This is a genomic window from Salinisphaera sp. SWV1 (assembly GCF_052044155.1).
GTDB lineage: Bacteria > Pseudomonadota > Gammaproteobacteria > Nevskiales > Salinisphaeraceae > Salinisphaera.
Genome location: NZ_JBQDYE010000006.1, coordinates 1 through 56,862 on the forward strand (window position 1 = coordinate 1; position 56,862 = coordinate 56,862).

The 56,862-nt window shown below is 64.9% G+C and carries 52 protein-coding genes and 1 tRNA gene; 27 read left to right on the forward strand and 26 right to left on the reverse strand.

Annotated features, from left to right (window positions below):
- Positions 1-66 precede the first annotated feature (66 nt).
- The 5 genes from eat to ACS8YF_RS04150 all read right to left on the reverse strand — a co-directional run bounded on the left by eat (position 67) and on the right by ACS8YF_RS04150 (position 6,903).
- Positions 67-1,473: an ethanolamine permease gene (eat, locus tag ACS8YF_RS04130; RefSeq protein WP_440848957.1), complete on the reverse strand. Its 1,407-nt coding sequence runs from the start codon at positions 1,471-1,473 to the stop codon at positions 67-69.
- Positions 1,474-1,516: 43 nt separating this feature from the next.
- Positions 1,517-2,395, reverse strand: a complete 879-nt coding sequence (gene eutC, locus ACS8YF_RS04135) for an ethanolamine ammonia-lyase subunit EutC (protein WP_440848958.1) — start codon at positions 2,393-2,395, stop codon at positions 1,517-1,519.
- A complete protein-coding gene (locus ACS8YF_RS04140; protein ID WP_440848959.1) occupies positions 2,388-3,800 on the reverse strand; it encodes an ethanolamine ammonia-lyase subunit EutB in 1,413 nt (470 codons plus the stop codon). Before ACS8YF_RS04140 ends, eutC begins: the two co-directional genes overlap by 8 nt.
- A 297-nt stretch (positions 3,801-4,097) precedes the next feature.
- On the reverse strand, positions 4,098-5,129 hold the full coding sequence (gene adhP, locus ACS8YF_RS04145) for an alcohol dehydrogenase AdhP (RefSeq protein ID WP_440849072.1): 1,032 nt from the start codon (positions 5,127-5,129) through the stop codon (positions 4,098-4,100).
- 253 nt (positions 5,130-5,382) lie between these two features.
- Entirely contained in the window at positions 5,383-6,903 is a 1,521-nt protein-coding gene (locus ACS8YF_RS04150; RefSeq protein WP_440848960.1) for an aldehyde dehydrogenase family protein, read from the reverse strand.
- Positions 6,904-7,058: 155 nt separating this feature from the next.
- Between ACS8YF_RS04150 and ACS8YF_RS04155 the strand changes: the two genes are divergently transcribed.
- Positions 7,059-8,015 carry a helix-turn-helix domain-containing protein gene (locus ACS8YF_RS04155; RefSeq protein ID WP_440848961.1) on the forward strand — a complete coding sequence of 319 codons (957 nt, stop codon included), beginning with the start codon at positions 7,059-7,061 and terminating at the stop codon, positions 8,013-8,015.
- 326 nt (positions 8,016-8,341) lie between these two features.
- On the opposite strand, the gene ACS8YF_RS04160 is transcribed toward ACS8YF_RS04155, so the two are convergent.
- Both ACS8YF_RS04160 and ACS8YF_RS04165 read right to left on the reverse strand, forming a co-directional pair.
- Positions 8,342-8,674, reverse strand: coding sequence for a hypothetical protein (locus tag ACS8YF_RS04160; protein ID WP_440848962.1), 333 nt, complete (start codon positions 8,672-8,674; stop codon positions 8,342-8,344).
- A 345-nt stretch (positions 8,675-9,019) separates the two neighbouring features.
- Positions 9,020-9,589, reverse strand: a complete 570-nt coding sequence (locus ACS8YF_RS04165) for a DNA-3-methyladenine glycosylase I (RefSeq protein ID WP_440848963.1) — start codon at positions 9,587-9,589, stop codon at positions 9,020-9,022.
- Between the two features lie 303 nt (positions 9,590-9,892).
- Here ACS8YF_RS04165 and ACS8YF_RS04170 point away from each other — a divergent pair, with 303 nt between their 5' ends.
- From ACS8YF_RS04170 to msrA (ACS8YF_RS04185), 4 genes are all read left to right on the forward strand, one after another.
- On the forward strand, positions 9,893-11,050 hold the full coding sequence (locus ACS8YF_RS04170; RefSeq protein ID WP_440848964.1) for a zinc-binding dehydrogenase: 1,158 nt from the start codon (positions 9,893-9,895) through the stop codon (positions 11,048-11,050).
- The gene (locus ACS8YF_RS04175) at positions 11,050-12,087 is read left to right on the forward strand and encodes a proline racemase family protein (RefSeq protein WP_440848965.1); all 1,038 of its coding nucleotides are present in this window, start codon (positions 11,050-11,052) and stop codon (positions 12,085-12,087) included. The genes ACS8YF_RS04170 and ACS8YF_RS04175 overlap by 1 nt, the downstream gene beginning before the upstream one ends.
- An 85-nt stretch (positions 12,088-12,172) precedes the next feature.
- On the forward strand, positions 12,173-12,622 hold the full coding sequence (gene msrB, locus ACS8YF_RS04180) for a peptide-methionine (R)-S-oxide reductase MsrB (protein ID WP_440848966.1): 450 nt from the start codon (positions 12,173-12,175) through the stop codon (positions 12,620-12,622).
- The gene (msrA, locus tag ACS8YF_RS04185; RefSeq protein ID WP_440848967.1) at positions 12,619-13,125 is read left to right on the forward strand and encodes a peptide-methionine (S)-S-oxide reductase MsrA; all 507 of its coding nucleotides are present in this window, start codon (positions 12,619-12,621) and stop codon (positions 13,123-13,125) included. Before msrB (ACS8YF_RS04180) ends, msrA (ACS8YF_RS04185) begins: the two co-directional genes overlap by 4 nt.
- A gap of 94 nt (positions 13,126-13,219) precedes the next feature.
- Here msrA (ACS8YF_RS04185) and msrA (ACS8YF_RS04190) read toward each other — a convergent pair whose 3' ends face one another.
- The 3 genes from msrA (ACS8YF_RS04190) to ACS8YF_RS04200 all read right to left on the reverse strand — a co-directional run bounded on the left by msrA (ACS8YF_RS04190) (position 13,220) and on the right by ACS8YF_RS04200 (position 15,161).
- The gene (gene msrA, locus ACS8YF_RS04190; RefSeq protein WP_440848968.1) at positions 13,220-13,957 is read right to left on the reverse strand and encodes a peptide-methionine (S)-S-oxide reductase MsrA; all 738 of its coding nucleotides are present in this window, start codon (positions 13,955-13,957) and stop codon (positions 13,220-13,222) included.
- A gap of 32 nt (positions 13,958-13,989) precedes the next feature.
- Positions 13,990-14,592 (reverse strand): peptide-methionine (R)-S-oxide reductase MsrB, encoded by a 603-nt coding sequence (gene msrB, locus ACS8YF_RS04195; RefSeq protein ID WP_440848969.1) that lies wholly within the window; start codon positions 14,590-14,592, stop codon positions 13,990-13,992.
- 347 nt (positions 14,593-14,939) lie between these two features.
- Positions 14,940-15,161 carry a hypothetical protein gene (locus ACS8YF_RS04200; protein ID WP_440848970.1) on the reverse strand — a complete coding sequence of 74 codons (222 nt, stop codon included), beginning with the start codon at positions 15,159-15,161 and terminating at the stop codon, positions 14,940-14,942.
- 175 nt (positions 15,162-15,336) lie between these two features.
- Between ACS8YF_RS04200 and ACS8YF_RS04205 the strand changes: the two genes are divergently transcribed.
- Positions 15,337-16,050: a winged helix-turn-helix domain-containing protein gene (locus ACS8YF_RS04205; RefSeq protein ID WP_440848971.1), complete on the forward strand. Its 714-nt coding sequence runs from the start codon at positions 15,337-15,339 to the stop codon at positions 16,048-16,050.
- Positions 16,047-17,507, forward strand: a complete 1,461-nt coding sequence (locus ACS8YF_RS04210) for a sensor histidine kinase (RefSeq protein WP_440848972.1) — start codon at positions 16,047-16,049, stop codon at positions 17,505-17,507. Before ACS8YF_RS04205 ends, ACS8YF_RS04210 begins: the two co-directional genes overlap by 4 nt.
- Positions 17,508-17,984: 477 nt before the next feature.
- Here the strand turns inward: ACS8YF_RS04210 and ACS8YF_RS04215 are convergent, their stop codons facing one another.
- On the reverse strand, positions 17,985-19,079 hold the full coding sequence (locus tag ACS8YF_RS04215; protein ID WP_440848973.1) for an ATP-binding protein: 1,095 nt from the start codon (positions 19,077-19,079) through the stop codon (positions 17,985-17,987).
- Positions 19,080-19,558: 479 nt separating this feature from the next.
- On the opposite strand from ACS8YF_RS04215, the gene ACS8YF_RS04220 reads away from it, so the two are divergent.
- Positions 19,559-20,575 carry a DNA ligase gene (locus tag ACS8YF_RS04220; RefSeq protein ID WP_440848974.1) on the forward strand — a complete coding sequence of 339 codons (1,017 nt, stop codon included), beginning with the start codon at positions 19,559-19,561 and terminating at the stop codon, positions 20,573-20,575.
- Between the two features lie 6 nt (positions 20,576-20,581).
- Here ACS8YF_RS04220 and ACS8YF_RS04225 read toward each other — a convergent pair whose 3' ends face one another.
- On the reverse strand, positions 20,582-20,791 hold the full coding sequence (locus tag ACS8YF_RS04225) for an antibiotic biosynthesis monooxygenase family protein (RefSeq protein WP_440848975.1): 210 nt from the start codon (positions 20,789-20,791) through the stop codon (positions 20,582-20,584).
- A 79-nt stretch (positions 20,792-20,870) separates the two neighbouring features.
- Between ACS8YF_RS04225 and ACS8YF_RS04230 the strand changes: the two genes are divergently transcribed.
- Entirely contained in the window at positions 20,871-21,200 is a 330-nt protein-coding gene (locus ACS8YF_RS04230) for a hypothetical protein (RefSeq protein WP_440848976.1), read from the forward strand.
- Positions 21,163-21,531: a tautomerase family protein gene (locus tag ACS8YF_RS04235; RefSeq protein ID WP_440848977.1), complete on the forward strand. Its 369-nt coding sequence runs from the start codon at positions 21,163-21,165 to the stop codon at positions 21,529-21,531. The genes ACS8YF_RS04230 and ACS8YF_RS04235 overlap by 38 nt, the downstream gene beginning before the upstream one ends.
- A gap of 74 nt (positions 21,532-21,605) precedes the next feature.
- Here ACS8YF_RS04235 and ACS8YF_RS04240 read toward each other — a convergent pair whose 3' ends face one another.
- Together ACS8YF_RS04240 and ACS8YF_RS04245 are read right to left on the reverse strand one after the other, a co-directional pair.
- Positions 21,606-22,214: a class I SAM-dependent methyltransferase gene (locus ACS8YF_RS04240; protein ID WP_440848978.1), complete on the reverse strand. Its 609-nt coding sequence runs from the start codon at positions 22,212-22,214 to the stop codon at positions 21,606-21,608.
- A gap of 158 nt (positions 22,215-22,372) precedes the next feature.
- The gene (locus tag ACS8YF_RS04245) at positions 22,373-24,304 is read right to left on the reverse strand and encodes an aconitate hydratase (protein WP_440848979.1); all 1,932 of its coding nucleotides are present in this window, start codon (positions 24,302-24,304) and stop codon (positions 22,373-22,375) included.
- A 299-nt stretch (positions 24,305-24,603) separates the two neighbouring features.
- Between ACS8YF_RS04245 and ACS8YF_RS04250 the strand changes: the two genes are divergently transcribed.
- Genes ACS8YF_RS04250 through nuoN form a run of 13 tightly spaced genes read left to right on the forward strand, consistent with a single transcriptional unit; the run spans position 24,604 to position 39,340 of the window.
- Positions 24,604-25,068 (forward strand): NADH-quinone oxidoreductase subunit A, encoded by a 465-nt coding sequence (locus ACS8YF_RS04250; RefSeq protein ID WP_440848980.1) that lies wholly within the window; start codon positions 24,604-24,606, stop codon positions 25,066-25,068.
- A gap of 45 nt (positions 25,069-25,113) precedes the next feature.
- Entirely contained in the window at positions 25,114-25,767 is a 654-nt protein-coding gene (locus tag ACS8YF_RS04255; protein ID WP_440848981.1) for a NuoB/complex I 20 kDa subunit family protein, read from the forward strand.
- Positions 25,768-25,778: 11 nt separating this feature from the next.
- Positions 25,779-27,527 (forward strand): NADH-quinone oxidoreductase subunit C/D, encoded by a 1,749-nt coding sequence (gene nuoC / locus ACS8YF_RS04260; protein ID WP_440848982.1) that lies wholly within the window; start codon positions 25,779-25,781, stop codon positions 27,525-27,527.
- Entirely contained in the window at positions 27,524-27,994 is a 471-nt protein-coding gene (nuoE, locus tag ACS8YF_RS04265; RefSeq protein WP_440848983.1) for an NADH-quinone oxidoreductase subunit NuoE, read from the forward strand. The genes nuoC and nuoE overlap by 4 nt, the downstream gene beginning before the upstream one ends.
- The gene (gene nuoF, locus ACS8YF_RS04270; RefSeq protein WP_440848984.1) at positions 27,994-29,313 is read left to right on the forward strand and encodes an NADH-quinone oxidoreductase subunit NuoF; all 1,320 of its coding nucleotides are present in this window, start codon (positions 27,994-27,996) and stop codon (positions 29,311-29,313) included. Before nuoE ends, nuoF begins: the two co-directional genes overlap by 1 nt.
- 18 nt (positions 29,314-29,331) lie before the next feature.
- Positions 29,332-32,016, forward strand: coding sequence for an NADH-quinone oxidoreductase subunit NuoG (gene nuoG / locus ACS8YF_RS04275; RefSeq protein ID WP_440848985.1), 2,685 nt, complete (start codon positions 29,332-29,334; stop codon positions 32,014-32,016).
- Positions 32,013-32,993 (forward strand): NADH-quinone oxidoreductase subunit NuoH, encoded by a 981-nt coding sequence (nuoH, locus tag ACS8YF_RS04280; protein ID WP_440848986.1) that lies wholly within the window; start codon positions 32,013-32,015, stop codon positions 32,991-32,993. The genes nuoG and nuoH overlap by 4 nt, the downstream gene beginning before the upstream one ends.
- 58 nt (positions 32,994-33,051) lie before the next feature.
- Positions 33,052-33,600 carry an NADH-quinone oxidoreductase subunit NuoI gene (gene nuoI, locus ACS8YF_RS04285; protein ID WP_440848987.1) on the forward strand — a complete coding sequence of 183 codons (549 nt, stop codon included), beginning with the start codon at positions 33,052-33,054 and terminating at the stop codon, positions 33,598-33,600.
- A 15-nt stretch (positions 33,601-33,615) separates the two neighbouring features.
- Positions 33,616-34,170 carry an NADH-quinone oxidoreductase subunit J gene (gene nuoJ, locus ACS8YF_RS04290; RefSeq protein WP_440848988.1) on the forward strand — a complete coding sequence of 185 codons (555 nt, stop codon included), beginning with the start codon at positions 33,616-33,618 and terminating at the stop codon, positions 34,168-34,170.
- A complete protein-coding gene (gene nuoK / locus ACS8YF_RS04295) occupies positions 34,170-34,478 on the forward strand; it encodes an NADH-quinone oxidoreductase subunit NuoK (protein ID WP_424819076.1) in 309 nt (102 codons plus the stop codon). Before nuoJ ends, nuoK begins: the two co-directional genes overlap by 1 nt.
- Complete coding sequence (gene nuoL / locus ACS8YF_RS04300) at positions 34,475-36,325, forward strand: NADH-quinone oxidoreductase subunit L (protein ID WP_440848989.1); 1,851 nt, start codon at positions 34,475-34,477, stop codon at positions 36,323-36,325. Before nuoK ends, nuoL begins: the two co-directional genes overlap by 4 nt.
- Before the next feature lie 12 nt (positions 36,326-36,337).
- Positions 36,338-37,870: an NADH-quinone oxidoreductase subunit M gene (gene nuoM / locus ACS8YF_RS04305; protein WP_440848990.1), complete on the forward strand. Its 1,533-nt coding sequence runs from the start codon at positions 36,338-36,340 to the stop codon at positions 37,868-37,870.
- Between the two features lie 12 nt (positions 37,871-37,882).
- On the forward strand, positions 37,883-39,340 hold the full coding sequence (gene nuoN, locus ACS8YF_RS04310; RefSeq protein ID WP_440848991.1) for an NADH-quinone oxidoreductase subunit NuoN: 1,458 nt from the start codon (positions 37,883-37,885) through the stop codon (positions 39,338-39,340).
- An 80-nt stretch (positions 39,341-39,420) separates the two neighbouring features.
- On the opposite strand, the gene ACS8YF_RS04315 is transcribed toward nuoN, so the two are convergent.
- Both ACS8YF_RS04315 and ACS8YF_RS04320 read right to left on the reverse strand, forming a co-directional pair.
- A complete protein-coding gene (locus ACS8YF_RS04315) occupies positions 39,421-40,836 on the reverse strand; it encodes an FAD-binding oxidoreductase (protein ID WP_440848992.1) in 1,416 nt (471 codons plus the stop codon).
- A gap of 3 nt (positions 40,837-40,839) precedes the next feature.
- Positions 40,840-41,736: a TIGR01777 family oxidoreductase gene (locus ACS8YF_RS04320; RefSeq protein WP_440848993.1), complete on the reverse strand. Its 897-nt coding sequence runs from the start codon at positions 41,734-41,736 to the stop codon at positions 40,840-40,842.
- Positions 41,737-41,833: 97 nt separating this feature from the next.
- Here ACS8YF_RS04320 and ACS8YF_RS04325 point away from each other — a divergent pair.
- Positions 41,834-41,909: transfer RNA gene (locus ACS8YF_RS04325), tRNA-Gly, on the forward strand.
- 26 nt (positions 41,910-41,935) lie between these two features.
- Here the strand turns inward: ACS8YF_RS04325 and ACS8YF_RS04330 are convergent.
- The 7 genes from ACS8YF_RS04330 to ACS8YF_RS04360 all read right to left on the reverse strand — a co-directional run bounded on the left by ACS8YF_RS04330 (position 41,936) and on the right by ACS8YF_RS04360 (position 48,566).
- Positions 41,936-42,478 carry a hypothetical protein gene (locus ACS8YF_RS04330; protein WP_440848994.1) on the reverse strand — a complete coding sequence of 181 codons (543 nt, stop codon included), beginning with the start codon at positions 42,476-42,478 and terminating at the stop codon, positions 41,936-41,938.
- An 81-nt stretch (positions 42,479-42,559) separates the two neighbouring features.
- On the reverse strand, positions 42,560-43,525 hold the full coding sequence (locus ACS8YF_RS04335; protein ID WP_440849073.1) for an ArsA family ATPase: 966 nt from the start codon (positions 43,523-43,525) through the stop codon (positions 42,560-42,562).
- A complete protein-coding gene (locus ACS8YF_RS04340) occupies positions 43,525-43,788 on the reverse strand; it encodes a cory-CC-star protein (protein WP_109993867.1) in 264 nt (87 codons plus the stop codon). Before ACS8YF_RS04340 ends, ACS8YF_RS04335 begins: the two co-directional genes overlap by 1 nt.
- A 44-nt stretch (positions 43,789-43,832) precedes the next feature.
- Positions 43,833-44,258 (reverse strand): hypothetical protein, encoded by a 426-nt coding sequence (locus ACS8YF_RS04345; protein WP_440848995.1) that lies wholly within the window; start codon positions 44,256-44,258, stop codon positions 43,833-43,835.
- Complete coding sequence (locus ACS8YF_RS04350) at positions 44,255-45,964, reverse strand: carbon starvation CstA family protein (RefSeq protein ID WP_440848996.1); 1,710 nt, start codon at positions 45,962-45,964, stop codon at positions 44,255-44,257. Before ACS8YF_RS04350 ends, ACS8YF_RS04345 begins: the two co-directional genes overlap by 4 nt.
- A 104-nt stretch (positions 45,965-46,068) precedes the next feature.
- Positions 46,069-47,175, reverse strand: coding sequence for a molybdopterin-synthase adenylyltransferase MoeB (moeB, locus tag ACS8YF_RS04355; RefSeq protein WP_440848997.1), 1,107 nt, complete (start codon positions 47,173-47,175; stop codon positions 46,069-46,071).
- Positions 47,172-48,566 carry a DNA recombination protein RmuC gene (locus ACS8YF_RS04360; protein WP_440848998.1) on the reverse strand — a complete coding sequence of 465 codons (1,395 nt, stop codon included), beginning with the start codon at positions 48,564-48,566 and terminating at the stop codon, positions 47,172-47,174. Before ACS8YF_RS04360 ends, moeB begins: the two co-directional genes overlap by 4 nt.
- A 337-nt stretch (positions 48,567-48,903) precedes the next feature.
- On the opposite strand from ACS8YF_RS04360, the gene ACS8YF_RS04365 reads away from it, so the two are divergent.
- Both ACS8YF_RS04365 and ACS8YF_RS04370 read left to right on the forward strand, forming a co-directional pair.
- Positions 48,904-50,781, forward strand: coding sequence for an ATP-binding cassette domain-containing protein (locus ACS8YF_RS04365; protein ID WP_440848999.1), 1,878 nt, complete (start codon positions 48,904-48,906; stop codon positions 50,779-50,781).
- A gap of 97 nt (positions 50,782-50,878) precedes the next feature.
- Complete coding sequence (locus ACS8YF_RS04370; protein WP_440849000.1) at positions 50,879-51,463, forward strand: cysteine hydrolase family protein; 585 nt, start codon at positions 50,879-50,881, stop codon at positions 51,461-51,463.
- Between the two features lie 708 nt (positions 51,464-52,171).
- Here the strand turns inward: ACS8YF_RS04370 and ACS8YF_RS04375 are convergent.
- The gene (locus tag ACS8YF_RS04375) at positions 52,172-52,801 is read right to left on the reverse strand and encodes a YceI family protein (protein ID WP_440849001.1); all 630 of its coding nucleotides are present in this window, start codon (positions 52,799-52,801) and stop codon (positions 52,172-52,174) included.
- Positions 52,802-53,002: 201 nt separating this feature from the next.
- Here ACS8YF_RS04375 and ACS8YF_RS04380 point away from each other — a divergent pair, with 201 nt between their 5' ends.
- Positions 53,003-53,986, forward strand: a complete 984-nt coding sequence (locus tag ACS8YF_RS04380) for an aldo/keto reductase (RefSeq protein WP_440849002.1) — start codon at positions 53,003-53,005, stop codon at positions 53,984-53,986.
- Positions 53,987-54,130: 144 nt separating this feature from the next.
- Here ACS8YF_RS04380 and ACS8YF_RS04385 read toward each other — a convergent pair whose 3' ends face one another.
- Positions 54,131-55,471, reverse strand: a complete 1,341-nt coding sequence (locus ACS8YF_RS04385) for a lytic murein transglycosylase (RefSeq protein ID WP_440849003.1) — start codon at positions 55,469-55,471, stop codon at positions 54,131-54,133.
- A 30-nt stretch (positions 55,472-55,501) separates the two neighbouring features.
- Entirely contained in the window at positions 55,502-56,704 is a 1,203-nt protein-coding gene (locus ACS8YF_RS04390) for an NAD(P)/FAD-dependent oxidoreductase (RefSeq protein WP_440849004.1), read from the reverse strand.
- Positions 56,705-56,862: the final 158 nt, after the last annotated feature.

Here is a 56,862-nt window from a genome sequence, read left to right on the forward strand (position 1 = left end):
AAATTGACCAAGGCCCGAATCCGAACCTACGGCAGACGACTCTCGGGACATCATTTGGCTTCTATTTCAGCAGCGCCCTAGATCCGACTCCGCTCTGGCCAGCAGACGAAACTCCTCGTCGGCTGTTTTGGCGACCAAGTGCCGCCGGCTGTAAAGAAAAAACCATGCTGCGCCCACGACAAACAACAAGATCGTGTAGCCAAAGGCATGCGGATCGAAGGCATAAACGCCTGTGAGTGCGATCACCGATAACACCAGAGCGATTCCGGAGGTCACCACGCCGCCCGGCGTTCGATAAGGCCGATGCAGCTGCGGCTGGCGCAGACGCAGCAGGATATGGCTGGCGGCCATCAGCGCGTAAGACAGAGTGGCACCGACTACGGCCATGCTGAGAATCAGGTCGCCGGCCCCGCTCAACGACACGATGAAGCCCAGCACACCGGGCACGATCAGGGCCCAGATAGGCGTCTTGCGCTCGCCCGTCAGCGACAGGAAGCGCGGTAAGTAGCCGGCGCGTGACAAGGCGAACACGAGCCGGCTATAGCCGAAGATGATCGAGAAGAACGAAGCGACCAGACCGGCGAGCGCCAGCACGTTGACCAGCGTGGCGATACCGTGGCTGCCGCTGGCGCGCAGTGCATCGACCAACGGCACCCCGCTGTCGCCGATCATCTTCGCGCCGCCGGCGCCCGCCAGCAGTACCACCACGAGCACTGCCGTACCGATCAGAAACAGCATGGCGGCGATTATGCCGCGCGGGACGTCGCGGGCCGGGTTCTTGGATTCCTCGGCGGCCAGCGGCACACCCTCGACGGCCAGGAACAGCCACATGCCGAACGGCAGCGCGGCCCAAACGCCGTACCAGCCGTACGGCAGGAAGCTGGAGGCGCCGGCTGCATCCGTCGGCGGGATGTCGAACAGGTTCGTGGCATCGAAATCGCCGATCAGGGCGATCGAGGTCACAGCGATAGCGAATACCGCCAACGCGCTGATCGCGAACATGGTCTTGAGCGCTTCCCCCGCCCCGGCCAGATGAATGCCCACGAACACGATATAGAACACCGCATACACGAGCGGCCCATTGAGCCCGGTCAGTTCAGCCACCGCGGAACCAATAAAGATCACGATCGCCGCCGGCGCCAACGCGTATTCGATGAGCACCGCCAGACCGGTGAGATAACCGCCGGCCGGGCCCATGGCCTGACGCGCGAAGCTGTAGCCACCGCCAGCCGCCGGAATCGCGGCCGACATCTCGGCCAGCGAAAGCACCAGCGAGAAATACATCACGCCCATCAGGATGGCAGCAATCACGAAGCCGCCCCAGCCGGCCTGGCCGATGCCGAAGTTCCAGCCGGCAAAATCGCCGGAGATCACGCCGGCCACCCCCAGTCCGGCCAGCAGCACCCAGCCGGCCGTGCCCTGGGCCAGCTGTCGCTTGGCCAGATAGTCCTGTTCCATGGTCGGATCGCTCATGGCATGCCTCAGTGGGTTGCTTGGTGTCGTGGGAAGTAGCAGATCAGCCGGTCAGAAAATTGCGGGTGCCCGCGCCGTGGTTATCGATCACACCGTCATCGCTGCGGTCCTTGAGGCCGACGCCGGTCAGGCCAAGATGGCGCGCCTCACCGAGCAGATAAGCCAGCCGCCGGGCGGCCGACTCGAGCTTCAGCCCGGCCGGCCGGACGTTGGAAATACAGTTGCGGTCGGCGTCGCTCGTGCCGTCGCCGGGCTGCCAGGTCAGATACAGCCCGAGGCTGTCCGGTGAACTCAAACCCGGCCGCTCGCCAATCAGGACCAGCACTGCTCTCGCATTCAGACGCGGCGCGATGTCGTCGCCGATGGCAACACGGCCCTGCTCGACGACCGTGAGCGGAGCTAGACGCCAATCGTGTGCGCTGCTTGCCAACTCGCGTGACAAGGCGTCGAGAAAGCCCACGGCATGATCGTGGATAGCCCGGGCGGATAGTCCGTCGACCACGGCCACAGCCAGGTCGAACGGCTGCTGCGCGCTGCCTTCATCGCCGGCCAATGCTTCGCGCGAGGCCTCGTCGAGCCGGCGGCCGAGATCGGGCCGCTGCAGATACATCATGCGATCCTCGGCCTGACTGTGCAGGCGGATCGGCGCCTGACCGAGCGGCCCCTCGATCGCCGCGTCGGCCAGATCCAAACACCAGGCTTCGACATCGAAGGCCCGATGCACCGCGTCGATGGCCTGAGCATGAGCCAGCTGGAACGCCAGCATGCGATCGGTCGGCAGGCTGACGCCGGCCCGACCGAGGCCAATCCGAGCATCGGTGAAGGCCCGCAGCTGGCGCCAGCAATTGGGGATCACGCCGCCGTCATCGGCCGCGCGCGATACGCCCGCCGTGACATCGGTGAGGTTTCGATCGTCACTCATCGGGCTGCCCTCCGGCCGGCAACCGCGCCAACGCATCAGCAAAAGCAGTCGGCGTCTCATCGTTCAAGCGATGATTGACTGCGTCGGTGAACACGCCGGCTTGCTCCAGCCAGGCCTCGAATTCCGGTGCGGCGCGCAACCCGAGCGCCCGACGGGCATAGAGCGCGTCGTGGAACGAGGTGGTCTGGTAATTGAGCATGATGTCGTCCGAGCCCGGAATGCCCATCACGAAATTGACCCCGGCCACGCCCAGTAGCGTGAGCAGGTTGTCCATGTCGTTCTGATCGGCCTCGGCATGGTTCGTGTAACAGACATCGCAGCCCATCGGCACGCCAAGCAGCTTGCCGCAGAAGTGATCCTCTAGCCCGGCACGGATGATCTCCTTGCCGTCGAACAGATACTCGGGCCCGATGAAGCCGACCACCGTATTGGTCAGCAGCGGCTTGAAATGACGGGCCACGGCGTACGCCCGAGCTTCCAGCGTTTGCTGGTCGATGCCGTGGTGGGCATTGGCCGACAGCGAACTGCCCTGCCCGGTCTCGAAATACATGACGTTGTCGCCGACCGTGCCGCGTTTCAGCGACAGCGCGGCGTCTCGCGCCTCGGCCAGGTCCGACAGACCAAACCCGAAGCTGCGATTGGTGGCCTCGGTTCCGCCGATCGACTGGAACACCAGATCGACCGGCGCCCCGTCCTCGATCGCCTCGAGCGTGTTCGTCACATGGGTGAGCACGCAGGACTGGGTAGGAATCTCATAACGCGTGATAATGTCGTCGAGCAGGTGCAGCAGACGCATGGTCTGAGGGACGTTGTCGGTGGCCGGATTGATGCCGATCACGGCGTCGCCGTTGCCATACAACAGGCCATCCAGAATCGAGGCGGCGATGCCGGTGGCGTCGTCGGTGGGATGGTTGGGCTGCAGGCGGGTCGACAAACGCCCAGGCTGGCCGATCGTGTTGCGGAACGCCGTGACCACCGGCGCCCGCTTCGCGGCCAGAATCAGATCCTGGTTGCGCATGATCTTGGAGACGGCCGCCGCCATCTCGGGCGTGATGCCAGGCCGAACCGCGGCGACCACCTCGCCATCCACGGCGTCGGACAGCAGCCAATTGCGAAAATCGCCGACCGTGAGATGCGAGATCGGCTCGAACGCCTGTCGATCGTGCCCGTCGAAGATCAGGCGCGTGATCTCGTCGTCTTCATAGGCCACCAGCGGCTCTTCCAGAAACCGCTTGAGCGGCAGCTCGGCCAGCAGCATCTGGGCGACTACGCGCTGCTCCGCCGATTCAGCGATGACGCCGGCCAGCCGATCCCCCGATCGCGCGGGGGACGCCTTGGCCATGACGTCGGCCAGCGAGTCGAAGATAAAAGTCCGCTCGCCCAGGGTATATCGATAATCGCTCATGGTTATGTCTCTGCAAGGTCCCTGCCCATCTCGTGTATCACCTTGCACGCTTTTAGGGCATGCCGGTGATTCCTCCATTTTTACGCCTCGCAAGTCGGGCCCGCAGGAACTGCTCCGGCCCCGCCCGCCCCGCGGACAGCCGGCCCATGGAGCGGACAAGTCGAACTCGGCATTCGGAATGCGATTGATCGCGGTGCTTCCGCATGCCGGAGCCGCCCACAACACGATGCGGCAAGAGATGGAAACGGCGATGCGGGTTCGGCTGGGGCCGCCAATCGTCGGCGGCCCCAGCTCAAGTCACGACGACTGCATATCGAGCACGACACGCCCCTCGATGTCACCCGCGCGCATGCGATCGAGAATGGCGTTGATGTTCTCGATCCTGTCGCTGCTCACCGTGGCGCGCACGATGCCGTCGCCCGCCAGATCCAGCGCTTCCTGAAGATCCAGCCGGGTGCCGACGATCGAGCCACGTACCGTGATGCCGTTGAGCACCATGTCGAAAATCGACAGATCGAATTTCCCGGGCGGCAAGCCGTTCAACGCGACGGTGCCGCCGCGACGCACCACTTCGAGCGCCTGACTGAACGCGATCTCCGATACAGCGGTGACCAGCGCGCCATGGGCGCCGCCGATCGCCTCCTTGATGACCGAACCCGGATCCTGCTTCTTCGCGTTGACGGTCAACTCGGCGCCCAGGCGCTCGGCCAGCTGCAGTTTGTCATCGGCCACATCAATAGCCACGACCCGCATGCCCATCGCCCTGGCATACTGAACCGCCAGATGCCCGAGCCCGCCAATGCCCGAGATCGAAACCCACTGGCCGGGCCGGACCTCGCTCATCTTCAAGCCTTTGTATACCGTGACGCCGGCACACAGGATCGGGGCAATCTCCAGAAAATCGCTCTTGTCCGGGAGATGCCCGACATAATCGGCATCGGCCAGAACATAATCGGCGTAGCCGCCGTCCACGCTGTAACCGGCGTTTTCCTGGGATTCGCATAGCGTCTCCCAGCCGCCGAGACAATGCTCGCAGTAGCCGCAGGCGCTATAGAGCCACGGCACGCCAATACGGTCGCCTTCCTTGAGGTGCTTGACGCCCTTGCCCACGGCATCAACGAATCCGACCCCCTCGTGGCCGGGGATGAACGGCGGCTCGGGCTTGACCGGCCAGTCGCCTTCCACCGCGTGTAAATCGGTATGACAGACCCCGGACGCCTGAACCCGCATCAAGACCTGCCCCGGGCCAACTTCCGGCACCGGCACTTCGCGGATGTCCAGTGGTTCCTTGAAGGCGGGGACAACGGCTGCTTTCATCATTCTCATGATTCACTCCTCTCGTTTTTTATGTGACACGCTGTAAGCGCGCCCCTGGCCGGAACACGCGTGGCCAAGGCTTGAAGATTTCTCGTACGGACACGGCGCCCGCTCTTATCCGACGACGCGCGACGGCTTGGATGGCAAGCCGGCGCTGTCGCTCGGCTGTGTCGAGCCGCCACGCCAGTTCGCCAACCCTTGGCTGCCGCGTCTCCCCGTTTTCGGACCATCACGGGCGCGGACTCGGGCGAAACGGCAACAGGCTCTAGAACAAGCCGGCCGGCTCGTCCGAATACGACACCAGCTGACACTTGGTCTGCTGGTAGTGCTCGAGCGCTTGCTTGTGCGTCTCGCGGCCGATACCCGAGCGCTTGTAACCGCCGAATGCGGCATGCGCCGGATACTGGTGATAGCAGTTCACCCAGACCCGGCCCGCCTGGATCCGGCGGGTGACGCGATGGGCCCGGTTGATATCGCCGGTCCACACGCCGGCACCGAGGCCGAACTCGGTGTGGTTGGCGATCGAGATGGCCTCAGCTTCGTCGGCAAAGGTGGCGATGGCCTGGGTCGGGCCGAAGATCTCTTCCTGAAAGATCCGCATGCTATTCTGGCCCTTGAACATGGTCGGCTGAATATAGAACCCGCCGGCGAGCTCGCCTACCATCTCGGCCTTGCCGCCGCCCAGCAAAAGCTCGGCGCCTTCATCGCGGCCGATATCCATGTACGACATGATCTTGTCGAACTGTTCGCGCGAGACCTGGGCGCCGATTTCGGTATCGGTATCCAGCGGATTGCCCTGGCGCAGGTTGCGGGCACGTTCGATCGCGCGCTCCATCAACGGCTCGTAGATATCCTCCTGAATCAACGCGCGCGACGGACAGGTGCAGACCTCACCCTGATTGAGGAAGGTCATCATCAGCCCCTCGACGCACTTGTCGATGAAGACATCGCCGCGCTGGAATACATCCGAGAAATAGACGTTCGGCGACTTGCCGCCCAGTTCCAGCGTGACCGGTACGATGCGCTTGGCGGCATTGCCCATGATCTGGCTGCCGACCGGCGTGGAGCCAGTGAAGGCCAGCTTGGCGATGCCGGGGTGCTCGGCCAGCGCCGCACCGGCTTCGGCGCCCAGGCCGTGCACCACATTGAGCACGCCCGGCGGCAGGATATCGCCGATGAGTTCGAGCAGATTGCAGATCGAGGCCGGCGTCTGCTCGGCCGGCTTGAGCACGCTGCAGTTGCCCGCGGCCAGCGCCGGCGCGATCTTCCAGCCGGCCATCAGCAGCGGGAAGTTCCAGGGGATGATCTGGCCGACCACGCCGAACGGCTCGTGGGTGTGATAGGCGACGATCTGTTCGTCGATCTCGGAGATCGAGCCTTCCTGGGCCCGGATGCAGCCGGCGAAATACCGAAAGTGATCCACCAACAGCGGCATGTCGGCGGCCAGCGTTTCGCGTACCGGCTTGCCGTTGTCCCAGGTTTCGGCAACCGCCAGCGCTTCCAGATTCCCTTCGATCCGGTCGGCGATCCGCAGCAGCAGCCGCGAGCGTTCGGTGGCCGGCGTGGCCGCCCAGGCCGGTGCGGCCCGGCTGGCCGCCTCGACCGCCGCGTCGATATCCGCTGCGTCGGAGCGCGGCACCTCGCAGAAGGCCTCGCCGGTCACCGGGGTGACGTTGGTCAGATAACGGCCGCCGGCCGGAGCCCGCCACTCGCCATCTATGAAATTGTCGTAGCGTTCGTTGAAGCGGACCAGGGCATCGCTCTGGCCGGGATTAGCATAAAGCATAATGGCACTCGCTCGGCTTTTCGTGATTTTTCGAAAAAGGATCGCAACTTGCGGCGTGATTTCACGCTAGCGCGATCGCGGGGTGCCGACTTGTCGGACAGTCGCAAACGCTTGCCCCCCAGTCTCAATTGCCGGGTCACGACGAGATGATATCGATGCTATCGAATACTTCGCTGAAAAGTCGGGATAATCCGATCAAACTTATCGAAAATCGGGTGGCGATTGCGGGTGATAATTCGCAGCTGTCGATTTATGACACTTATTATCCGGCTACGCGGGTCGCGTTATCGTCGAACCATCTGCTGTATTGCGGCATGATTACGGGGCGCAAGATCATGCACGGCGCCACCGAAAAACCCTGCGAATTCCGACCCCACGAATCATTTGTCATGGCACCGGGCGAGCGCGTGTATATCGATTTTCCCGAAGCCCGCCTGGATTCGCCCACCACATGCATGACGGTCGAGATCGAGCGCACGCAGGTCGCCCGGGTCTGCGACCTGCTCAACCATCGCCAGCCACGTGACAGCGAGCTGCCGAGCTGGGATTACGTGCCCCGCGCCCTGCACATGCCTCACGGCGTCCATACCCAGGCGCTGCTCGAACGGCTGATATCTCTGTATTGCGACGATCATCCGGATCGTGACGCCATGATCGATCTGGCCCTCGACGAACTGATCATGCGCATGCTGCGAACGCAGACACGCGAGCTGCTGCTGGAAGAGATCGAGGCCGATAACCGGCCCAAACACGGTCTCGCCGCTGCCCTGCAGTGGTTGCGCGACAATCTCGCGCAGCCGCTCGATTGCACCGAACTCGCCCGTTCCGCCTGTATGAGCAAAGCTCAGCTTTATCGACAGTTCAAGCGCGAGATCGGGTGTACGCCCGGCGAATATCAACAGCGGCTACGCATCGATCGAGCCCGGGATCTGCTCTCGCGCACCTCGGCGTCGATCACCGAAATCTGCTTCGACCTCGGCTATCGAAGCCCCAGCCATTTTTCGCGCTGCTTCAAGGCCGCGACCGGGGAAACGGCCAGCGGTTATCGCGCCCGCTTGGCCCGCGATGCTCCGGCCGACGGCGCGCTCGCCGCCGGTTCACGCGTGCCGTGAGTCGCTTCGGGCGGTCTGCATCCATCGTATGCCGTGGCTGACGACCCCCTCTCACTCGGCCCGCAGCAAGCGGGGCGTCCCGGCGTCGTACGGCCCGCGATCACCGACGATAGACGGCGCGACCGACGCAAATCGTCCAGGCTGTCGCCGCGCCTCTCAGGGCCCGGCCACTCGAAACGCCCGGGATCGATCGTGCGTGCCGCGTGCGACGATCCAATGGCCCCGCCGAAACAGGTCGCGAACGACAACGCGATATGCACAAAAAAAGCCCGGCCTGATGGCCGGGCTTTCCGTGCGATGATTCGCCCGTACGGGTGTCGCGTCGTTTAGCGGCGATCGGCCGAGTCGGACATCGCGACTTCGTGGCGCACCGCATTGTGGCCAGCCCGAAGCTGGTCGGTGTTACGGCGCGTGGCGTGCGGGACTACGTGGTCCTGATAGTTGCCCGCTTCGACATGGCTGTTCGCTTCGGCGAGACGCGCATAGTGGGCATGCGTGCGATTGTGGTGAACGTTGGCCGTGTGCCGGGTGGCGCTGGGCAGCTTATGATCCTGATAGTTGCCGACAAAGGCGTGGGCGTCTGCATTGGCGCTGGCCAGACCGATCACGGCTGCGCTGGCGGTAAGGGCGATACTGCGAAACAGGTTCCGATGCGTCATGATTTTGACCTCGTTATCGACTAAGACTTTTGTCGTACGGCGGACAGTCTGCAGCCGAAACCGTCGTTTGCAAGGCGTTTTATGCGACTAAAGTTTAATGTTTCCGATAGCCTTTATTTATCCCGATCGTGCCAGCGATAGCTACCCCCATCCAATAGCTTGATAATACAGCTATTTGCCGAGGCGACACGGCCTTCGTCGCTGCCGGTCATCGGCACTGCATGCGCCCCGGCCGGCTCAAAAAGATTCGCGCCGCAGACCGGGGATGTCTTCCATGGCCGGGTCATGCGCGCCGGCGAAGCCGCGCTCGCGCGCCTCCCCGACGCTGCCCGAAGAGCCGAGTGCTCAGACCTGATCGCGCCTGAAACAGTTGAGCGCATGATCGTTGACCAGCCCCGTCGCCTGCATCCAGGCATAGACGATGGTCGGCCCGACATACTTGAAACCCCGTTTTTTCAGCGCCGCCGCCAGCACGCGCGAAGGCTCGGTCTCGGTGGGCACATGGCGGCCGTCGCCGACCTGCACCCGATGGTCGACGAACGACCATACGAACGCGGCGAAGTCTTCCCCGGCCGCCTGCATCGCGAGATAGGCGTGGGCATTGCCGATCACGGCCTCGATTTTCGCCCGCGAACGCACGATGCCGGGGTTGGCCATAAGTCGTTCGATGTCGGCCGCTTCGAAGCGCGCGACGCGCTCGGGATCGAATTCGGCGAACGCCTGCCGGAACGCCTGCCGTTTTCGCAGGATGGTCAGCCACGACAGGCCGGCCTGAAAGCCGTCCAGCATGAGCTTCTCCCACAGGGCGCGCGGATCGGTTTCGGGTACACCCCATTCGGCGTCGTGGTAGGCGACCAGCAACGGATGACTGCGCGCCCAGGCGCAACGCGCGGGCTCGGCATGCGATGAGCTCATGACGTTCATTCTCCTTACATGACGGACCGGGCTGCCGACGCCGCGACGCGCGCCAGCGGCCAGCGGACGCCACGCCGAGGCGCCGCGAAAGCAGGCGTTGCGCTGCCGGGCCGATGGCTTGCCCCGCAAGATCATGCCATGCGGCGCGGCTCGGCTGGCCCGGCATGCCTTGCGACAGCGACGCGGGGCTCGTATGAAATGGCAACAGCCCCTACCATTCCATGGCTGGGCTGCCGCCACAGACCATCGCAAGCGGTGGCATACGGCGGCAGCGCGCCGCAACTGTGACTCCGGAGCCCACTCATGTCCGAATCGATTCCGACCCAGATGGCTGCAATGCAGCTGGTTGGCCACGGCGACGTCGATCAGCTCGTGTACAACGAACAGACGCCGGTGCCCGAACCGGGCCCGGGCGAAGTGCTCGTCCGGGTGACCGCCACCGCCAAGAACAATACCGACCGCAAGGCCCGCGAGGGGCTGTACCCGACCAAGGACAAGGGCGACGTGACGTCGTTCGCCATCGGCGGCGCGCCCACGCTGACTTTCCCGCGCATCCAGGGCGCGGACATCGCCGGCCGGGTCGCCGCGGTGGGCGAAGGCGTGGACGCGTCGCGCGTGGGCGAGCGCGGGCTGCTGGATTTCAATATCTATGGCAGCGACCGACGCGATATCAATCTCACGCCCGATTATTACGGCCACGGCGCCGACGGCGGCTTTGCCGAATACGTAGCCGTGCCGTCCGACCAGTTCCACACCGTGGACAACGCCGAGCTGTCCGACGCCGAGCTCGCATCGATGGGCATGTGTTCCTATCAGACGGCTTATCACATGATGACGGCCGCGCGCGTATCGGCCGGCGAGCACATACTCGTCACCGGTGCCAGCGGCGGCGTGGGCACGGCCCTGATTCAGCTGTGTCGCATCGTCGGCGCCATTCCCTATGCCCTGTCCACGCCGGAAAAGGCGGATGCGCTGCTCGAACTCGGCGCTGAACACGTCTTCGACCGGCGCGCCATGGACGATTTCCCGGACCAGGTACGCCAGGCCACGGGCGGCGTGCCGTTCGACGCGGTCATGGATCTGGTCGGCGGCGAGGCGACCATGCGTTTCATCGAGGCCATGACCTTCGACATGAACGCGCGCTCGACCTACCCCCGGCTGTCGATCGCGGGCGCGAGTGCGTCCAACGTCACGGAAGTCATGTGGACCGTGATCTATCTTTACCAGGTGCATATCTTCGGCGTATCGCACGGTACCCGCGAAGAAGCCGAGCAACTGATCGAATGGATCCGCGCCGGCGAACTCAAGCCGGTGCTGCATGCCGCGTTCAAGCTCTCGGAGCTGCGCGAATGCGAGCGCTATTTTACCCATCGCGGCTCGAACTACCTGGGCAAGATCGTGGTCGTACCCGATGCCCTGTGGGCCGAGCACGGCGCCCCCTACGCCCTGGAGAACACCTGATGTCCCGACAATACGCCCTTCGCCTGATGGATACTCATGCCGGCGGCGATGTCTCGCGCATCGTCACGGGCGGCGTGCCCGAGCTGCCCGGTGACACCGTGCGCGCCCAGATGGTGTATCTGCGCGACGAAGCCGACGACCTGCGCCGCCTGTTGCTGGAAGAGCCCTATGGCATTCCGGAGATGTCGGTGGATCTGCTGGTGCCGCCCAGCGACCCCAGGGCGGTCGCCGGCTACATCATCATGGAAGTGATGGGTTACCCGATCTATTCCGGCTCCAACACCATCTGCACCGCCACCGCGGTGCTCGAATCCGGCATCGTGGAAAAGGTCGAGGGCATTCAGCACTTCACGCTGGAAGCGCCGGCCGGGCTGGTGGAGATCGAGGCCCGGGTGAAAGACGGCGTGGTGGAGGCGATCACCTGTCAGGGGCTGCCGAGCTACATCGATACCTACGACGCCCGCATCGATGTGCCGGGCATCGGCGAGATCACCTATCACGTGGCCTACAGCGGCGGCTTCTATGCGCTGGTCGATGCCACCGAACTCGGCTTCGAGCTGGTTGCGCCGGAGGAACGCCGGCTGGCCGACGCCGCGCATACCATTGTCGAGGCGATCCGCGCGGATCGCGTATTCTCGCACTACAGCCTCGGCGACGTCGGGCCGTTGCCGTTCCTGCATTTCATGGGCCCGGTCGACAATCCCGCCCGGGGCTTCTACCGCTCGCGCTCGGCAACCTACGTGCATCCGGGCGTGATCTGCCGCAGTACGACCGGCACCGGCACCTCCGCGCGTCTGGCGCTGATGAACCATCGCGGCGAAATCGAACCGGGCGATCGTCTGGAAACCGTGTCGTTGCGCAACACACGGTTTGTGGGCGAATTCGTGGCCCGCGACAATGCCGAGGGGCAGGATGTGGTGCGTAACACGATCACCGGCCGGGCCCACGTCATAGCCGAATCGGAAATCATAGCCAACGCCGACGACCCGATGATCCAGCATCTGACGCTCAACCACGTGGTCGAGACACGCGGTTGAGGCGATTGCCGCGGCGCACCCGGCTTGATTTTGATACCCGCGCCATCATTTTATCGGCTGAACAGGCGGTCAATCGGGAACAGACATGGCGGAATACAGCAGGAACGAAGACGCGGTATCCCGGCTCACGCCGGAACAATATCGCGTCACCCAGGAAAACGGCACCGAACGCCCCGGCACGGGGGAATACCTGCATAACAAGGAACCGGGCATCTACGTCGACGTGGTGTCCGGCGAGCCCCTGTTCGCGTCCTCGGACAAATACGAATCGGGCTGTGGCTGGCCGAGTTTCACCAAGCCGGTCGAGACCGCCCATGTCAGTGAGCTGACCGACAATTCGCTGGGCATGCGCCGCACCGAAGTCCGCTCGGCGCACGGCGACAGCCATCTCGGGCACGTTTTCCCCGACGGCCCGCCCGATCGCGGCGGACTGCGTTACTGCATCAACTCCGCGGCGCTGAAATTCATCCCCAAGGATGAAATGGACGCCGCGGGCTACGGTGAGTATATCGATCAGGTGGAGGACATCGGATGAGCGCACAACGAGCCATTCTGGCCGGCGGCTGTTTCTGGGGCATGCAGGACCTGATCCGCCAGAAGGACGGCGTGCGGGCCACGCGGGTCGGTTATTCCGGCGGCGAGATGGCGAATCCGACCTATCGCAATCATGGCCATCATGCGGAAGCGATTGAAGTCGTGTTCGACGACGAACGCATCAGCTTCCGCGAGTTGCTGGAATTCTTCTTCCAGATTCACGACCCGACGACGAAAAATCGTCAGGGCAACGATATCGGCGAATCCTATCGCTCAGGCATCTACTATCTCGATAACGCCCAGCGCGAGATTGCCGAAGACACGATTGCTGACGTCGAAGCCTCCGGTCTCTGGCCGGGCAAGGTCGTGACCGAGCTCAAGCCCGCCGGTGAATTCTGGGAGGCCGAACCGGAACACCAGGATTATCTGGAGAAATTCCCGCACGGATACACCTGCCACTTCCCGCGGCCGAACTGGGTTTTGCCGCGCCGCAAGAGCGCCTGACTTAACAGCGTCACCGGCGGCATGGCGCTGTGCAGCGCTCATGCCGGCGCCACAACTACGGCCTCCGAGGCGGCCCCATCGCGATCGTCGGTAATCAGCCGCTGGCGTTCGCCTGGCCGCCGCCCTCGGCGAACTGCGCGCTGTAGCGCGCCGGGAAACGCGTTTTCAACGCCGCGACCTTGGGCTCATCGTTGACCCGCAGGTAGTAGCTGTCCGGATGCTTGACCGCATAGTTCTGGTGGTACGACTCCGCCGGGAAGAACTTCTGGCCCACGCTGACCCGGGTCGCGATCGGCCGGTGGAAGACATGCGCGCGATCGAGCTGCCGGATGTAGGCCCGGGCGACCCGTGCCTGACCGGCGCTCGCGGCAAAGACCTCCGAGCGATACTGTGGGCCCCGGTCCGGGCCCTGGCGATTCACCTGGGTCGGATCGTGGGCCACCGAGAAATAGATTCGCAACAGATCCGCGTAGCTGATCCGGGCCGGATCGTAGGTGATGCGCACCGCCTCGGCATCGCCGTAGCGGCCGGAACTGGAGTCCGAATAATTGGCGTGCGCCTTGTCCCCGCCCGCATAGCCTGACACGACGTTGGTGACGCCCTTGACGTGCGAGAACACTTCTTCCATACCCCAGAAGCAGCCGCCCGCCAGGACGGCCTGCGCGGTCTGGCTGCCGGGCCGCGACAAATGCGCACGGGCCGCCGGCACCTGCGTCCCGTAGACCGAATCGGCCGACCGGGCAGGCGTGTCGTACATCGCGGCCCCCAACACCACCGCGGCCGCCGCGCCGAGGGCGGCCAAAGTCGTGGATCGTTTCAATCGAGCGTGCATATCAACCTCCGTTGATGTCGTGCCCGGCGCGGTCAGGCCGCGCCCGTGGGTATGAAACGCAGGGCGACCGAATCCATGCAGTAGCGCAGGCCGGTGGGCTTCGGGCCATCGTCGAACTTGTGGCCGAGATGGCCGCCGCATTGCGTGCACGCGATCTCGGTACGGGTCATGCCGAAGCTGTGATCCGTGTGCTCGGTGACGTTCTCGGCCGCGATCGGCTGGTAGAAACTCGGCCAGCCCGTGCCGGAGTGGAACTGCGTCGCCGAATCGTACAGCGCGTTACCACAGCCCTGGCAGCGATAGATGCCCTGCTGTTCGGGCGGGTTGTAGTAGCGCCCCGTAAACGGCCGCTCGGTACCGTGCTCGCGCAGGATATGGTATTGAGCCGGGGTAAGCTCGGCCCGCCACTGGGCCGGCGTCTTGATTACGCGTTCGACCGTACGCTTGCCCAGTCGCTTGCCGTGATCGTCGAAGGCCACGATGGTTACCGGCCCGGTCGCCTCGGTGCCGGCCTGGCTGTCACCCGCGGCGCTGGCGGGCAACCAACGCGTCAGGCCCACCAGCAGACCGGCGCCGAACACGGTCGACGCCCCGATCAGAAAACGGCGCCTTGGATTGTTGATGCGCTGGTTCATTTCGCTCTCCCGCAGATCGCTTCAGGGGGCCCGCGCCATCGGGGTGCCCAACATGGACGCGGCACTCGCTCGCATGCTTGTCGACGGTATACTCGGCGCGCCAGCGACTGCGCCATTGAATATACGCCGCAAGGCCGGCAGTTGATGCGGCGTTGCCCCGGCCGCTGCGGCACGCCCTGCCCGTCTGGCGCTGACGTCAGTCGGGCTCCGGCCCACTCTGGCCCGCCCCGGCGCGATCAATAACAGGCCGCCTTCCCGGCGCGCCGAACAGCCCCGGCCATGAGTTCGGGCCACGAGTCAGGCAAGATGGCCGGCGGCAACCCGCCGGCCGATCAAGACTGGCCGTTTTACTTGGTCTTGCTGGCCTTGGTGGCGGTCTTGTGCTTTTTGTGGGTGTGACTGGTCTTCTTCTTGTGGGCCATCGCGCTGTGGTGCTTGGTGGCCTTTTTATGGGTCATGGTCTTGTGCGCCGATGTCGCGCTTTCGGCGGCGCTCGCCGTGGCGGCAACGCCCAGGGTCGACAGGGCCAGAATCAGGGCGGTCATCACGGCATGCTTGCGAACGTTCATGGTCGATTCCTTTGTCATTGTTCGAATCCCGGCCCGGGTATCGGGTCGTGGCATTGAGATTAGGCGCCCCGGCCCGGGCAATCATCACGAATCGATCACATCGATCGTGAAGCTTTCGTGATGATGCGAGCTCTGCTCTGGGCTAGCGTAGATACATCGTGTAACGGAGTAAGTCGTGACCCGCCCCATTCTCTGCGTCGAAGACGATCCCGATATCGGGCGCTTGCTGATCGCATTACTGGGCGATGCCGGCTACCCGGCGATCTGGGTCGACGACGGCGAAAAGGCACTGTCGCGCTGGCGCGAAGCGTCGCTGGTGATTCTCGACCTCATGCTGCCGGGCATCGACGGTCTGGCGGTCTGCCGCGAGATTCGGACCGCGGACGCGGCGCTGCCGCTGATCATGCTGACCGCCCGGGCCGATACGCGCGAGGTCGTGCATGGGTTGGAGATCGGCGCCGATGACTACATCACCAAACCGTTCGACGGCGCGATACTGCTCGCGCGCGTGTCGGCGCTGCTGCGCCGACACGCGCGGGCCGGCGCCGGCCAGCTGCCGCGCGGCGCCGCGCCGATCGCGGTGCACGATCTGGTCATCGATATCGATGCTCATTACGCCACCCTGCACGGCGAACCGCTCTCGCTGACGGCCAAGGAGTTCGCATTGCTGTCGTTGTTTGCGCGCCATCCGGGCCACGGGTTCTCGCGCTCCGATCTGCTGGACGCGGTCTGGGGCCCGGAGTTCGATGGTTTCGACCATACCGTGAACACGCATATCAACCGGCTGCGCAACAAGATCGAGGCCGATCCATCCGATCCGCGCTATATCCTGACCGTCTGGGGCGTGGGCTATCGCTTCACCGACGCCGACCGACAGCCGTCCTCGTGAACGTTCTGCGCACGCTGCGCCGCCTGTCGCGTAGCCTCTATGGGCGCCTGGCGCTGGCCTATCTCGCCAGCCTGCTGGTGATGTCGCTGGCCACCGCCTGGATCGCCGTCGGCCAGTTCGATCTGCTCGGCCGGGAATGGCTGCAGCGCAATCAGCTGCATCTGGCCTCCCATCTGGCCGCGCGGCTGGCCAGGCCGTTGTCCGAGGGGCTGACCAGCCGGCCCGCGCGGCGGGCCGTGCAGCACATCAAGAGCATCAACCCGGCGCTGTCGATCTATGTGCTCAACCGCTCGGGCGAGGTGGTCGGGGCGTGGGCAGACGACCGCTGCGCGCTGGGCGGCCGGATTGCGATCGCCACGATCCGGCGCCTGCAATCGCATCTGCCGATGCTGCCGGTCTACGCCGATCTGCCGTGCGATGACGGCCGCAACGTATTCTCGGTGGCCAACATCCACTACGGACCGCAACGACATCGCGGCTATCTGTTCGTCGTCCCCGAAGCAGATACCAATATGTCGGTGGCGCGCATGTGGCAGACCAGCAGTATCTCGCGTTCGCTGGTGGTGGCCGGCGTGGGTGCCCTGCTGGTATCCGCCGCCCTTGGCCTGCTGCTGTTCGCCTTGCTGACCCGGCGCTTCTCGCGGCTCACGCGCGCCATGCAACGCTTCGCCGAAGGCGACCACAGCCAGCGTCTTTCCATGCAGACCGACGACGAGGTCGGCCGTGCGGCGCGGGCATTCAACGACATGGCCGCCACCATCGAAGCCCAGGTGTCGGCGTTACGCGAGAATGACCGGCAACGCCGCGACCTGGTCGCCAGCCTCTCGCACGATTTCCGCACGCCGCTGACCGCGCTGCGCGGCTATGCCGAGAAACTCCGGGCGGACGTACCCGAACACAACCGGCCCGGGGTCGATGCCTTGCTCGCCAATGTGGCGCGCCTGACTCGCCTGGCCGAGCAACTCTCGCTGCTGGCCTGCATCGATATCGATGAACGCGCCCTGCACGTCGAGACTTTTCCGGCGGCCGAACTGATCCATGACATCGCGAACAAATTCCGTCCCGAGGCCGAGGCCGCCGGCATCGTGCTGACAGTCGACTGCGTCGAGCCGCTGCCGGTCGCCGCCGACCTGGAACTCGTCGACCGGGCGCTGACCAATCTGGTCGACAATGCCCTGCGCGCGACCGACCCCGGCGGCCAGGTAACCTGCTCGGCTGCCGTGACCGGCGAACGCGTCCGCATTACGGTGACCGATACCGGCATCGGCATACCGGCCGAGGAGATCGGACTGGTCGTCCAGCGCTTCTACCGTACACGCGAGGCCCGCAGCCGACATGCCGGCAGCGGTCTCGGGCTCGCGATCGTGGCCGAAGTCTGTACGCGGCACGGCACACGACTGGAACTGACAAGCGACACCCACGGCACCGTCGCCGCCTTCGAGTTGCCCCTCGCCTAGACCACTTGGCTTGCGGATGCGATCCAGGCCCCCTGCCAGCCCACCGACCGCTGCCGAAGGCATCGATGAAGCTGTCGCGCGATTCGGCGAGCGGTCGAGCAATGGCGGCTGGTGTTTGCCGAACTACATCCGGTGACGGTCACCGAATACGGTGCGCATTGCACAGGTCGACCGGCATATCGATGCTGCATCGCGGTTCGTCCCTCGCCCCGAACATGGGCGCGCACTCGATACGCGCGCCCGGCGGATGGCTTGCTGGGCCTGGGCACTCGGCGATGTACGGCGCGCGCCCCGAGGACATCGAGCCCGCAGCACGGCAACCGGCGCGAGCGACGACAGGACGGGCTCGATGACCGGCCCGGCCCGGGACGGCACCGCACCTGGGCGATTTGACGATGGCTCGGCACGGGCGGTGGACGAAAATGGCCGGCCGCCCCCATCTGCAACCTCAACCCCGGTTGCGGTCAAACGGGCCGCTCAGCTGGCTGTGCCGCTTTCCGAGTCGCGCACAACCGCATCCGCGGGCAGATCGAGTACGAAACAGGCGCCGCGTTCGCGGTCCGGCTCGATCCAGAGTTGTCCGCCGTGATACTCGGCCAGTCGACGACTGACCGACAAGCCCATGCCCATGCCATCGCCGCCGGAACGAAAGGCCTGAAATATCACGTCCAGATCATCGGCCGGCACGCCGGGGCCGGTGTCGGCGACACGAATACGGATGGCCCGATCGTCGAGTGCTTCAGCGTCAATACGTATCGCCCGGATGTCGCTGTTCGCGACCGCCTCGATCGCGTTGCCGATCAGATTGACCAGAATCTGTTCGAGCTGGCCCGCATGCCCGCGACAGGGCGGCAACGCCGACTGGGCGGCGCAACGCACTTCCACGTCGGCCGCGCGGGCCGATCGCTCGGTGATTTCGATGCTGCTGTAGATCACCTGCAGGACATCACATTCGCTGAATGTATCCGCACCCCCGCCCACCAACTCGCGCGCCTGGGTGATGATGTTGCTCGCACGCGTGGCCTGTGTCTGGATGGCCCGCACCAGCGTGCCGATCCGGCTCGCGGGCTCGCCGGCCTCCAGCATTCGGGGCAGCACATCGGCGTAATTTCTGATCGCCGACAGCGGCTGACGCACCTCGTGCGCCATGCCGGCCGCGATCTCGCCGAGCCTGGCCATGCGTTGCATCTGCACGAACCGGTCATCGCGCGTCGCGGCCGGCACCGGGGCCCGGTCCTCGATCCGGCCGAAGATCATGAACGCGCCCCACAGCCGATCACCCTCGGCGTCCGGCACGATCTGAACACGCAGGCGCTCGGTCGGCTCATCGGCGCGGCTACAGTAAACCAGGCCGGTGAACGACTTGCCCTCGGCAAAGGCGCGGTCCAGGAATTCCTCGATATCGGGCGAACAGAGGCCCGCAAAGAACTGCGACGGCCGGCTATTGGCCGCGGGCGCGCCGAAGCGACGCTGGAAGGCGCGGTTCGTGAAGCGGAAATGCCCGGCATCGTCGAGATAAGCCACCGCAAGCGGCAGACTATCCGCCAACAAATACAGCCGCCTATCACCCACAGGCCCATCCGGCATCGAATCACCCTGAAAGATAGCGGCGCGTTATGATGCTGTAGTCTGCACTAGGGCCTGTTGCCGTTTCGTGCGAGCGCCGCGTTGGAGACCGCAAATCGTGTCCGGCAAGGCGCGAGTCGCCGTGTCGTGGCGTGCCACGACCCAGACTCGCAACGCCGCAGGGCGCCCCTAGTAAATTTTTTATGGGCGGCCCAACCCTTCGGGACAAGCGCTGTTGTGCGGCAATCCAGCGTTGTAGCCCGCTTGTGCAGAGTGACTGCACGGCGCGCACTACGCCTCGTCTTGCCGCACAACAGCGCTTGGCGCGGACTCGCACGAAGCGGCAACAGGCCCTAGAACCGGATGGCAATCCACAGATCCCGCCGCCCAGAGACACTGGGCGCGAAGGGCTGCGGGCAGGGACTGCGCGCTCGCCTCGGACCCAGAGTGGTCATGATTGCCGCCGGCGCGTTCGACCGGCGGCTGTGCGCCCGCAACTGACGACAATTGACAGCGCGCGCCCCGTTTTCGTACATACAACACACGAAACCGACAAAGTTGACCCGCGGGGAGGGGTCGACATGAAGACACGCGTCGTCGCAGCCTGCGCGCTGCTCGCCATGATAGCCACGATCGGCGTCGCCTGGGCGGGGCAACCGCCGCAGGTGGAACTGGTCGACGTATACCACGGGAAAGTGGATGTCACGAACTACTGGGTATCGGAAAAGTATGACGGCGTACGCGGCTACTGGGACGGCCAGCAAATGCGCACACGCAGTGGCTCGGCTGTGGAGCTGCCGGCCTGGTTCACCGCGCATTTTCCGACCACACCCATGGACGGCGAACTCTGGGCCGGCTACGGCCGGTTCTCGACCGCCTCGACCCTGGTGAGAACAGCCGGCCCGGAGGATCCAGGCTGGCACGCGATCAGCTATCGGGTATTCGACCTTCCCGGCCGCAACGACGATTTCGACGACCGCGTGCCGGCGATTCGCCGCACCGTCGCGCGCATCGATGATCCATGGGTTGTCGCCGTGCGCCAGTTTCACGTCGCCGACAAGGACGCATTGCAGGCGGCGCTCAAGAACGTCCTCGCCAGGGGTGGCGAAGGGCTGGTCCTGCATCGCGGCAGCCGCGACTACACGCCGGGCCGCCATGCCGGCCTGCTCAAGGTCAAGCCCTATCGCGATGCGGAGGCGCGCGTCGTCGGCATCCACCCCGGCCATGGCCGTTTGAACGGGATGATGGGCTCGCTCGAAGTACGTATGCGCGACGGCCGCCAGTTCGCGATCGGCACCGGCTTCACCGACGAGCAGCGCGCCGACCCACCGCCGGTGGGTTCATGGATCACGTTCCGCTATCAGGGCACGACCGCCACAGGCCTGCCCCGCTTCGCCCGTTTTCTGCGCCGGCGCACCGGGGGGCCGCCGCCGGAAATTACCGCGGACGGCCACGCCGCCGCGCCGGAAGCCGAAGGCATCGAGGCCGACGACGACGCATAAACGCCCTCAGAGTTTAACGTCGAAGCCTTCGAACTCGGGCGGCCCGAGATAGATATCGCGGCGTCCGCCCGCGTTCTCGTGGGCCTTGCGAAATGCTTCGCTTCGCGTCCAGGCCTCGAAAGCCTCGCGCGAATCCCACTCCGAATGCGAGGCGAACAGCGTGTGCTCGTCCGTACTGGGCCCTTGCAGCAGGTTGAAGCGGCGAAAACCGGGCACCTGGTCGAGATGGGTTTAGCGCTGGCGCCAGATGGCGAGGAATTCGTCCTCGCAGTCAGGCTTGATCCGGAATCGATTCATGGCAATGAACATGGCATGGCCGTCGGTCGAAAAACGAGGCCTGATTGTAGACGCCTACCGTGCGCCCCGACAGAGGCATTCCGCGCCGGTTGCCGGTGGAGCCTCCCCGCTTGGGCTTGATCGCTTGCCTGCAGCGAAACGTCGGCCCCGTGTTCAATATGCGGTCAGCATCGATGATGGCCGCGGTCGCCGGCTGTCGCCCGACAACACCGTGCGCCCCAGCCCGGCGCTGGCATTCGCGCCGCGTTCACCTTATATTGCGCGCTATCTAATTTTTACGGGATTCATTCATGCCATTCGTCAATATCGCCATCCTGGAAGGTCATGATCGCGAATACGCCGAAGCGGTGGCCGACGCGGTCAACGAAGCGGCCCTCACCGCGCTCGATTTCCCGGCCGACGATCGCTATCAGCTGATCCGCGAATTCGCGCCGCACGCCCTCCAGCTCCAGACGCGTACCGCAGATCGCGTGATGCTTCATCTCGTGTTGCGCTCGGGCAAGACCGACAGCCAGAAAAAAGCCTTTTATCGCCGGGTGACCGATAATCTGGCGGCCCGCCCCGGTATCGACCCGCGCAACGTCATGATCACCATGACCGAGAACAACGACATCGACTGGTCCTTCGCGGATGGCAAGGCCAGCTTCATCGAAGACTGACGCGTGGCGCACACCAAAAAAAGCCGGCATCGCTGCCGGCTTTTTCATCCATGGGCCCGCAGCCCGGCGGGCTGTCAGCGGTTGCGCGCGTGGATGAAGGTCCAGTAACCGAAGGCGTTGACGGGCACGGACTCGATCACGTCGAGATCGGCCATGGCGAGAAATTCGTCGATCGGGAACGACGGCCGGAACCCCACCAGCTTGGACAACGGCGACGCCAGCCGCTCCAACTTGGCCATCGGGCCCTTGTGGCTGAAGTGGTTGACGATAAAGATCTCGCCGCCCGGCTTGCAGACCCGCTTCATCTCCTCGACCAGCTTGTGCGGATCGGGGGCGACGGATACCACGTACATCGCCACGACCTTGTCGAAGCTATCGTCGGGATACTCGGTGGCCTGGCCGTCCATCACCTGCAGCGTGATGCGATCGGCATTGCCGTTCACGCGCTGACGGGCATGTTCGAGCATGTCGGGCGAGACATCGATGCCGACCACTTCCACGCCCTCGGGGTAATGCTCGAGTGACAATCCAGTGCCGACACCAACTTCCAGTACGCGATCGCCGGCCTGGCAATCCATCTTGTGCACCGCGACCTGCCGTCCCTGTTCGAATACGGGACCGAAGAATCGGTCGTACGTACTGGACAGACGGCGGTAGGCGGTAACGACGGAACGTTCATCCATGGCGTGGTATGACCCGGGTTGCTTGACGAGGATGATCGAAAGCGCGAGGAGAATACGCCGATCTGCCGACGGATACAAAAAAGACCCGCCGCGCAGCAGCGGGTCGGCCCGCACCATGACCATACGGCGCGGGCGCTGACACTCACCCGGCGCTCGGTCTAGCCCTGATCGCGCTTCCAGTTGATCAGCCCGCCAGCGCGCAGAATCTCGACCTGGCGTTCGGACAGCGCATGCTTGCACTCGATGGTATCGCCGTTCGCGGTTTCGACCGACACCGTATCGCCCGAGGCCAGCGCTTCGTGCAGGCCGCTGATCTTGAGCGTCCCGCCCTGCTCGAGCTTGTCCAGGTCATCGCCGTTGGCGAACGTGAGCGGCAGCACGCCGAAGTTGACCAGGTTCGACCAGTGAATACGGGCATAGTCCTTGGCAATGACCGCGCGCAGCCCCAGATAGCGCGGCGCGATCGCCGCGTGCTCGCGGGAGCTGCCCTGGCCGTAGTTCTTGCCGCCGATGATCGCGTGATCGCCGGTTTCCTTGGCCCGATCCGGGTATTCCTCGTCGACCACGTCATAGACGAAGTTGGCGATCTCGGGAATATTCGACCGAAACGGCAATACCTCGGCGCCGGCGCGCATGATTTCGTCGGTGGAGATGTCGTCGCCCACCTTGAGCAGGATCGGCAGTTCGAACGCGTCGGGAATGCCGTCGAAGTCGGGCAGCGACTGGATGTTCGGCCCCTTGACCAGTTCGACCTTGCGCGCCTGCTCGTGCGGCAGCGGATTTTCGAGCATGTGATCGTTGACCACCGGGTCGTCGGGATTGCTGACCTTCGGATACGCGAAATCCAGCGTGCGCGGATCGGTGATCCGGCCCATCAGCGCACTGGCGACCGCCGTTTCCGGCGAACACAGGAACACCGAATCCTCGGGCGTGCCGGAACGGCCCGGAAAGTTGCGCGGGGTGGTACGCAGGCTGTTGCGCCCGTAGGCCGGGGCCTGCCCCATGCCGATGCAGCCGTTGCAGCCGGCCTGGTGGATGCGCGCGCCCGAGGCGATCAACTGCCCCAGGCGGTCATCGCGCGCCAGTGTCTGCAACATTGCGCGCGAGGAGGGGTTCACATCGAACGAGACATCCTTGGATACGGTCCGACCGCGGACCATCTCCGCGGCAACGGCGAAATCGCGGTAGCCGGGGTTGGCGGAGGAGCCGATATAGGCCTGATACAGCGCGTCGCCCGCGATCTCCGACACCGGCACGACATTGCCCGGCGATTGCGGCTTGGCAATCAACGGCACGAGTTCGGACAGATCGATCTCGTCGTGCTGGTCGTATTCGCAACCCTCGTCGGCCAGGAGTTGCTCGTACTCATCTTCGCGACCCTGCGATTTCATGAACCGCCGGATCTCGTCGTCGGCCGGGAACACGGTGGTGGTCGCGCCGAGCTCCGCGCCCATGTTGGCAATCACGTGCCGATCCATGGCCTCGAGATTATCCAGCCCCGGCCCGTAGTATTCGATGATCTTGCCGACCCCGCCCGATACGCCGTGCCGGCGCAACATCTCCAGAATCACGTCCTTGGCCGAGACCCAATCCGGCAGCTTGCCGGTGAGCTTGACCCCGAACACCTTCGGCATCTTGGTATAGAACGGCTCGCCCGCCATCGCCATCGCGACCTCGAGACCGCCCGCGCCGATCGCGAGCATGCCCATCGAGCCGGCGGCCGGCGTGTGGCTGTCCGAGCCCAGCAGAGTCTTGCCAGGGCGGCCGAAACGCTCCATGTGCACGGCATGCGAAATCCCGTTGCCCGGACGCGAGTAGTAGGCGCCGAAGCGCTCACACGCCGATTGCAGGAACAAGTGATCGTCCGGATTCTTGTTGTCTTCCTGGATCAGATTGTGGTCGACGTATTGCGCCGAGACCTCGGTCTTGACCCGGTCCAGCTGCATGGCTTCGAGTTCCAGCATTACCAGCGTGCCGGTCGCATCCTGGGTCAACGTCTGATCAATCTTGAGCGCGACCTCCGAACCCGGGTTCATCCGGCCGTCCACCAGATGCGCGTCGATCAGTTTTTGGGCAACGTTCTGTGCCATGTCGGCCTCCATAAGTGCGTTGTCCCCACTCTAGCGCTGCAAATGGCTCCGGACCAAGCCGCCGGGTGGGAACGAACCCATTGATTTCGCGCCAATCGCTAATGATTCTTATTACACACAACGGTTTTATGCGGCTTCCGACCGCAGCCCTCGCCATGCACGTGACTTTTGGTCTATTTTGACGCCACTCAATCGAGGCACGGGGATTCGGCGGCGACGCACCGCTCGGTCGATTTCCCTGTAAACTACATCGAATTGCCCGGCCGATTCCGCATCGCGATGCCCGGCTCTGGCGTAGGATGGATACGAGCTATATGGACCCTGCAGCGCAACACGCCGTCGTCATCTGGCCGCTGATCCTGTTCGCGGCCGCCGCCATCGGCCTGATCGGGCTCATGCTGGGCATGTCCTACATGCTGGGCGGGCGCCACGACGAGCGGTTGGGCAACCAGCCCTACGAGTCGGGCATCAAGCCCACCGGCGGCGCGCGGATGCGGTTTTCGTCCAAGTTCTACCTGGTCGCGATCATATTCGTACTGTTCGATCTGGAAGTGGTGTTCATCTTCTCCTGGGCCATCGCCGCGCCCAAACTCGGCTGGACCGGCTATGAGGCGTTCATGAGCTTCCTGTTCGATCTGACGCTCGGTCTGGCGTATGCCTGGCGGATCGGCGCGCTCGATTGGGCGCCCAAGGCGCCGCGCCAGTTCCGACTGCACGCGATAGAAAGCAATCAACGCCGTAATCTGCCCAGCGAACAGAGCTAGGCAGCCATTGCGGCTGGCCCCATTTGACTCAAACGGTAACGAGCCATGTCTTGGTCTCTCACCAGCGCTGATAGCAACCCGACTCCCGGTTCCGGCACCCCCGGCGACCACGGCGGCACCGTCGAGGACGCGATGGCCCGCAATGTCGTCACCGCCAAGCTGGACGACCTGGTGGCGTGGGGCCGCAAGAACTCGCTCTGGCCCTTCAACTTCGGCCTGTCCTGCTGCTATGTGGAAATGGCCACCGCCCTGACCGCGCCGCACGACATGGCCCGCTTCGGCTCCGAGGTGATCCGCGCCACACCGCGCCAGTCCGATGTGATGATCGTGGCCGGCACCTGCTTTCTCAAGATGGCGCCGGTGATCCAGCGCCTGTACGAGCAGATGATGGAGCCGCGCTGGGTCATCTCCATGGGCTCCTGCGCCAATTCCGGCGGCATGTACGACATCTACTCGGTGGTTCAGGGCGTGGACAAGTTCATTCCCGTGGACGTCTATGTCTCAGGCTGCCCGCCGCGGCCGGAAGCCTTCCTGGAAGGCCTGCTGCTGCTGCAGGACTCGATCACCGTCGAGAAGCGGCCGCTGTCGTGGATGATCGGGCCGCAGGGCGTCACCCAGGCGCCGAAGCTCTCCCAGCGTGACAGCAAGCGCGCGGACCGCCTGGCGGCGACCACGCTGCGCACCCCCGACGAAGTGTAAGGGCCCAACGGATGCTTGATACCGTAGACATTCAGCGTCAGCTGACCGAGCGATTCGGCGAGAATACGCTCATCCCGCAGATCACCGCGGACGGCACACCCACGTTCTGGGTCGGCCGCGATCGCGTGCTCGAAGTCCTGAAATACCTGCGCCAGGATTCTGCGCCGGCCTATCGCATGCTCTACGATCTGACCGCGATCGACGAGCGCGCGCGTCATTTCCGGCAGGGCCAGCCCGACGCCGATTTCACGGTTGTCTATCACCTGCTCTGCCTGTCGCCAGTTGCCGAAATCCGGATCAAGGTCGCCCTGTCGGAAAACGATCTGACGACCCCGAGCGCGACCGGCATCTGGCCGAATGCCAACTGGTACGAGCGCGAAGTCTGGGACATGTTCGGGATCACCTTCGACGGCCACCCGAACCTGCGCCGCATCATCATGCCGCCGACCTGGCAGGGCCATCCCCTGCGCAAGGATCACGCGGCCCGCGCGACCGAATTCGAGCCGCTGCATCTGGACCCCAAGCGTCAGGACATCGAGGAAGACGCGCTGCAGTTCAAACCCGAAGACTGGGGCATGCAGCGCGAGTCGGAAGACCACGAGTTCATGTTCCTCAACATGGGGCCGAATCATCCGTCGGTACACGGCGTGTTCCGTATCGTGCTGCAGCTCGACGGCGAGGAGATCGTCGGCGCGGTGCCGGATATCGGCTACCACCATCGCGGCGCCGAGAAGATGGCCGAGCGCCAGTCCTGGCACACCTACATCCCGTATACGGACCGGATCGATTATCTGGGCGGCGTCATGAACGAGCTGCCCTATGTGATGAACATCGAAAAGGTGCTGGGCATCGAGGTGCCGGAGCGGGTCAAGGTCGCCCGCGTGATGCTGTCGGAGTTCTTCCGCATCACCAGCCACCTCATGTTCTTCGGCACCTACGTTCAGGACATCGGCGCGATGAGCCCGATCTTCTGGATGTTCTCGGACCGCCAGAAGGCCTATGACGTCATCGAGGCGATCACCGGCTTTCGCATGCACCCCGCGTTCTTCCGTATCGGCGGTCTGGCCATGGATCTGCCGAAAGGCTGGGATCGCCTGGTCAAGGAATTCCTGGACTGGTTCCCGAAACGCCTGACCGAATACAAGAAGGCCATGGCCCGCAACAGCATGCTGGTCGAGCGTTCCAAGCACATCGGCGCCTACTCGCAGGACGAGGCCATCGACTGGGGCATCACCGGCCCGGGCCTGCGCGCCACCGGCGTCGATTTCGACCTGCGTCGCGACCGCCCCTATTCCGGTTACGAGAACTTCGATTTCGACGTGCCGCTCGGCGCCAACGGCGACTGCCTGGACCGGCTGGACGTGCGCATCGAGGAAATGTTCCAGAGCTGCCGTATCATCGAGCAGTGCATGAAGAACATGCCGGAAGGCCCGTACAAGGCCGACCATCCGCTGGCCACGCCGCCGACCAAGGAGCGCACGATGCACGACATCGAGACGCTCATCGCCCACTTCCTCACGGTGAGCTGGGGTCCGGTGGTGCCGGCCATGGAGTCCTCGACCATGATCGAGGCGACCAAGGGCCTGAACAGCTATTACTCCATTTCCGACAAGAACACGATGAGTTATCGCACGCGTATCCGTACGCCGAGCTTCGCCCATCTGCAGCAGATCCCGCTGATCTCGCAGGGCGGCCTGGTCGCGGACCTGGTCGCGATCATCGGTTCTATCGATTTCGTTATGGCGGACGTCGACCGATGATTGAACTCAGCGAAGCCGAAATCGAGGGCATCAAGCACGAGATGTCGCTCTACGAGGACCCCGGGGCCGCGACCATCGAGGCCCTCAAGATCGTGCAGGAACATCGCGGCTGGGTGTCCGACGAGGCCATGGCGGCCGCGGCCCAGGTGGTGGGCGTGACGCCGACCCAGATGGAAGCGGTCGCCACGTTCTACAACCTGATCTTCCGCCAGCCCGTGGGCCGGCACGTGATCATGCTGTGCGATTCGATCTCGTGCTATCTCGCCGGCTACGAGGAAGTGCGCGACCACCTGAAGTCGACGCTCGGCATCGATTTCGGCCAGACCACCGCCGATGGTCGTTTCACCCTGCTGCCGATCTGCTGTCTGGGCGACTGCGACAAGGGCCCGTCCATGCGCGTGGGCGAGACCTACCACAGCCATCTCACGCCCGAGCGGGTCGACGAGATTCTGGCGGAGTACAAGTAATGGAAGAGACGAAGGTACTGACCCAGCGCATTCGTCCCGACCGTTCACCGGTCTGGATCGACGACTACATGAATCTGGGCGGCTACGAGGCACTCAAGACCGCGCTCGCCGACTACGGCCCGGCCGAAGTGGGCCCGCTGATCAAGGAAGCCGGCCTGCGCGGGCGCGGCGGCGCGGGCTTCCCCACCGGCGTGAAATGGTCGTTCATGCCCCGCTTCGAGGATCGCCCCGACGAACGTCCGGCACATGTCTATCTCGTGGTCAACGCCGACGAGATGGAACCGGGCACGTTCAAGGACCGGCTGATCATGGAAGGCGATCCGCATCAGCTGATCGAAGGCATGATCATCGCCTCCTACGCCATCGGCGCCGACACGGCCTATGTGTTCCTGCGCGGTGAGTACACCGAGTGCCGCCGGCGCCTGCAGCAGGCGATCGACGAAGCCCACGCCAAGGGCTTTCTCGGCGAGAACATCCTGGGTTCGGGGTTTTCGCTCAACCTGCATCTGCACATGAGCGCCGGCCGCTATATCTGCGGCGAGGAATCGGCCCTGTTGTCGGCCCTGGAAGGCCGGCGCGCGGTACCGCGTCACAAGCCGCCGTTTCCGGCCGCATCCGGCCTGTTCGGCCAGCCGACGACGGTCAACAACGTCGAGACCATCTGCAACGTGCCGCACATCGTGAAAAACGGTGCCGAGTGGTACAAGAGCCTGGGGCTCAACAAGGACGGCGGGACCAAACTGTTCGGCGCCTCAGGCCATGTGGCGAAGCCCGGCCTGGCCGAGTTCCCGCTGGGCGTGAAACTCGGCGACGTGCTGGAACACTTCGGCGGCATCCGCCACGGACGCAAGCTCAAGGGTCTGTTGCCGGGCGGCGGCTCCACGCCGTTTCTCACACCCGAGCATCTCGACACGCCGATGGATTACGACGGGGTCGGCGCGGCCGGCTCGCGTCTGGGCACGGCCACCATGGTCGTGTTCGACGACCAGACGCCCATCGTCGGCGTGCTGAAGAATCTCGAACATTTCTACGCCCAGGAATCCTGTGGCTGGTGCACGCCCTGTCGCGACGGCCTGCCCTGGGTGGAGAAGATGCTGGTCAACCTGGAAGCCGGAAAGGGCCAGCCGGGCGATCTCGAGCTGCTCGACCTGCATGTCAAGCTGCTCGGCCCGGGCAAGACCTTCTGTGCCCACGCGCCCGGCGCGATGGGCCCGCTTGAGGCCGGCCTCAAGTATTACCGCGACGAACTCGCAGCGCTGATCCCCGACGATGCATCCAATCTGTCGCGGACCGAAGCAGCGAACGCGAATCCTCTTTAATTAGCGCACGGTTAAGTCATGGCAACGATTACGATCGACGGTAAGGAATTCGATGTCGACGACACCGAAAACCTGCTGGCCGTCGCCCTGTCGAAGGGCTTCGATCTGCCCTATTTCTGCTGGCATCCGGAGCTGCACAGCGTCGGCGCCTGCCGTCAGTGCGCGGTCAAGTCCTATCGCAACGACGAAGACGAACAGGGCATGATCGTCATGGCCTGCATGACGCCCTGTTCCGACGGCGGTCGCTTCGAGATCGACGACGAGCAGGCCGCCGAGATGCGCCGCCAGGTCATCGAATGGCTGATGATCAACCACCCGCACGACTGCCCGGTCTGCGAGGAAGGCGGGGAGTGCCATCTGCAGGACATGACCCTGATGGCCGGCCATACGCAGCGCCGCTATCGCGGGCCCAAGCGCACCCACAAGAACCAGGACCTCGGCCCGTTCATCAACCATGAGATGAACCGCTGCATCGCCTGCTATCGCTGCGTGCGCTACTACCGCGACTATGCCGACGGCGACGATCTGCGCGCGCTGGGTTCGCACAACAACGTCTACTTCGGCCGTGAATCCGACGGTGCGTTCGACAACGAATTCTCGGGCAACCTGGTGGAAGTCTGCCCCACCGGCGTATTCACCGACAAGACGCTCGGCGCCCACTACAATCGCAAGTGGGACATGCAGAATGCCCCCGGCATCTGTACCCACTGCTCGCTGGGCTGCAACACCAGCCCTGGTTCGCGCCAGGGCGTGCTCAAGCGTATCCAGAACCGTTATCACGGCGAGATCAATCACTACTTCCTGTGCGACCGCGGCCGCTTCGGGGCCGGCTTCGTCAATCGCGACGACCGCCCGCGCCAGCCGCTGGTACGCAACGCCGACGGCATCCTCGAGCCGCGCGAGATGGACGTCATGCGCGACGTCATGGAAGAGGTCTTCGCCAAGGCCAACGGCGTGGTCGGCGTGGGCTCGCCGCGGGCCTCGCTGGAAGACAACTTCGCCCTGCGCCATCTGGTCGGTGCGGAGCACTTCAGCAATGGCATGAGTCCGGCCGATTCGGATGCCAGCCTGGCCGCGCGTGACACGATCTCGGCCCATGCCGATCGCCTGGCCACGCTGCGCGAAGTCGAATCCTGCGACGCCGTGCTGATTCTCGGCGAGGACGTGACCCAGACCGCGCCGCGGCTGGCCCTGTCGCTGCGCCAGTCCCGCCGCAACAAGCATCTGGAGCACGCGGCGGCCAACAAGATCCCGAAGTGGCATGCCCGTGCCGTGCGCGACATCGGCCAGCACAACAATAGCCCGATCTTCTCGGCGACCACCCACGCCACGCGCCTGGATGACATCGTGATGTCGCCGCAGCGCCTGCGCCCGGCCGCGATCGCCGAGCTCGGCTTCGCCGTGGCCCATGCACTCGACAACACCGCCCCCAAGGCCGGCCCGCTCGACGACGAGACCCAGGCGCTGGTCGATGCCATCGCGGCAACGCTCAAGAGCGCGAAGAAACCACTGATCGTCGCCGGCACCAGCCTCGGCGATCCGGCCATCCTCAAGGCCGCGGCCAACGTGACCCAGGCCGTCGCCGCCGCCAATGACGCCGGCCGCCTGTTCGTCACCCTGTCCGAGGCCAACTCGCTCGGCATGGCGATGCTGGAACAGCGCAACGTCGATCACGCGCTCACCGCGATCGAGGACGGCTCCGCCGACACCCTGGTGGTGATGCAGAACTGCCTGTACGAGCGCGCGACCAAGGCACGCGTGGATGCCGCGATCCGGAAGGCCGCGCACGTGGTGGTCATGGATCACAGCATGACGCGCACGGTGGGCGAAGCCACGCACGTGTTGCCGGCCGGCAGCTTCGCCGAGGCCGACGGCACACTGGTGAACAACGAAGCACGCGCCCAGCGTTTCTTCCAGGTTTTCATCCCCGACGCGCCGATGCAGGAAGGCTGGCGCTGGGCAGCCGACCTGGCCGAAGTCGCGGGCCACAAGCCCGACTGGCTCGGCATGGACGATCTGATCCAGGCCATCGTCGCCGAATGCCCGCAGTTCGCCGGCATCGAGGACGCCGCCCCCAGCCAGAGCTTCCGCAAGTTCGGCATGCGCTTCCCGCGCAGCCCGCACCGCTTCTCCGGCCGCACCGCGATGTACGCCAACGTGGATGTGCGCGAGCGCCGGCCCGAGGTCGATCCGGATTCGCCGCTGGCCTACTCGATGGAAGGCTATTACGGCGTGGATCAGCCGCCGTCAACGCTCGCCTACGCCTGGAGCCCCGGCTGGGATTCCAACCAGGCGGCCATCACCCGCTTCCAGGACGAGGTGGGCGGCCATCTGAAAGGCGGCGACCCCGGCATAAGGCTGTTCGCCACAGCTTCCGGGGCTGGCGAGTTCTCTGCCGCCGAGGTGACGGCGGTCGACGGCTGGCAGGCCGTGCCGATGCATCACATCTTCGGCAGCGAGTCGCAGTCGGCGCGCGCGCCGGCCATCGCCGAACGCATGCCGGCCCCGGAATACCGCGTCAATGCCGAGGCCGCCAAGGCGCTCGGCGTCGCCCCCGGTGATTCGCTCGAACTGGCCGTGGACGGCGAAACCCATGCCTTCCCGCTGGCCATCGATCCCAGCCTGCCCGACCGGACCATCGGCGTGCCCGTGGGCATGCACGGGGTCTGCGGCCTGCGTCTGCCCGTGGAAGTGAAACCATGATCTTCGGTATCTCCGAGCACGAAATCCTGTCGGCCGTCGTCACCGCGATCCTGACGATCGTCACCCTCATGGGCTGCGTCATCATGGCGGCCCTGATGATCCCGATCGAGCGCCGGCTGCTGGGCCTGTGGCAGGACCGCTACGGCCCCAACCGGGTCGGCCCGTTCGGCTCGCTCCAGGTCGTGGCGGACATGATCAAGATCTTCTTCAAGGAAGACTGGATCCCGCCATTCGCCGACAAGGCGGTGTTCGTGATCGCGCCGGCGATCATCATGTTCACCACCATCATGGCGTTCGCCGTCGTCCCGTTCACCGAATCCTGGACCATCGCCAACCTCAACGTCGGCGTGCTCTTCCTGCTGGCCATGAGTTCGCTGGGCGTGTACTCGGTGATCTTCGCCGGCTGGTCGTCCGACAACAAATACGCGCTGCTGGGCGCCATGCGCACAGCAGCCCAGATGATTTCGTACGAAGTCTTCATGGGCCTGTCGCTGTTGGGCGTGGTGCTGCTGGCCGGCAGTTTCAATCTCGGCGACATCGTCGAATCGCAGCGCGGCCTATGGAACGTGATCCCGCAGTTCCCGGCGTTCGTGGTCTTCTTCATCGCCGGCTGCGCGGAAATCCATCGCGCGCCGTTCGACCTGCCGGAAGCCGAGCAGGAGCTGACCGCGGGTTATCACACCGAATACTCGGGCATGAAGTTCGGCATGTTCTTCGTGGGCGAGTATCTGGGCATCGTCTTGATCTCGTGCCTGGTCACCACGCTGTTCTTCGGCGGCTGGCTCGGCCCGTGGCTGCCCGGTTTTGTCTGGTTCTTCCTGAAGGCCTTCTTGTTCATGTGCTTCTTCGTCCTGTTGCGCGCGGCCACCATCCGCCCGCGGTATGACCAGCTCATGGCCTTCGGTTGGAAGGTGCTGCTGCCGATCGCCCTGCTCAACGTGGCGATCACCGGCGCGATCGTCGTCGCCCAGAGCTAGTGAGACGCCGGCGCCGCCCGCGCTGCCGGTCGTACAACGTGTTTGCAACGAGTCGTTTATGAAAAACGCCGCACAGAACGCCTTCTCCGCCACGTCGAGCGTGCTCCGCACGATCGGCATGACGTTCATGCATTCCTTCCGCAAGCGGGACACGGTCCTGTATCCGGAGGAAAAGCCCTATCTGCCGCCGCGCTATCGCGGCCGCATCGTGCTCACCCGCGACCCCGACGGCGCCGAGCGTTGTGTCGCCTGCAACCTGTGCTCGGTGGCCTGCCCGGTCGACTGCATCAGCGTGGTCAAGACCGAGGACGAAGCCGGCCGCTGGTATCCGGAGACGTTCCGGATCAACTTCTCGCGCTGCATCTACTGCGGCTATTGCGAGGACGCCTGCCCGACCTACGCGATCCAGCTCACCCCGGATTTCGAGATGGGCGAATTCGATCGTCAGAACATGGTCTACGAGAAGTCCGATCTGCTGATCTCGGGCGTCGGCAAGCGCCCCGGCTACAACTTCTACCGGGTGGCCGGCATGTCGGTCGGCGGCAAGGACAAGGGCGAGGCCGAGAACGAGGCCGCGCCGGTCGATATCAAGACGCTGCTGCCGTAAGCCAAGGGGATCGTCGTGGAAATTACATTCTTCATCGCCGGCATCGTGGCCCTCGCCGCGACCCTTCGGACCATCACCTGTTCGAACCCCGTGCATGCCCTGCTCTATCTGATCACGTCGTTGCTGGCCGTCGCCATCGACTTCTATGCCCTGGGCGCCGCGTTCGCGGCCACGCTCGAGGTCGTGGTCTATGCCGGCGCCGTGATGGTGCTGTTCGTTTTCGTGGTGATGATGCTCAATCTCAACCAGGAGACGGTCGAGCGCGAACGTCACTGGCTGCGGCCCAAGCTGTGGGTCGGCCCGTCGGTGTTCGCCGCCATCCTGCTCGTCGCCATGGTCTGGTCGATAACCGTCGGCGGCGCGATCGGCGGCATCAACGGCACACCGCTTTCGGCCAACGCTGTCGGTTCGACCCTGTTCGGCCCCTATGTGCTGGTGGTCGAGCTGGCCGCCTTCCTGCTGCTCGCCGCCCTGGTCGTTGCCATCCACATCGGCCGTGACGAGCGCAACGAGGCCCGCTGGAAAGCCGAGCACGGCGATCGCGAGACCACCGAGGCAGGGGAACAATAATGACGGGACTTCCCATTCAATACGGCATGGGGCTGGCCGCGCTGCTGTTCATCGCCGGCCTGACCGGACTGGTGGTGCGGCGTAACACGCTGTTCATCCTCATGAGCCTGGAAATCATGCTGAACGCCACGGGCCTGGCCTTCATCGTCGCCGGCGCCCACTGGCAGGCCGCCGACGGCAACGCGATGTTCATTCTGATCATTGCACTGGCCGGCGCCGAGGCCTCCATCGGCCTGGGCCTGCTGCTCCAGCTGTACAAGCGTTTCCGCACGATCGACATCGACGCAGCCAGCGAGATGCACGGATGAATCTTCTAGTCCTGACCCTAGTCTTTCCCCTGGCCGGCGCCATTGCGCTCTCCCTGTTCCCGCGCATGGCCGACAACGCGGCCCGTACCATCGGCGCGGCCTCGGTCGGCCTCGCCGCGCTGGTCACCGCGCTGGTGATGGTGTTCTGGGGCGCCAACGGCGGTTATCCGTACGTCCAGACGCTGTGGCAGTGGATCGCCGTGGGCGACTTCCACATCAACTTCGGTCTCTACCTGGACGGCCTGTCCATCACCATGATGGGCGTGATCACCGGCGTAGGCTTTCTGATCCACTGGTTCGCCGCCTGGTACATGGTCCACGACCTGGAAGGCTCGCCGGGCATGGCGCGGTTCTTCGCCTACATGAACCTGTTCATCGTGGCGATGCTGTTGCTCGTACTCGGCGACAACCTGCTGCTGCTGTACCTCGGCTGGGAAGGGGTGGGCCTGTGCAGCTATCTGCTGATCGGCTACTACTACCAGACCCCGGCCAATGCCTGGGCCGCCTTCAAGGCCTTCATCATCACCCGTATCGGCGATGTATTCCTCGCCATTGGCCTGTTCCTGCTGTACACGGTGTTCGGCACGCTCAACATCCAGACGCTGCTGCATGACGCGCCGCAGGTCTGGAGCCAGGGCGATGCCACCGCCAACATCGCGGCGCTGTTGATCCTGCTGGGCGCCTGCGGCAAATCGGCCCAGTTACCGCTGCAGACCTGGCTGGCGGATGCCATGGCCGGCCCGACACCGGTCTCCGCGCTGATCCACGCGGCCACCATGGTGACGGCGGGTGTGTACCTGATCGCGCGCATGCACGGCATCTTCGCGATGGCACCGGCGATCCAGGAACTGGTCGGCGTGATCGGCGGCGTCACCCTGCTCATCGCCGGTCTGGCGGCCACCGCCCAGACCGATATCAAACGCGTGATCGCCTATTCGACCATGAGCCAGATCGGCTACATGTTCCTGGCGCTCGGCGTGGGCGCATGGCAGGCCGCCATCTTCCATCTGATGATCCATGCGTTCTTCAAGTCGCTGCTGTTCCTGACCGCGGGTTCGGTGATCATCGCCTGCCACCACGAGCAGAACATCTTCAAGATGGGCGGTCTGCGCAAGACGCTGAAACTGGACTACTGGCTGATGATCATCGGCGGCTCGGCGCTGTCCGCGCTGCCGCTGGTGACCGCCGGCTTCTACTCGAAGGACGCGATCCTGTGGGACGCCGTCGCCAACGGGCATGGCATCCTGTGGCTGTTCGGCCTGATCGGCGCGTTCATCACCTCGATCTACACCTTCCGCATGATCTTCATCGTCTTCCACGGCGAAGAGAAGACCCATGCCCACCCCGGCCACGGTATCCCGCATCACGTGCCGCTGATGATCCTGGCCGTGCTGTCGACCTTCGTCGGCGCGCTGATCCATCAGCCCCTGGACGGCGTGCTGCCCTCGGGCGCAGTCGAAGGCCATCCGTGGATCGAGATCGTGTTCGAGATCATCTCGAGCGTGGTCGCGCTGGTCGGCCTCGGCGTGGCCGCGGCGCTGTTCCTCGGCAAGCGCCAGCTGATCGCGCAGGCCACCCAGGACGGCCCGGGCCGCAAGACCTGGCTGTTCTTCCACAGCGCGCTCGGCTTCGACTGGCTGTACGACAAGGTCTTCGTCCAGCCCTTCCTGTGCGTCGCGCGCGGCCATCGCCGCGACTGGATCGAGGCGATCGTGAACGTGGTGCCCGGGCTGGCTTCGGTCGGCAACTCGGGGCTGTCGGCGGTCCAGTCGGGCCGGCTGCGTTGGTATGCAATGGTCATGTTTGCCGGTGCGGCCGTGCTGCTGGCCGTGTTGATGTTCGGATAAGAAGGCGATTCGATGCTCCTTTGCTGGCTATTATTCATCCCCTTCATCGGCGGCGCGCTGTGCTGGCTCGTCGGCCGCGGCAATTCCGAAGGCGCCGCACCGCGCTGGATCGCTTTCGCCTCCATGGCGCTGGTGTTCATTCCGGCGCTGTGGCTGTGGGCCACCGGCGACTTCTCCCTGGCCGGGCTCGGCGGCAACGCGCCGCACTGGCAACGCGAGATCAGCGTGCCGTGGATTCCGGCCTTCGGCATCGATTTCCACCTGGCGATCGACGGGCTATCGTTGATCATGGTGCTGCTGGCCAGCCTGCTCGGCATGCTGGCCGTGGCCTGCTCCTGGAGCCAGGTGCGCGAACGCGTGGGCGCCTTCCACATGAATCTCATGTGGACGCTCGGCGGCGTGATGGGCATCTTCCTGGCGATCGATCTGTTCCTGTACTTCTTCTTCTGGGAACTGATGCTGATCCCGATGTACTTCCTGATCGCGCTCTGGGGACACGGCGAGTTCGACCGCGCCTCCCATGTCCGCGCCGCGGTGAGGTTCTTCATCTATACCCAGGCCAGTGGCCTGTTGATGCTGGCGTCGATTCTCGGCGTGGTGTTCGTGCACTACGCCCAGAGCGGTCACCTGACCTTCAACTACAACGCCCTGCTGAACACCCAGCTCGGCGGCGGCCTCGGCATGGTGCTGATGCTCGGCTTCTTCATCGCCTTCGCGGTGAAGCTGCCGGCGGTGCCGTTCCATGGCTGGCTGGCCGATGCCCAGGCCAACTCGCCATCCTCGGGCGCGGTCGACCTGTCCGGAATTCTGGTCAAGACCGCCGCCTACGGCTTTCTGCGACTGGCGCTGCCGTTGTTCCCGGAGTCCTCCGCGGCCTTCGCACCGATCGCCTTGGCGCTGGGCGTGATCAGCATCTACTACGGCGCGGTCATGGCCTTCGCCCAGACCGACATGAAGCGCCTGATCTCGTATTCGAGCATCTCGCACATGGGCTTCATCCTGGTCGGCCTGTATGCCGGCACGCTGCTGTCGCTGCAGGGCGTGATGATTCAGGTCGTGGCCTCGGCCGTATCGACCGCCGCGCTGTTCATTCTCGCCGGCCAGCTCTACGAGCGCATGGGCACCCGCGACATGCGCCAGCTCGGCGGCTTGTTCGGACGCCTCGGCGCCCTGCCCGGCTTCGCGCTGATCTTCGTTGTGGCCTCGCTCGGCATGCCGGCGACCGCCAACTTCATCGGCGAATTCCTGATCCTGTTCGGGGCGTTCGCCGCCTGGCCGTGGGTGGTGGTGGTCGCCTCCGGCGGCATGATTCTCGCGGCCGTGTATGCGCTGTACCTGATGCATCGGGTGTACTGGGGCACGCCGTCCGGCGAGGACACCATCGCGCGCATGAGTGCCCGCGAGTACACCATCATGATGACGCTGGTCGTGGTCACGCTGATCGTCGGTCTGTTCCCGCAGACCATACTGTCGGTCTCGCAGACCACCATGACCGAAGTCTCCCACTGGTTCGCCACGGGGCTGGCCGCCTCCTCGGCAAGTTAAGCGATAGCTGACATGAACGACACCTGGAACCAACTGGTCGCGGTGCTGCCGCCGATTTTCACCTGCCTCGCCGTGATCGGCGTGATGGCAGCCATCGCCTGCAAGCGCAACCACGGCTCGGCCGTCGCCATCACGGTGGTGGGGCTGAATCTGGCGCTGGTCTCACTGCTGGCCGTGCTCGCGGTCACGCCGATCCAAGTCACGCCGCTGTTCGTCATCGACGATTACGCCGTGTTCTTCTGGGCGGTGATTCTGGTCGCGGCTCTCGCCACCTGTACCTTTGCCGGCGCGTACTTCGAGGGGCTCGACGACAATCGCGAGGAGTTCTATATCCTCGTCGCATCGTCGGTGCTCGGCGGCATGGCGCTGGTCGCCAGCCGTCACTTCGCCTCGCTGTTCATCGGCCTGGAACTGCTGTCGGTGCCGCTGTACGGCATGATCGCCTACACCTACCGCGAACGGCAGTCGCTGGAAGCCGGCTTCAAGTACATGGTGCTCTCCGGCGCCGCCTCCTCGTTCCTGCTGTTCGGCATGGCGCTGCTGTACGCGGCCTCGGGCCATCTGGACTATGAAGGCCTGGCTGTCGCCCTGCAGTCGGGCGCTCCCGGCCACGCCTGGGTGCTGATGGGCGTGGGCATGATCCTGGTCGCGCTCACCTTCAAGCTGTCGCTCGTGCCCTTCCACGTCTGGACACCCGACGTCTACGAAGGCGCTCCCGCGCCGGTGTCGACCTTCCTCGCGACGGTCAGCAAGACAGCGGTGTTCGCCCTGCTGATGCGCTTCTTCTTCCTTGCGCCGGTGGCCCACGATCCCTGGCTGCTGACACTGGTGGGCGTGATCGCCTTCCTGTCGATGTTCGCCGGCAACCTGCTGGCCCTGCGCCAGACCAATATCAAGCGCATTCTGGGTTACTCGTCGATCGCCCACATCGGTTATCTGCTGACCGTGATCGTCGCCGGCATCCCGCTGTCGATCGAGGCCACCGGCGTGTATCTGGCGACCTACGTCGGCACCACGCTGGGCGCTTTCGGTGTGGTCTCGCTGGTCTCCAGCCCGTTCGCCGGGCGCGATGCAGCCCACCTCGACCATTATCGCGGCCTGTACTGGAAGCGTCCGATCCTGGCGGTATCGATGGCGATCATGATGCTCTCGCTGGCCGGCATCCCGCTGACCATGGGCTTCATCGGGAAGTTCTACATTCTGTCGGTGGCGGTCGCCGCCGGTCTGTGGTGGCTGGTCGCCGGCATCATCATCGGCAGCGGCATCGGCCTGTTCTACTACCTGCGCGTGATGGCTCTGCTGTTCATGGAACGCCCGGCCGACGCACGCGAGCCGGCCACCGGCGGTATGGGCCAGACGGCCGGCACCGTCGTGATCTGGCTGCTGGCAGCGGTGACGATCATCGTCGGCATCTACCCGACCTGGCTGATCGATCTGGTCGGCGCTTCGAGCATCGCCGGCATCGGCTGATACGCGAGCGCATCGATACGCATGAAAAAGCCCGCGAACGCGGGCTTTTTCATGCGCGCTCGTCAGCAGGCAACGACCGATCAGATTCGAACGACCGCCCCCGGGTTGAGCCGGTTATGCGGGTCGAACGCGGCCTTGAGCGCGCGCAGCATGTCGATCTCGACCGCCGGCTTGAGACGCACGATCTCATCGACCTTCAACCGCCCCACCCCGTGCTCGGCGGCGATGGAGCCGCGTATGGCGGCGACCCGATCGTGAACCAGGCGATGCAACTCGGCTTCATGGCGCCGGAACTCGGCGTCTTCCATCGCCCGTGGCCGCGTCAGGTTGAAGTGCAGATTTCCGTCGCCCACATGGCCGAACACGCACGGCCGGATATCCGGTACGGCGGCATGCAGTCGCGGTGTCATGTCGGCAATGAACGCTGGTAACTTCGACACCGGCAGCGAAATATCATGCTTGATCGAGGCCCCGGCCGCGGTCTGGGCCGGCGGGATCGACGTACGCAGGCGCCATAAGTCCGCCATCGCTTCGGGCGTCTCGCCGAGTACGTGATCGACGATATCCCCTTCCGTCGTGGCATGTCGCAGCGTATCTCTACAGGTCGCGGCGAGCCAGTCGCCGGCAGCCGAGATGGCCACCTCGACCAGCAGATACCAGTCGGCGCGTGTGGCAAACGGCACACGGCAATCGACGGAATAATCACAGGCCAGCTCGAGCGCCTGGGCCGAGATCAGTTCGCAACCGACGACGTGCTGGCCGGTGTCGCGCCGCAGGCGCGCGGCCAGACGCACGCCCGCGGCCACATCCGCCAGCGCACAGAATGCGACGGCGCGTTGCCGTGGCGGGTCCGCCAGTTCCAGCACGGCGGCTGTCATGATGCCGAGCGTGCCTTCGGAGCCGACGAACACGTCGTTCAGATCGTAACCGCTATTGTCCTTGCGCAGCCCGGTGAGATTGTCCCAGACGCGCCCGTCCGCCAGCACGACTTCCAGCCCCAACACGCGATCGCGCGTGTTGCCGTAGTGCACGACATTGAGCCCGCCGGCGTTGGTCGCGAGATTGCCACCGATACGACAGCGCTCGCGCGACGCGAGTTGAATCGGTAGATAGAAACCGGCGGCCTCCGCGGCACGCTGCGCATCCGCCAGCGTGCAACCCGCCTCGACCGTCATCGTGGCGTTGTCGGCATCGATCTCACGAATGCGATCCAGACGCTCGAGGCTGAGAATCACCTGCCGTCGCGGATCGTCCGCCGCCGATCCGCCGACCGTGCCGGTATTGCCGGACTGCGGCACGATCGCGACGTCGAAGCGCGCGGCCACGGTCACGATGCGCGCCACTTCGTCGACATCGGCCGGGCGCACGATCGCCGCCGCCTGCGGCTCGAACGCGCCTCGCCATTCGGTGAGATAGCGCGCGGCGGCCTCGCCTTCGACGATGACCTGCTCGGCGCCGACCACCTCGGCCAGCGCCGTGATCAATGTTTCGCTCATCGGTCAGCGCCCCACGAGATCATTCAAGGCCGCCTCGAGTTCGGGATACTCGAACACATAGCCGGCCGATTCCAACGCGCGCGGCACCGCCCGCTGCCCGGTCAGCAGCAGACGCGCCATTTCGCCGACCATGGCTTTCAACGCCGGGCCCGGCACCCAGGCAAACGAGGGCCGGTGCAGAACGCGCGCCAACGTCCGGGTGAAAACGCGATTGGTCACCGGCTTCGGCGCCGTCAGATTGTAGGCGCCCTGACAGCTCGTCTCGCGCATCAGAAAGCGAATCGCGCCGACCTCGTCGCGAACATGAATCCAGGGCATGTACTGGCGGCCGCTACCGAAATGCCCGCCCAGACCGAACTTGAACGGCGTGATCATCTGCGCCAGCGCGCCTTCGTTCTTCCCAAGCACGATCCCGGTCCGGATGAAGCAGACGCGCACACCGTATTCATCGCGCGCCCGCGCGGCTTCGCCTTCCCAGTCGGCACAGAGCCGCGACTGGAACTCGTGGCCCGCCGGCTCGCTTTCGTCCAGCACGTCATCGCCACGTGCGCCATAAAACCCGACCGCCGAGCCGCTGATCAGCACGTCCGGCTTTGTGTGGCATCGACCGATGAAATCCACGAGATCCCGCGTAACCGAAAGCCGACTTTCGCGCATCTCGCGCTTGCGCGCCTCGGTCCAACGCCCGGCGGCCAGATTCTCGCCGGCGAGGTTGATCACCGCGCGCGGCTCGCTCGCCTGCGCCAACGATTCGACCGGCACGACGCTGGCGGGCAGCACGCGTCGTGCTTTTGCCGCATCGCGCGTCAATACTTCCACCGTCCAGCCATCGGCCAGAAGATCAGTAACCAGGTGCCGGCCGATGAAGCCGGTGCCGCCGGTGATGAGTACGTTGTTCATGCGTCGCTGCTCCTGAAGGGCGCTGCGCGCGCCGACGTTCCGGATCATGAGAATCCGCTTGCATTGTGCCGCCCAACGCGGGTCTAATGGCAAGCGTGCGGCGGTAGCTCAGTTGGTAGAGCGCGACCCTCCCACGGTCGAGGTCGCGAGTTCGAATCTCGTCCGCCGCTCCATTCAATGCCTTGGCCGACCCGTCCGTCTATCGCCGGGTGAGCAGTTGCCGTTGCTTGAGCGCGTGTACGACAGCCGCGGCCAGCGCGTCGGCCCGGCTCGACAGATGCCGCGAGCGGCCATCGTCGATGGCGAATCTTGCCATCACCTTCTGGGTCTTCGCGTCGATCAAACTCACGCGGTAGCCGATTCGGCCGTCATCGAGAATACGGCGCGATGCGGCTTTCGGATCCGCCAGCTCGATGACCACGATCGCCTGTGCGCCGCTGTTCAAGGCGGCCCGATGCCGGCTATCGCCATTCTGCGGCCGCGTCGGCGGCGCGGCCTGGAGCATGGTGTCGCAGGCATGCCCCGCCGATAGCAAATGACGGCACAGGGCTTTTTCGTAGGCCCCCTCGACCGCGAGGTCGCTGAACGCGGCATAGGCCAGGAAACCGTCGTAATGGGTGTGGGCAGCACCTGGCGAGACGAACCCCTGCGTGGGCAGGCCGGCGCAGCCGGCGACCGACAACACCACCGCGATGGCGAGGATCGGCAGGCGTACTCGCCAAGTCAATCGGGACAAGGACACGGGGCTAGCGACTCGGTTCATCGCGCAAGGCTAGCGGCAACGCAGCCGGTTCGCCAGCGCGCCGCCCGATTTTCACGCCGGTCACGGCGCGATGTTCGGCCCCGGCAGCTGGTCCGCCAGTTGTTCCAGCTGTTCCCGGCCCACGATATCGCGAGCGCTCTGGGCCACTTCGACCAGGGCGTGTACGGCGAAACGTTCGCGGATCTCGTCCAGGTACTCGTTCTGCTGGGCCACCCGTTCGGCAACGAAGGCGCTGTCGGTATCGGCCGGCCAGAGTCGATTCACGAACAGTTCGCCGACCGGAATGCCCGCCTCTTCGAGCTGGGCGATGAGACGCACGGTTTCCTCGATCGGCAGACGCTCGGCCAGTAACACCGGATGAAACAGGGCCTCTCGATGCAGACGCTGGCGTGACCGCGCGAACCGCTCGGCGCGCTGGCGCAGACGCGACAGCACCCGATCGTCGCGATCCGGCTCCGACACACCGGCCATGGAACGCCACATGCCCTGCAGCCGGTTCACCTTGGCCCGCTGGCCGGCCAGCCCTTCGACCCAGGCACCCAGCATCGACGGCAGGGTGAGCAACCGCAGTGTATGCCCGGTGGGCGCGGTATCGAACACGATGCGGTCGTAATCGCCGGGCGCGGCATCCATCAGGCGAGTGAAGCGATCGAACAGCGCCGACTCCGCGGTGCCCGGTGCCTGCACCGCCAGCTTGAGATGGCGATCCAGGGCCGGCAGCACCGCCTTGGAGACCGCCTCGCGCGCGTCCTCGCGAATCGAATCCACATAGCGCTCGGCGTCGGCGGTCGGGTCGATTTCCATGGCCCAGAGATGGTCGCCGGCAACCGTGGGCGCGTCGCCCAGCTTCGTGCCCAGCAGATCCGACACCGAATGGGCCGGATCGGTGGAGACCAGCAGCGTGCGCTCGCCGGCCGCGGCCAGGCGCAGCGCATGCGCCGCCGCCAGCGTGGTCTTGCCGACGCCGCCCTTGCCGCCGAACAGAAAGAAGCGCGTGGGTTCGTGGTGGTCGTGGTCGTGCGCCATCAGCAGCACACCCCGGCTTCGGGGAATGTCTCCATGCCCATGCGCTGGTGCCAGCGATGAAACGCCTCGATCAGATCCGGGTAGAGTTCCAGCGCGAAGTAGTCGGCGGGGCCGGGAATACCCAGCGCTTCCAGGAACAACAGCGCCACGAGCACGTCCTCTTCCTTGCGGGCCTCGCGTGCGATGCTCGCCCGCCAGGGGGCCACGAACAGCTGGTCGTGATAATCGTTGATGCGGCGCCAGAGACTCTTGTCGTCCGCCATGCGGCCTCCGCTGGATCTTTCGGGAATGGAACCGCCAGCGACCCTCAGGCCGCGCGGGAATCGTGCAACTGTGCCATCACCGCGGCGACAATCGTTTCGGGCGGCGGCAACGCGCCCGAGTACAACACCTCACCGTCGAGCACGATGGCGGCCGCGGCGCCCGCGCGCGACAGGCTTTTCAGCGAGGCGCCGACACCGCGCCCGGCCCGACGCGACGCGCGCCAGACCGCCGGATACAGCCACACCGTGTTGCGCGGGTCGACCACATCGATGACCAACCCCGGCGCCGCGTCGCGCAGGCGCCGGTAGACCGTGCCGACCGATTCCATCACCGCCCGGCTGTGCGCGTAGTCGGCCGCGCCACCGAGGTCGGTATGCGCCTCACCGAGCCGCCCGCAGCATCCCGAGCCGCTGTGCTGGGCGTCCTGCTCGCGCACGAGGATCAAGCGATGTCCGGTACCGATGCTCATGCCTCGTTGGGCACCCCGGCACGACGTTCGCCCCGCTGGCGATTGAGCGCGGTGACCGCTTCCACGATGAGCCAGGCGGTGAGTACCGCGATCCCGGCATCCATGATCAACAACATCCAGCTGCCTTCCTTGAGAAAGGAGACGAGGTTGAGCAGCAGCGCCCAGCTGGTCATGAACAGCAGGAAGGTCAGCGGTACGAGGGCAGCCAGCGGATTGCGATTGCGCGACATCACCCAGACGCTGATCACCGACAGGGCCAGCCCCGCCGTGAGCTGGTTGGTGGTGCCGAACAGTGTCCAGAGCTGGCCGAAGGCAAAGCCCTTGCCGCCGGCGCCGTTGCCTCCCGGCACCAGGGCCAGCGCCAACGGAATCAGCACGGCCAGCGTGGTCAGGATGGTGGTCTTGCCAACCAGGGCCCGAAAGCCGGCCAGTTCGGCGATCTCTTCCAGGATGTAGCGCTGCAGGCGCACGCCGGTATCCATGGTGGTGCCGGCGAAGGTCACTACCACGACCACGGCGAACGAGGCGCCCAGCTGGGCATCGATGCCGAGATTGGCCAGGAAATGCCCGACACCATCGACGAAATGCCCGAGCGCCCCGCCCGACGCCGCGCCAAAGCTGGAATAGGCTGTGTTCCAGTCCGCCGCCGAACCGAGCCCGGCGGTGCAGGCCAGGATCGCGGCCAGCGCCAGCGAACCCTCGCCCAGCGCCCCGCAGTAGCCGATGTAGCGGGCATCGGTTTCCTTGTCGATCTGTTTGGACGTGGTGCCCGAGGCGACCAGGCTATGGAAACCCGAGATCGCGCCGCAGGCGATGGTGATGAACAGATACGGGAACCACTGCTTGGTGCCCTCGGCCACGTGGTTCACCGCCGGCGCCGTGATCTGGTCCCAACCGACGATCACGCCGGCGAAGATCACCGCGAGTGCGACCAGCAACTGCTGACCGTTGATGTAGTCGCGCGGCTGCAGCAGCAACCACACCGGCAGGCGCGAGGCGAACCAGGTGTAGGCGAAAATGAGGATTACCCAGGTCGTGCGCACCGACAGCCCCACCAGGTGGGCCAGGCCGTCGACATGAATCGGGTACATCTGGCCGATCGGGATCGCCGCATACAACAGAACCAGCCCGATGATCGACGGAATCAGCACCGCGCCCTTCATGCGATACACCCATTGGCCGATGCACATCGCGATCGGGATCACGATCACGGCCGGGATCACCGAGCCCGGGTGTGCTTCGAACAGGATCGCCATCACCACGCCGAACACCGCGTTCACCAGCGTCAGCAGGAAGAAGATGATCAGCAGGAACAACGTGCTGGCGCGCGCGCTGATGACCTTGCCGGACAGCGTGCCGATATTCTGGCCACGATTACGCGCGGAAGTCACGATGGCGCCGAAATCGTGCACGCCGGCACCGAATATCGTGCCCAGGATCACCCAGGCGATCGCCGGCAGCCAGCCCCAGTAGACCGCGATCGCCGGCCCGACGATCGGGGCCGCCCCGGCCACCGCCGTGAAGTGGTGGCCCAGCAGGATGTGTTTGTTGGTCGGTACGAAATCGACCCCGTCCGACAACTCGTGCGACGGCGTCTTGAAGTCCGGGTCCAGCGCATAGACGCGCTCGGCCAGATACCGGGAGTAGAAGCGGTAGCCCAGGTAAAAGGCCCCCAGCGTTATCACGATCAAATAGAAAGCCGGCATGCGCGGTCCCCCGACGGCCGAAACAATGGATACAACGGAATACAATAATGGTAACGACCGCTACCTAGGCACTGACATTCGACTTATGTCGTAGCCCGCTGTTTTCAGCCCGCACAGACCGGGCATTGGGGATTGGCCGGCAGCGACATCGTGCGCCAGCGCTGCGTTCGCACATCCAGCGACAGCAGCTTGCCGGACAGCGTGTCGGCCATGCCCACCAATAACTTGATCGCTTCCAGTGCCTGCAGCGTGCCCACGAGACCGGGCACCGCGCCGATCACGCCGGCCTCGGCACAGGTCGGCGCGCTGCCGGCCGGGGGCGCTTCGGCGAACAGGCAGCGATAACAGGGCCGCCCGCCGGCCGGAAAAACCCCGACCTGCCCATTGAAGCGCTCGACCGCGCCGTAGACCAGCGCGATGCCCGCGGCCACGCAGGCGTCGTTGACCGCATAGCGCGCGGCGAAATTGTCCGAGCCGTCGATCACCAGATCGTAGCCTGCAACCAGTTCCGCCGCGTTATCGGCCGAAACCCGTGCCTGAACGGGCGCGATCTCGATCGCCGGGTTGAGCGCGGTAAGCGTGGCATGCGCCGAACGCACCTTGGGCTGGCCGACGCTGGCGTCCCGATGCAGGATCTGGCGATGCAGGTTGGAGCGATCGACCGTATCGTGATCGACGATCGCCAGATGCCCGACCCCGGCCGCGGCCAGATACAAGGCCGCCGGGCTGCCCAACCCACCGGCGCCGATCACCAGCACCCGGGCATCGCGCAGCTTCGACTGCCCGGCCTCGCCGACCTCGGGCAAGGTGAGCTGGCGCGCATAGCGCGCGCGGTCGCCGGCATCGAGCATGGCCGGCGTCTCGAAGGCCAACCCCGCATCCTTCCAGGCATCGAAGCCGCCCGCCACCGAGCGCACGTCGGTGTAACCGAGCTGATGCAGTTGCTCGGCGGCCAGCAACGAACGCGAGCCCGAAGCGCACAACAACAGAATCGTGTCGTCGGCCGCCGCGCCCTCGGATTCCAGCCGCATTTCCAGAAAGCCACGCCCGAGCGGCCTGGCGCCCACCGGCGTGCCCTGGGCAATCTCGTCCGCCTCACGGATATCGACCAGCCAGGCGCCGGCCGCACGCAGACGATCGGCCTCGGCCGGGTCGATCGGCGGCATGGATTCGCGCAGGGCGGCGAGTCGTTCGCGAATGGATGGACTCATGACTTGGCTCCCGTGGTTTCGTCGTCGCTGATCGCCTCATCCGCCTCGAGCCGATCCAGCGCCGCATCGGGATCGTCCGCCTCCCCGGCCGCCCGGTCGGCGCCGAGCTGGCCGGCTTCGCGCCAGGCCTTGGGCGCCTGTTTCGATGTATTCGCCCCCATCGCCCGCAGCATCTCGGCCTGGCGCACCAGATTGCCGCGGCCGTCGGTGAGCTTGTTGCGGGCCTCGGCGAACGACTTGTTCACGGTTTCCAGATTGCGCGAGACCTTGTCCAGATCGGTAATGAAACCGACGAACTTGTCATACAGCGTGCCGGCACGATCGGCGATGGCCTCGGCGTTTTTCTCCTGTTTGTCCAGCCGCCACAGATTCTCCACCGCGCGCAGCATCGGCATGAGCGTGGTCGGCGACACCAGCGCGATGTTCGCATCGAGCGCTTCGCGCTGCAGGCCGAAATCACCGCGCAGCGCTTCGACATAGGCTGCCTCGGACGGCACGAACATGAACACGTAGTCCAGCGTCCGAATCGCATCGATGCCTTGATACTTCTTTTCCGACAACTGCTTGAGATGGCGCCGCACGGAGGTGATGTGTTCGGCCAGCGCGGTGCGGCGCGCGTTTTCATCCTCGGCTTCCTGCACCCGCAGATAGGCGGTGAGCGAGACCTTGGAGTCGATCACGAGCGAGCGCGACTCCGGCAGATGCACCACCGCATCCGGCAACTGGCGTTTGCCCTCTTCGGTGGTGCTATGAAACTGCGTCTCGTATTGCACGCCTTTTTCCAGCCCGGAGCGCTCCAGCACCGTCTCCAGGATCATCTCGCCCCAGTTGCCCTGGGTCTTGGACTCGCCGCGCAGCGCCTTGGTCAAATTGGTCGCGTCCTCGGCGATCGCCTTGTTCGACTCTTCCAGCATCCTGATCTGCTGCGCGAGCGCGGAACGCTGCCGGTTCTCGACGTCATAGGCTTCCTTGACCTGCTTCTCGAAGCGCCCGATATGCTCGCGCAGCGGATTGATCAACGGCTCCAGGCTGGCCTTGCTGGATTCGTTGAAGGCCTTGGCCTTTTCGTCGAGGATCTCCTGCGAGAGTGTTTTGAACTGGTGCGCCATCTGCTCGCGCGCCTGGGTGAGCGTGGCCAGCTTGTCCTCGGCGTGACGCTGCTCGGCCTCGATCCGTTCGGCGAGACGCGCATTCTCGCTACGCGCATTCGCCAGTTCCGCATGGGCTTTTTCCAGCGAGGCGCCGCGCGCTGCATCATCGCGTTCGAGCGCCTCAAGCTTCGAAACCAGCCCCGCACGGTTCGCGCGTGCCACCAGCAGGGCGATCAGCCCGCCAAGTGCGGCGCCAACCAGAAAAGCAATCGTCAGCGTAAGCCAGGCGCCATCGGTCATATCATTTCCACGCCATTCGATCTTGGATAATCGGTGGATTCTAAACCGCGCGATCGCCAGACCGCGACGCAGCGGGACTTTCCCGAAGTTGAGCCCGATTCCGTTTGAACGGGCCGCCGGCAGAGGTCGTCGGCGCACCGACGGGAAAGGACGAAGCAGAGCATAAACAGCCGAGGGAGCAATCGCGGCAAGATGTGCACACCGTTGAATCGTCCGTCTTCGACCTGCCTAGTTCTGCGTTAATCCGCGGATAAATCGTCTTTACCGCGCGGAGCATGCAACGGCGGCAGGACGCGTACAATAACGCTCGATTTATTCTTGGCCCGCTAATACCTCCATGCTGCTGCAACTCCGCGAACTGTCGCTGTCCTACGGCGTCGAAGTCCTGCTCGATCGCGCCGAGCTGTCCATCGCCGCCGGCGAGCGTGTCGCGCTGGTCGGGCGCAACGGCACCGGCAAGTCCACGCTCATGCGTATCGTCGCCGGTGAACTCGAGCCGGATCAGGTCAAGCGCGAAAGCAAGCCGGGGCTGAAGATTTCGCGGCTGGAACAGGAAGTGCCGGCGGCGACCCATGGCAGCGTGTACGAGGTGACCGCCGCCGGGCTCGGCGCCGCCGGCGAGGCGGTCGCGCGTTTTCACGACCTGGCCGCGCGCCTGTCGGCCGGGGAAGACGTGATGGATGCGTTCTCCCGCGCCCAGAGTGATGTCGAGGCCCACGACGGCTGGACGCTGGCGCAACAGGTCGAAGCCACCTTGAGCCGCCTGAAGCTCGATCCGGATGCCGACTTCACGGCCCTGTCCGGCGGCCAGAAGCGCCGCGTGCTGCTGGCGCGCGCGCTGGTCTCCGAGCCCGACCTGCTGCTGCTCGACGAGCCGACCAACCATCTCGACATCGCCGCCATCGCGCAGCTCGAAGAGATCCTGATGTCGTGGTCCGGCGCGCTGTTGTTCATCACCCATGACCGCGCCTTCCTGCGCAATCTGGCCACGCGGATCATCGATCTCGATCGCGGCCGGCTGACGTCATGGCCCGGCGACTACGACAAGTTCCTGGAAGGCAAGGACAAGGCACTCGCCGACGAAGAGAAGGCCAACGCCGAGTTCGACAAGCGCCTGGCCCAGGAAGAAACCTGGATTCGCCAGGGCATCAAGGCCCGCCGGACCCGCAACGAAGGCCGAGTGCGCGCGCTGAAAGCCATGCGCGCCGAACGGGCCCAGCGGCGCGAGCGCGCCGGCACAGCCAATATCGTGACCCAGGACGCCGCCCGTTCCGGCAAGAACGTGATCGTGGCGGAAAACGTTGCCTATGCCTGGGGCGACAAGCCGATCGTGACCAACCTGACCACCACCATCCAGCGCGGCGACAAGGTCGGCATCATCGGCCCGAACGGGGCCGGCAAGACCACGCTGATCCGCCTGCTGCTCGGCCAGCTCGAGCCGGACGCCGGCACCATCAAGCTCGGTACCACTCTCGATATCGCCCACTTCGACCAGCACCGGGCCGCGCTGGACGACAACATCAGCGTGCTCGACAACGTCGCCGGCGGACGCTCGTCGGTGACCATCAACGGCCAGGACCGCCATATCATGAGTTACATGGGCGATTTCCTGTTCTCGCCCAAGCGGGCGCGCAGCCCGACGCATGTGCTGTCCGGCGGCGAGCGCAACCGTCTGCTGCTGGCCAAGCTGTTCACCCGCCCGGCCAACCTGCTGGTGATGGACGAGCCGACCAACGATCTCGACGTGGAAACGCTGGAGTTGCTCGAGGAACGGCTGACCAACTTCGACGGCACCCTGCTGCTGGTCTCCCATGATCGTGATTTTCTCGACAATGTGGTGACCAGTTCGCTGGTGATGGAAGGCGACGGCCGCGTCGGTGATTACGTCGGCGGCTATTCGGATTATCTGCGCCAGCGCCCGGCCGATCGGACACCGGCGCCCGCGGCGAGCAAACCCGTCGCGACGCCGCAAGCGAAACCGAAGACCGAATCGGCGCTGTCCACCGCCGAGCGCAAGGAATTGCGCGACCTGCCGAGCCGGATCGAAAGACTCGAGCAGGATCTGGCAGAACGCGAAGCGGTTTTCGCCGAGCCCGGTTTCTACGACCGCAACGAGGCCGAGATCAAGAAAGCCACCGATGCCTTCGCCCGGGTCGAAACCGAACTGGAAAAAGCATTGAAACGCTGGGAGACGCTCGAGGCCCGGCAGGGCTGACGCGACACCGCGCGACATCGGCGTACGCCGGCCTGGTTGACCGGGCCGGCGGGTACAGCTGCTAAGGTGCGGTTCTCAAACCGACACCGGAGTCGCCATGACCACTGCCCTGATCGCCCTGGATTTCATCAACGACATCGTGCATCCCGACAGCCCGATGGCCGGCGCGGCGCCGCAGATCGCCGAGCGCGGCGTGATCGAGCATGCCAACACGTCCCTGGCCCATGCCCGCGCCAACGAGTGGTTCGTGGTGCTGGTCAAGGTCGGCTTCGGCCCGGGCTACGCCGAATGCCCGAAGCATTCGCCGCTGTTCGGCGCGGCCAAGGAAAACGGCGTGTTGCAGCTCGGCACCTGGGGCACGGAATTCCACGAAGCGCTGGACGCCACCCCGGCCAATCCCGAGCGCGAATTCGTGGTGGAAAAGCCACGCGTGAACGCCTTCTACGCCACGCCGCTGGAGGCGCTACTGCGCGCCAACGCGGTCGACACGCTGTATCTGTGCGGCGTCTCGACCAGTTGGGCGGTGCAATCAGCGGCCCGCGACGGTCACGATCGCGATTACCGCATTCGTGTGATCGAAGATGCCTGTGCGACCGACGACATCGAGGATCACAAGGCCTCGATCCGCCAGCTGTCGCGCATCAGCGAGATCGTGACATCCGATAACCTGCGTTCAAACTGATCGATCTTTTCTTCGTTAAGGACGAGTCGGCCAATGGACGTGAATTGAACGCGAATCCTGATTATGTACGACAGGCAACGGCTGAATAAGCGAAGGCACTTTGTCCGCCAATGCACGCGAATGAGCGCAAATAGAAGCAGGATCAAGGCATTGCTGCTTCGGGTGCACGCAATCGCGTCATCAAGCCTTTGACTGAACGTTGTACATAATCAAAACGCGAATTGAAGCGAGGCGGCCCGTCTTGGCGCGGCCCGACTCGAAAACTCGGCACGCTCCGGCGCGGCCAGTCGTCATTCTGGCTCCTGATTATGTATAAATCTCAGCCAGGGCGACATGCGAGATCGCTCGGCGTGTTGTCGCTTCTGGAAGCCATTGATCGGGCCAGGGTTTCACGCTGATGCGCGAGTTACCTTTCTTGTTTGCCCAAGAAAGGTAACCGAAAGAAGGGCACCCGACACAGCGCCGGCTACGCCGGTTCACTCCGACGCGCAGCGCCGGCGGGATGCAGCCAGAACTCGGGCCGCTTTGGCGGCCCTCAAACAGGCTGGCCGCACCGGCGCAGTGCGCCGGACACCCGCCGTCACTCCGCGTCTCCGTCGCTGCGTAACGGGACGCAATACAGCACCGTCCGGCTAAGTTTTGTACACAGTGAGGTTCCGGTTTTTTATTTGCGCTCATGCGCGTCCATTGGCGGACCGACTTTTCAAGTCAGTCCTTCGCGTTCACAGGCTTGTTCGCCTCGACCTCGAACGACAGCTCGACCTTGTCGCCGACCAGCTTCGGGAAGGCATCCATGCCGAAATCGCTGCGTTTGATTTCGGTTGCGGCGTCGAAACCACAGGTGTAGCGGGTCTTTTCCAGCGGATTCACCTTGCAGGCGATATCGTCCACCTGCAGCGTAACCGGTCGCGTCACGCCGTGTAGCGTGAGACGGCCCCGCACGGTCGCTTCGCTGTCGCCATCAGCATCGTCGAAACGCACACTTGTCGACTTGAATGTGAGCGATGGATATTTCTTGACGTTGAAGAATCCTTCCATGTCGCGCAGGTGCTGATCGCGCGCGTCGTCGCCGGTATCCACGCTGGCCGGGTCGAACGTGACGTCGATCACGCTGTGCGACGGATCATCGCCGATCCGGATCGTACCCTTGCGCACGTCCATCCGGCCGCGCAGGGTCGATAACCCCATGTGGTCGATCGCGAAATGCGCATAGGTATGGGCGGTATCGATCTTGTAGCGGCCGGGCTTGAGCCCGGGCGCTGCGTGGGCGATCGTGACACCCGCAGCGGTCAGGGCCAGCAGCACGGAAAGGTCGCAGGCGCCTCGGCGAATCGTCATCACGCATCTCCAAACAGGCGGCACCACGCGCCGCGATGGACTTGAGACTATCACGCAACCGCCGCCCCCTCTCCTGCGTGGCGTACGGCTTCTATTGCCATCGCGACCGCGTGCCGCCACAGCGTAATTCGGCGGCTGAGCTTGTCGGGCTGGATAACGAAGATTATTGTAAGGCACACACATATGCCAAACCCATAATCCATGGAATTCAAACAACTGGGATCGACCGGTACACGCGTTTCGCCGTTGTGCCTCGGCACGATGACCTACGGCACCCCGAAATGGCGTGAATGGGTGCTGGACGAGCAGGCCAGCCGGCCGTTCATCAAGAAAGCACTGGATGCCGGCATCAATTTCTTCGACACCGCCGACATGTACTCGAAGGGCGAATCCGAAAAGGTCGTCGGCAAGGCCCTGCTGGACTACGCGGACCGCGAGGATTTCGTGCTGGCGTCCAAGGTCTACAACCCGATGGGCGACGGCCCGAACAACCGCGGCTTGTCGCGCAAGCACATCATGCATGCCATCGATGCATCATTGACGCGCCTCGGCACCGATCACATCGATCTGTACCAGATCCATCGCTTCGACTACGACACGCCGGTCGAGGAGTTCATGGAAGCCCTGCACGATGTGGTCAAGGCCGGCAAGGCCCGCTACATCGGCGCGTCGAGCATGTATGCCTGGCAGTTCGCCAAGTGTCAGGAAATCGCTCGCGCCAACGGCTGGACCGAGTTCGTGACCATGCAGCCGATGTACAACCTGGTCTATCGCGAGGAAGAACGCGAGATGCTGCCGTTGTGCGCCGATCAGGGCGTGGGCGTGATCCCGTGGAGCCCGCTCGCCCGTGGCGTGCTGGCCGGCAAGAAACAGGGCGCCGGCGGCGAGTCCAAGCGCGCCCAGACCGACCAGATGACCGAGAAATGGAAGCTCGGTGCCGCCGAGTCCGACAATCAGGTGGTCGAGGCCCTGCGCAAAGTGGCCGAGGCTCGGGGCGTGCCGATGGCCCAGGTTGCACTCGCCTGGGTGGCGGCCCATCCGCAGGTCACCGCGCCGATCGTGGGTGCGAGCAAGGAGCGCCATCTCGACGATGCCATCGCCGCGATGGACCTCACCCTCACCGAGGATGAAAAGACCCAACTGGAAGCGCCCTACGTGCCGCACGCGATCGCCGGCCACGAATAGGCCGCCCCGCGATTCGCCCGTGACATGGGCCGCCCTGCGGGGCGGCCTTTTTCATGCGGCTTCGCCGATGGGCGGCGCGCTATCACCCGCACCCTACGGGCTCGAAAAACCGCGCAAAGTAAGACGCGCCGTGGTGCGCGGCCGTTAGTTGCCAACCGCGACCGCGACCCGGTGCAGCAGGCTCCGGGTGGGGAAACCGTCCGCCGTCAGACCCCGGTCGCGCTGGAACGAGCGCACCCCGGCTCGGGTATTGGGGCCAACGATGCCATCGGGCGTGCCACTGCCGTAGCCGAGCGCATTCAGGTCGCGCTGCAGGGTGAGCACCTGAGCACGCGACAGGCTCGCCTCGTCCCGCGGCCAGGATTGCTGTACGCCGGGTTCGCCCCGGATCCGGTCGGCCAACAGGCCCACCGCCAACGCATAGCTGGTGGCATTGTTGTAGCGCCGGATCACCCGGAAATTCGGCCCGACCATGAAGGCCGGGCCCGACGCCCCGGCCGGCGCGATGATGGCGGCCGAGTCGAATTGTGGCAGGCCGCGTGAATCGACCGGGCGCACGCCCTGGGCGCGCCAGGCCGCGGCCGATCGATGGGCGTCGCCATCCGCTTGCGCATAATTGAAATTCGCCGGGAGCCGGACCTCGCGGCCCCACGGCTGCCCGGTCTGCCAGCCGTTCTTGGCCAGATAATTGGCGGTGGAGGCCATGGTGTCGGGAATCGAGCCCCAGATATCGCGCCGGCCGTCGCCGTCGGCATCCACCGCATACGCCAGGAAGCTGGTCGGCAGGAACTGGGTGTTGCCCATCGCGCCGGCCCAGGAACCGCGCATGTCGGATCGGCTGATATCGCCGTCGGCCAGAATCCTGAGCGCGGCATAAAGCTGGTGCTCGGCGAATGACTCGCGCCGGCCCTCGTAGCCCAGCGTGGCGAGCGCATCGATCGTTTCGTAATGGCCGAAATTGGCCCCGTAGTTGCTCTCCATGCCCCAGATCGCAACGAGCACGGCGCCCGGCACGCCATAACGAGCCGCGACCCGGTCCGCCGTGTTCCGATAGGTCGCCAGTTTCTCGCGGCCGTGGGCGATACGCGTGGCCGAGACCGCCGTATCCAGATAATCCCAGATCGCCCGGTTGAACTCGGGCTGGCGATGGTCAAGATCGATCACACGCGGCAGAAATTCGGCATCGGCGAGGGCGCTGTGCAGGGTCGTGCTGGCGACTCCCCTGGCCCGGGCACGCCGCTCGAAGCCCGCCACCCAGCGCGCGAAACCGGCCGCATCGCGCCCGTCGACACCCGCCGGCGCGCCCTGTCCGCTGTCGTTCGAGCGCTTCGTCGACTGGGCGGGTTCGGACTGCGTCCGCTCGCTCGTCGGCTGCTTCGCGCCCGCTGCGTTGGCCGCGGACGTGTCGGCCGGGGCGTGGGTGGCACAACCGGCCAGGAACACGATCAGGGGCGCGGCAGCCCGGGGAGGCCATCGATATGGCATGTCGGCGGACGGGGGTCGTGGATGTGCGCCCTAGACTACCTGACCGGCCGCGTTGGCGGAGGCCCAGGCCCATTGAAAATTGTGCCCGCCGAGATGCCCGGTCACATCGACCACTTCGCCGATAAAATAAAGGCCGGGCACGTCGCGCGCCGCCATCGTGGCTGACGACAGGGCCGCGGTGTCCACGCCGCCGATCGTGACCTCCGCAGTACGATAGCCTTCGGTGCCGTCGGGCCGGAACCGCCAGTCCGCGAGCCGAGCGCCGGCGGCCGTCAGTTCATGGTCCGACAGGGATTTGAGCCGCGCATCCCCCAGGCGCGCCGCCCCGACCTCGCGACACAGGCACGCCGCAAGGCGCTTGGGCAGGCGTTCCGCCAGCACGGTGGACAAACGGGCATCGGGTCTTGCCTCGCGCCGCTCGGCCAGCCAGGCGCGCCCATCGACACCGGGCAGGAAATCCACGCCGACCGGGTCGCCGGCCTGCCAGTAGGACGAAACCTGCAGCATGGCGGGCCCGCTCAGTCCGCGATGGGTGAACAGCATCCCGGCACCGAAGCTCGCCTCGTGGCAATGGGCCTCGACGTCCAGCCCGAGCCCGGACAGCGCGGCAAACGATTCGCGTTCCCGCCCCGCCAGCGTGAACGGCACCAGTGCCGGACGCGGCTCGCGCACGGCCAACCCGAAGCGTCGCGCCAGATCGAAGCCGAAGCCGGAGGCGCCCATCTTCGGAATCGACAGCCCGCCGGTGGCGACCACCACGGCGGCGCCGGTCCAGACACCGGCGCCGGTGTCGACCCGGAAGCTACCGTTGTCCGCGCGCGCGACGTTTCGGATATCGACTTCCGTATGCACGGCCACGCCCGCGCGTTCGCATTCGTCCAGCAGCAATCGCACGATCTGCTTGGACGAGTGGTCGCAGAACAGCTGGCCGCGTTCCTTCTCGTGATAGGCAATGCCGTGGGCTTCCACCAATGCGATGAAGTCGGCCGGGGTATAGCGCGCCAGCGCCGACTTGCAATAGTGCGGGTTGGCCGACAGGAAATTCGCCGGGCCGCTGTACAGATTGGTGAAATTACAGCGCCCGCCGCCGGACATCAGGATCTTCTTGCCCACGCGCCGCGTCTTTTCCAGCACATGCACACGCCGCCCGCGCGCGCCGGCCACCGCGGCACACATCAGCCCCGCCGCGCCGCCGCCGAGCACGATCACATCGGTATCGATTGTCTGGGTCATGGATATAGCGAGTCGGCCAGGCGCAATTGTCGCATACGACGTTTTGGCACCTTGGCCTGCCGTTTCTAAAAGGCTCCTCAGCGAAATTTGTGGGCGCACTCTGGCTCAGGTAGAGCGCCGAGGGCGTAATACAGAGCGATTTCGGCGCCATGATAGGT

Excerpts from the sequence above, each read along its gene's own strand:
- nuoF (WP_440848984.1), top strand. The coding sequence starts at position 27,994 with ATGGAAGAGACGAAGGTACTGACCCAGCGCATTCGTCCCGACCGTTCA.
- ACS8YF_RS04335 (WP_440849073.1), bottom strand. The coding sequence starts at position 43,525 with ATGGCGCACGACCACGACCACCACGAACCCACGCGCTTCTTTCTGTTC.
- ACS8YF_RS04200 (WP_440848970.1), bottom strand. The coding sequence starts at position 15,161 with ATGAACGTTCGCAAGCATGCCGTGATGACCGCCCTGATTCTGGCCCTG.
- ACS8YF_RS04170 (WP_440848964.1), top strand. The coding sequence starts at position 9,893 with ATGTCCGAATCGATTCCGACCCAGATGGCTGCAATGCAGCTGGTTGGC.
- nuoI (WP_440848987.1), top strand. The coding sequence starts at position 33,052 with ATGAAAAACGCCGCACAGAACGCCTTCTCCGCCACGTCGAGCGTGCTC.
- nuoK (WP_424819076.1), top strand. The coding sequence starts at position 34,170 with ATGACGGGACTTCCCATTCAATACGGCATGGGGCTGGCCGCGCTGCTG.
- ACS8YF_RS04390 (WP_440849004.1), bottom strand. The coding sequence starts at position 56,704 with ATGACCCAGACAATCGATACCGATGTGATCGTGCTCGGCGGCGGCGCG.
- msrA (WP_440848967.1), top strand. The coding sequence starts at position 12,619 with ATGAGCGCACAACGAGCCATTCTGGCCGGCGGCTGTTTCTGGGGCATG.
- ACS8YF_RS04350 (WP_440848996.1), bottom strand. The coding sequence starts at position 45,964 with ATGCCGGCTTTCTATTTGATCGTGATAACGCTGGGGGCCTTTTACCTG.
- ACS8YF_RS04140 (WP_440848959.1), bottom strand. The coding sequence starts at position 3,800 with ATGAGCGATTATCGATATACCCTGGGCGAGCGGACTTTTATCTTCGAC.
- ACS8YF_RS04370 (WP_440849000.1), top strand. The coding sequence starts at position 50,879 with ATGACCACTGCCCTGATCGCCCTGGATTTCATCAACGACATCGTGCAT.
- ACS8YF_RS04175 (WP_440848965.1), top strand. The coding sequence starts at position 11,050 with ATGTCCCGACAATACGCCCTTCGCCTGATGGATACTCATGCCGGCGGC.
- ACS8YF_RS04380 (WP_440849002.1), top strand. The coding sequence starts at position 53,003 with ATGGAATTCAAACAACTGGGATCGACCGGTACACGCGTTTCGCCGTTG.
- eutC (WP_440848958.1), bottom strand. The coding sequence starts at position 2,395 with ATGAGTGACGATCGAAACCTCACCGATGTCACGGCGGGCGTATCGCGC.
- nuoN (WP_440848991.1), top strand. The coding sequence starts at position 37,883 with ATGAACGACACCTGGAACCAACTGGTCGCGGTGCTGCCGCCGATTTTC.
- msrB (WP_440848966.1), top strand. The coding sequence starts at position 12,173 with ATGGCGGAATACAGCAGGAACGAAGACGCGGTATCCCGGCTCACGCCG.
- nuoL (WP_440848989.1), top strand. The coding sequence starts at position 34,475 with ATGAATCTTCTAGTCCTGACCCTAGTCTTTCCCCTGGCCGGCGCCATT.
- ACS8YF_RS04340 (WP_109993867.1), bottom strand. The coding sequence starts at position 43,788 with ATGGCGGACGACAAGAGTCTCTGGCGCCGCATCAACGATTATCACGAC.
- ACS8YF_RS04360 (WP_440848998.1), bottom strand. The coding sequence starts at position 48,566 with ATGACCGATGGCGCCTGGCTTACGCTGACGATTGCTTTTCTGGTTGGC.
- ACS8YF_RS04255 (WP_440848981.1), top strand. The coding sequence starts at position 25,114 with ATGTCTTGGTCTCTCACCAGCGCTGATAGCAACCCGACTCCCGGTTCC.
- eat (WP_440848957.1), bottom strand. The coding sequence starts at position 1,473 with ATGAGCGATCCGACCATGGAACAGGACTATCTGGCCAAGCGACAGCTG.
- ACS8YF_RS04315 (WP_440848992.1), bottom strand. The coding sequence starts at position 40,836 with ATGAGCGAAACATTGATCACGGCGCTGGCCGAGGTGGTCGGCGCCGAG.
- msrB (WP_440848969.1), bottom strand. The coding sequence starts at position 14,592 with ATGAACCAGCGCATCAACAATCCAAGGCGCCGTTTTCTGATCGGGGCG.
- nuoC (WP_440848982.1), top strand. The coding sequence starts at position 25,779 with ATGCTTGATACCGTAGACATTCAGCGTCAGCTGACCGAGCGATTCGGC.
- ACS8YF_RS04240 (WP_440848978.1), bottom strand. The coding sequence starts at position 22,214 with ATGGATGAACGTTCCGTCGTTACCGCCTACCGCCGTCTGTCCAGTACG.
- ACS8YF_RS04375 (WP_440849001.1), bottom strand. The coding sequence starts at position 52,801 with ATGACGATTCGCCGAGGCGCCTGCGACCTTTCCGTGCTGCTGGCCCTG.
- ACS8YF_RS04150 (WP_440848960.1), bottom strand. The coding sequence starts at position 6,903 with ATGCTTTATGCTAATCCCGGCCAGAGCGATGCCCTGGTCCGCTTCAAC.
- nuoG (WP_440848985.1), top strand. The coding sequence starts at position 29,332 with ATGGCAACGATTACGATCGACGGTAAGGAATTCGATGTCGACGACACC.
- nuoH (WP_440848986.1), top strand. The coding sequence starts at position 32,013 with ATGATCTTCGGTATCTCCGAGCACGAAATCCTGTCGGCCGTCGTCACC.
- nuoE (WP_440848983.1), top strand. The coding sequence starts at position 27,524 with ATGATTGAACTCAGCGAAGCCGAAATCGAGGGCATCAAGCACGAGATG.
- ACS8YF_RS04235 (WP_440848977.1), top strand. The coding sequence starts at position 21,163 with ATGCCATTCGTCAATATCGCCATCCTGGAAGGTCATGATCGCGAATAC.
- moeB (WP_440848997.1), bottom strand. The coding sequence starts at position 47,175 with ATGAGTCCATCCATTCGCGAACGACTCGCCGCCCTGCGCGAATCCATG.
- ACS8YF_RS04160 (WP_440848962.1), bottom strand. The coding sequence starts at position 8,674 with ATGACGCATCGGAACCTGTTTCGCAGTATCGCCCTTACCGCCAGCGCA.
- ACS8YF_RS04385 (WP_440849003.1), bottom strand. The coding sequence starts at position 55,471 with ATGCCATATCGATGGCCTCCCCGGGCTGCCGCGCCCCTGATCGTGTTC.
- ACS8YF_RS04165 (WP_440848963.1), bottom strand. The coding sequence starts at position 9,589 with ATGAGCTCATCGCATGCCGAGCCCGCGCGTTGCGCCTGGGCGCGCAGT.
- msrA (WP_440848968.1), bottom strand. The coding sequence starts at position 13,957 with ATGCACGCTCGATTGAAACGATCCACGACTTTGGCCGCCCTCGGCGCG.
- ACS8YF_RS04320 (WP_440848993.1), bottom strand. The coding sequence starts at position 41,736 with ATGAACAACGTACTCATCACCGGCGGCACCGGCTTCATCGGCCGGCAC.
- ACS8YF_RS04345 (WP_440848995.1), bottom strand. The coding sequence starts at position 44,258 with ATGAGCATCGGTACCGGACATCGCTTGATCCTCGTGCGCGAGCAGGAC.
- ACS8YF_RS04155 (WP_440848961.1), top strand. The coding sequence starts at position 7,059 with ATGCTATCGAATACTTCGCTGAAAAGTCGGGATAATCCGATCAAACTT.
- nuoM (WP_440848990.1), top strand. The coding sequence starts at position 36,338 with ATGCTCCTTTGCTGGCTATTATTCATCCCCTTCATCGGCGGCGCGCTG.
- ACS8YF_RS04230 (WP_440848976.1), top strand. The coding sequence starts at position 20,871 with ATGGCAATGAACATGGCATGGCCGTCGGTCGAAAAACGAGGCCTGATT.
- ACS8YF_RS04245 (WP_440848979.1), bottom strand. The coding sequence starts at position 24,304 with ATGGCACAGAACGTTGCCCAAAAACTGATCGACGCGCATCTGGTGGAC.
- ACS8YF_RS04365 (WP_440848999.1), top strand. The coding sequence starts at position 48,904 with ATGCTGCTGCAACTCCGCGAACTGTCGCTGTCCTACGGCGTCGAAGTC.
- ACS8YF_RS04250 (WP_440848980.1), top strand. The coding sequence starts at position 24,604 with ATGGATACGAGCTATATGGACCCTGCAGCGCAACACGCCGTCGTCATC.